Raw genomic sequence first — 54,977 nt, 5'->3', positions numbered from 1 at the left:
CTCATCTGGAAGGCGAGCGTCCTGTCGGCATTGAAGGCGAAGCTTGCGCCGTCGAAGACGAGTTCGTCCTGCCCGCCCAGCTGGTTGGCATAGATCAGCGGCAGGCCTGTCTCGATCACCTGCCTGAGGACCACCTGGTGGCGGACGTCCACCTTGCCGCGATAATAGGGAGAACCGTTCGGCGACAGCAGGATTTCCGCGCCGCTTTCGGCGAGCGTCTCGCAGACGCCGAGGTCGCCCCAGATGTCCTCGCAGATCGGAATGCCGAGGCGCACGCCGCGGAAATTCACCGGCCCCGGCATCTCGCCGGCGACGAAGACCCGCTTCTCGTCGAATTCCCCGTAATTGGGCAGGTCCACCTTGTCCCGGATGGCGAGGATTTTCCCCTCATCCAGCACGGCGATGGAATTGTGGCGGCCGGTGTCGCCCTGCTGCGGAAAGCCGATGACGACGCCCGGCCCGCCGTCGGCGGTATCGCCGGCCAGCGCCTCGACCGCCTGAAGGCAGGCTTTCAGGAAGGACGGCTTCAGGACCAGGTCTTCCGGCGGATAAGCGGAGATGAAGAGTTCGGTGAAGACCACCAGGTCTGCACCGGCACCGGCGGCTTCGGACCTTGCCTCGCGGGCTCTTGCGAGGTTCTGGACGACGTCTCCCACGGTCGGGTTGATCTGGGCGATGGCGATACGCAGCGTGCGGGCTTCGGAGTTGTTTTCCTGGGTCATGTCTCTGGTCTACCGCAGCCTCGGGAACGGAGCAACGCCGGGCTTCTTGAGACCGCGCCGGCCCGATGGAAACTTTTCCTGCCCCGACCGGTTCACCTCACGTTCATGACAGTTATGTGACGGCTCCACGACATCTGAAATGCATGGAGTACGACATTGGCAAAGGCCGCCGAGCAAGAATTACTTTTGGACAGCAATGCGGCACGCCTCCCTTCCGCCATCCATCATCTCACCGTCATTTCAACGCTTCTTGCCGTCGCCGCCGCTCTGGTGGCCGCGGTGGAGGCGCTCTCCGGCCGGCCCTACGAGACCATACCCTCCTTCCTCACGTCGCTGCCGGGGATGACGACGATTGCCGTGATCTTCGTGGTCGCGTTCGGCTGCGACGTCCTGATGGGGCGGGCATTCCGGTCGCTGCTGGTGATCGCCCCCGTCGCGCTGATCCTCGCCTTCATCTCCGGCGAGAAGCAGCAGTATCTTTCCGACCCGCTCTATCCGTCGGACCTTCTCTTCGCCCGCCAGATCAAGGAACTGCTGCCGGTCATGGTGAGCGCCCAGCCGCTGATGGCGGCAGCCCTCTGTGGCGCCGCGCTGGTGATGGCAGGCATCCTTGCCTATTGCGCCCTCTTTGCCTGGAACCGGTTCCCGCTGCTTTCTTCCCGCGCACGGATCTTCCGCCTGGTCGTCTCGCTCCCCTTCCTCGTCGGCTTCACGCCGATGATGAAGTACACGGACTATTCCTGGCTGCGCGACCGGCTCTCGATCACGCCGATGATGTGGGACCAGGCGGCGAACTACAGCCATAACGGCTTCCTGATCGCCTTCGCCTTCAATCTTCCCATGTCCCACGTCTCGCCGCCCGCGGGCTACGGCGTCGATGCGGTCGATGCGATCGCGCTCGACCCTTCCGCCTTTGCGGTTTCGACCAAGCCGCCGCCGGACGTGATCGTCATCATGAGCGAATCGCTCTGGGACCCGACGCGGCTTCCGGGCGTCGATTTTTCGACCGATCCCATGCCGACGCTGCGCGCCAACCAGGCGGGCAACATCTTCTCGCCGGAGTTTGGGGGAATGACGGCCAATGTCGAGTTCGAGGCGCTGACCGGCTTCTCCAATGCCTTCCTCCCCTATGGCAGCATTCCCTACCAGCAATATGTCCGCCGCCCGCTTCCCTCGCTCGCCTCCTTCTTCAGGCAGAAGGGCTATTCGTCGGTCGCCGTCCACCCATTCGAGGGATGGTTCTGGAACCGCAGCAACGTCTACCAGCACCTCGGTTTCGACCGCTTCCTGGCGCAGGCGGAACTGCCGGAGCTCGAAAAGCGCGGGATGTTCGCCTCCGACACCGCGCTCATGGACCAGATAATCCAGATCGGCGAAGAGACTGAGCAACCCCTTTTTCTGTTCGCCGTCACCCTCCAGGGACACGGACCCTACGAGGCGACGCGATACGAGACCCGCGAGGTCGGGCTTCGGAGCACCCTGTCGGAGACTGCGACGCAGCAGGTGGAGACCTATGCGGAAGGGGTGCGGGAAGCCGACACCAGCCTCGCCAGGCTGATGGACTGGGCAAGCGGGCGCCGTCGGGAGACGATCATCGTGCTGTTCGGTGACCACCTGCCGCCGCTCGGCAAGGCTTTCGTCGAAAGCGGCTACATGCCGGACGCCGTCGCGAGCCGCCGCGCGCCGCTTCAGACCATGCGCGCCGAACACGAGACGCCTCTCGTCATCTGGTCCTCGAAGACGGGCGCGAAGACGGACGTCGGAACGATCAGCCCCGCCCTTCTGCCCCATCAGGTCGTGACGTCGGCGGGCTTCAGCGATCCCTTCTACACCGGCTTTCTCGGCGAGGTCGCGAGCCGCTATTCCGTCATCGACCGCTACATGCTGGTGAATACCGCCGGCGAGGCCCATCCCGGCTGGTCGGACGGCGGCCGCAAGGCGCCGCCGACGCTTCAGGACTATCATCTCCTGCAGTACGACATGATCTTCGGCCATCAGTTCGCCCGGGAGCGCTTCTTCCCCGCCGTCCCCGAGGCGGAAGCCCCGGACGAGGAGCCGGTCGCGGCGCTGCCTGGACCGGCGCGGCTGCCGGGATAGTCCGGCGCGGCAGGACCTGAGCCTCGCAATCCGGTTGGCCAAGGCCCGTCCCGCCCCCCCCAACGACATCGCCTCTTACGGAACGCAAAAAAGCCGCCGGATCGCTCCGGCGGCTTTTCTCGTCGATCTTGTCTTCCGGTTACCTGGAGGCGACCGGCTTCACCAGCGGCGTGATGCGGCGGATGGTGACGCGGCGGTTCTCCTGCTCCGGACCCTCGGTCCTGATTTTGAGGTAGCGTTCGCCATAGCCCTGCGTGGTGAGGTTTTCCGGCGGGATGCCGAAGGCCTCGGCCAGGACGACGGCGACCGATTCGGCCCGCTCGTCGGAGAGGATGAGGTTGCTATCATCCGAACCGACCGCATCCGTGTGGCCCTCGATGAGGAAGGTCTCGGCGGGATTGTCGTCGAGGATCTTCTTCATCGCATCGGCGACCTTCCGCAGCGACGTCGCCTGGTTCATCGGGATTTCGGCGCTGCCGGTCGCGAACTTGACCGTGTCGAGGTCGATGCGGCGCGCCTTGTCGCGGACGCGGGCCGAATACTTCACCTCGTCGATCGAGTAGACGCGCTCGACGCGCTCGACCGGCGGCAGTTCCAGGAACTCGTAATAGTCACGATCCGGATCGCTGGACGTATCGATGATGTACTCGCTCAGCGGCACGGTCAGGCGCATCGGCGGCAGTTCCCGGCCGGGATCGCGCCACACATACTCCTCTTCCTCGTAGAGGTCGGGAGCGTAGTAGAGCACGTATTCCTCGTCGTCGATGATGCGCGAGCGCTGCACGACGACGCCGTAGCTGTTGCGGATGGTTACGACCTGTACCCCGTCGGGACGCTCCACGATCTCGCGGTAACGGTCGCCCGGCAGGCGCTCGTAGTAGACGTCGCCGCCATCGCGGTAGAAGCGGCGGGAATCGTCGCCGCGGACGATGGTGCGGTTGTCGATCGAGATGATGATGCGCGTATCGTCGTCGCGGTCGCGACGATCGCGACGGTCGCGGTCGCTCCGCCGGTCGTCCCTGCGGTCGCCGTCGCGGTATTCCCAGCCGTCGATGCGCCGGAACTCGGGCCGCCCGTCGATGCGCTCGCCCTGGACGGAGGTGATGGCGCGCATTTCCACCGCGCCGCGTTCCTGCAGCGGTGCCTGCGCCTCGGCGTCGGATGTCGGCGGAGCCACGGGTGCGGCGGCGGCTGCCGGAGCCGGTGCCGGTGCCGGTGCGCCGGATGCCGGGGCTTCGGTCGGGGTCGGGGTGGCTACCGCTTCCTTCTGGCTATCGAGCACGGCGGCACCGTTTTCGACGGGCAGGACCACGGTCTCTCCCTCGCCGGCTGCCGACGGATCCTCGGCCAGTTGCTGGGCACGTTCGACCTGCTCGGGCGTGGTCGCGATCGCGGGTTCAGCGACCTGGGGGGCCGGCTGGGCAGCGGGGTCTGCCGGCGGGACGGCGGCAGCATCGCCGTCGGTCGCGGCATCATCAGCTGGAGCCGGCGCTTCGCCGGCTGCCGGGGCCTCGGAAGCCGGGGCCTCAGGAGCCGGAACCGCCGCTTCGGCCGGCTGCCCTTCGGCAGGCGTCTCGGTGGCCGGAGCGGCGGCGTCGGCAGGCGCATCAGCCGCAGGGGCTTCCTCGGTCGCAGGAGCTTCTTCGGCGGCGGGGGCTTGTTCGGCGGCAGGCGCCTCCTCGGCTGCGGGGGCTTCCTCAGGCGCGGCTTCCACGGCAGGCTGTTCTTCGGCCTGCGGCGCCGGTTCAGCAGCAGGAGCTTCGGCAGGAGCCTCGGCCTGTGGTTCGGGTGCCGGCTCGGGCTCGGGTGCCGGCTCAGGCGCTGCTTCCGGTTCGGGCGCGGCCTCGGGCTCGGGCTCCGGTTCCGGTGCTGCCTCCGGTTCAGGTTCGGGCTGCACTTCCGCCGGCGCCTCCAGCTGTTCCGCAGGCGCGGGTTCCGGCGCAGGCTCGGCGGCCGGCTCCTCCGCCGGTGCTTCCGGCTGCGGCTCTTCTTCCGGTGCTGCGGTACCCTCGGGCAGGATAATCTGCTCCTGCTGTACCTGGATCACGTTGCCTTGGGTCTCTGCGCTGAGAGGTGCCCTCAATAACACGGCACCGGCAGGCTGAATCATCAGCGGCAGCGACACGAGCGGCGCCGCTACGCTGGCGAACAGTCTGGATTTGATGGACATCGAATTCTCCTCGACTTGGGATTTGGTCCCTTCTTGTCGCGCCCTTATGCCGGGCGTCGACCGCAAAATGCGCGGCCGCTCAACGGCGCGTCGCGGTTTTGGTTCCGCCGAAGTTGACGCGCCCGGGCTGAACCTCCGGTGAATGGATCGCCGCCCCCGGGCGGCTGCAACATGTTCACCAAAGCCGGGGGCGCGGCAGACCTTGACGTAAAATGCCGTTGCAATTCCCGTGGAGCCGGTATCTAAAAAAGCGCTGGTCGGAGCGACCGCTCCAGCCTTTCGCGCGCGGAAAAGAGAAGATCAAAAACCGCGCCGGCCGCCAACAGAGAGGACCATCATGCGTATCGCACCCCATTTTCTTGCTGCAGCCTCGATTGCAGCAGTCGCCCTTTTCGCCGGCTCAGCCTCGGCGCAGGAAAAGATCGTGATTGCCTCCGAGGGCGCCTATCCGCCCTTCAACAGCCTTGAGACCGACGGCACCCTGACCGGGTTCGACATCGACATCGCCCGGGCGCTGTGCGATGAGATGAAGGCCGAGTGCGAAATCGTCACCAATGACTGGGACGGGATGATACCGGCGCTGCAGTCGAAGAAGTTCGACGCCATCATCGCCTCCATGTCGATCACCCCCGAGCGCCTCCAGCAGGTCGACTTCTCCAAGAAGTACTACAACACCGGACCGGCGATCGCCGTGCCGAAGGATTCCGACGTCACCGACCTTGCCGGCCTGAACGGAAAGACCATCGGTGCCCAGACGTCGACGACCCACGCGAACTACGCTGAAAAGCACATGCCGGATTCCGACATCAAGCTCTATCCGACGGCCGACGAGTACAAGCTCGACATCCAGAACGGTCGCGTCGACGCCGTGATCGACGACGTCGTGGTGCTGTCGGAATGGGTAAAGTCCGACGACGGCGCCTGCTGCAAGATCCTGACGCCGCTAACCCCTGACGTCGAGATCAACGGCGAAGGCGCCGGCATCGCGGTCCGCAAGGGCGATCCGCTGGCCGACAAGTTCACCGCGGCCATCGCGGCCATCCGCGAGAACGGCAAGTACAAGGAAATCAACGACAAGTACTTCGATTTCGACGTTTACGGCGATTAGGCCGTCGAACTGATCCACGAAATCGGCGGAAGGCTTGCCCTTCCGCCGATTTTCCGTTCTTAAGAAGCACGATAACAATGCGGACAAGCCGCAGAGGGAAAGCAGTTTGATGAGCGGATGGTTTTCCGCCCTCGCCACGGCGTTGGATCCGCTTTGCGGGCCTTTCGGCGTCTTTACGCTCCTGGGAGGCGACGGCCTCGTCAGCTGCGGAGCCAGCGGCTGGGGAGACGAGATCGCCTTCGGCGTCAAGGTGACGGTCACCCTCGCCATCGCCACCCTCCCCGTCGGCCTCCTGCTCGGCTTCCTGATCGCGCTTGCGGCGCAGTCGGAGGATCGGCTGCTGCGTGCCGCGGTCGGCATCTACACGACGATCTTCCGCGGACTTCCCGAACTCCTGACGCTCTTCATCGTCTACTACGGCCTGCAACTCCTGATCCAGTCGGCACTCGGCTGGTTCGGCATCGAGCAGCGCATCGAGATAAACGCCTTCCTGGCCGGCATGATCGCGCTGGCGGTGGTGTTTTCCTCCTATGCCTCCGAAGTGCTCCTGTCGGCATTCCGGGCGATTCCGCGGGGCCAGTACGAGGCCGGTGACGCGCTTGGCCTGCATCGGTCGCGGACGATGGTCCTGATCATCATGCCGCAGCTCATCCGCATCGCGCTGCCTGGCCTCGGCAATCTCTGGATGATCCTGCTGAAGGACACGGCCTATGTCTCGATCATCGGGCTTGCCGACATCGTCAGGCAGACCGGCATCGCGGCGCGCGTCAGCAAGGAAGCCTTCTTCTTCTATTTCCTCGCCTGCCTCATCTATCTGGCGCTGGCGATCATCTCCTCCTTCGGTCTTGGCTTCATCGAGCGCTGGGCGCGGCGCGGCGAGGTCCGCCGATGAGCCATGTCCAGGAACTCGTCGCCGCACGCCCGGCGCCGCCGGAGCCCCGCCGGCCCCTGACGGCCACGCGCATCGTCGCTCTCGTCATCCTCGGGCTATGGGCGGCGCTCGCCGTCGCCATGCTGGCGATGATGGTGACCGGCTGGGACGAGGCCAAGTTCCTCCGCTACGGCCCGCGCTATCTGTCCGGCCTTGCGACGACGGTGACGCTCGTCGGAGAAGCGATCATCCTCGGCGCGATCCTGTCGCTGCCGCTCGCCTTCGCGCGGATGTCGAACAATCGCATACTGCGCGGCATCGCCTATTCCTATGTCTATGTCTTCCGCGGCACGCCGCTTTTGGCGCAGCTCTTCCTCATCTATTACGGGCTGGGAAGCTTCCGGCCGCAGTTGGAAGCCGTCGGCCTCTGGTGGTTCTTCCGCGAGGCCTGGTATTGCGGGCTCCTGTCGCTCACCCTCAACACCGCCGCCTACCAGGCGGAAATCCTGCGGGGCGCCATCCAGAGCGTTCCGCGCGGACAGTATGAGGGCGCCGCCGCGCTGGGCCTGCCGAAGAGCGTCGCCTTCCGCAAGGTCATCCTGCCGCAGGCGCTGATCGTCGCGCTCAGGCCCTACGGCAACGAGATCATCCTGATGATCAAGGGATCGGCCGTGGTCGCCATCGTCACGGTCTACGACCTGATGGGCGAGACGCGCTACGCCTTCTCGCGGACCTTCGACTACCAGACCTATCTCTGGGCGGCGATCCTCTATCTCGCGATCGTCGAGACGCTCCGGCACATCTGGGCCTGGCTGGAGGCACGCCTCACCCGCCACCTGAAGCGATAGCGCGCGGCGGCGGGGGCAAGGCTTCTAGCGGGCAACCTCTCAACGTTTGGTTAACCGTGCCATGATCCCCTGTGGATGACGCGACTGCGTCGTCAACAAGGAGCGCGAACGGACATGAACGCGGAAATGGAACTGATGCTGAAGGGCTACGGCCTGACGACGGCCCAGATCTTCTATCGCATGCCGGATCACCCGGCGCTGCTGCAGAGCTATGTCTGGCAGGACTACGACCTCGCCCCCGACTTCCCCGAGATGAAGGGCTTCCTGAAATTCTGGCAGGAGAAGCTCGACGGGCCGCTGCATTCGGTGCGCTACGTCCATCGCAAAATGATCTCGGCCAGCGAATGGCGCGCCCTGCAGGGCGAATATATCCTGCACTGAGGCGCGCCTACGCCGTCCTTACACGTGCACTTCGCCGTGGGCGAGTTCGCCGTCGTCGGAGGCCTGGTGAAGCGACGCGTAGAGGATGAAGGCATAGAAGACGCCGAGGATGGCCAGCACGCTCCACCCGGGAAGCGGGCCGAGGGACGCATTCGCCACCGCGTCGCGCCACGAGAAGACGGTGTCGGCCTCCGTCTCGTCCGGCAGGAGTTTCGGCGTCGAGATCTTCAGCGCCCATGCCAGGAGCAGGATCAGGTACATCCAGGCATAGTTGCGCCGTATCCGTCGGAAAAGCGCATCGCGGTAGCTGATCAGGAAGCAGGGTGTGCGCAGGCTCTTGGCGATCGCCTCCGCCCAGTCGGGCTTCAGGTCCGCCTGCGGGAAGAGCGCCTGCGCGAAATAGTGACGCTCCAGCTTTCTCACCCGCCCCCGGTAGACGTCGAAGAACCGGTATCGCCGCGCCTCGATCAGCAGCAGCAGCGAGACGAGGAGAATGGCGAAGAGGATGACTCCATGATGGGCGGTGGGCGTCGACAGGGAGACGGACAGCAGGGCCGCGACGACGGTGATCGCCCAATTCGTCGTGCGGTCGATGCGGTCGCGCCAACTCGTCATCCGGCCCATCTCGCCGCGATAGTAATGGATGATCATGTTGGCCTTCTCGCCCGAGGTGATCGGCAGCGAGGGTGCCCGCCGCTCGATATTCTCCTCCAGGGCCGTCTGGACCGGATTGGCTGCCATCGTCCTTCTCCCGCCCGTGCTGCACGCGAGCGCTTTCAGGGATGAACGATCCGTGCGCCGTCTGCGTTCCGCAGCGATTGCCAAAGCCCCTGATCCGGCCTAAAGCGGCCCTCAAAGACGGAGAAAACCCATGAAGAAGATCGACGAGGAAGCGCTGGCCGAGGCCTATAACAGGGCGCTGGCACTGGAAAAGGCGGGCGACGTCGATGCTGCCGTGAAGGCCTATCACGACGTTCTGGAGATCGACCCGGAAGATCACGGGGGTGCTGCGGTGCGCATCGCCGCGCTCGGCCGCGGAGAGGCGCCGCCCAAGGCCCCGGACGCCTATGTGGAAACGCTGTTCGACCAGCATGCCGAGAGCTTCGAGGACATTCTCGTCGAACAGCTCGGCTATGCGGTGCCCGTCCTTGTCCGCCAGCGCCTCCAGGCCCTGGAGCTCGGCCCGTTCAAGCGGATGCTGGACCTCGGCTGCGGCACCGGCCTCACCGGCGGGGCCCTGCGCGACATGGTCGACGACATCACCGGCATCGACATCTCCGAGAATATGGTCGAGATCGCCCATGAGAAGGATCTCTACGAGACGCTCTACGTCGCCGAGGTGGAGGACTTCCTCGAGGACAACGACGACGAACCCTTCGACCTGATCACGGCGACCGACGTCCTGCCCTATCTCGGCGCGCTTGAGCCGCTTTTCTTCGGCGCCGCGGAGAACATGGTGCCGGGCGGCATTTTCGTCTTTTCGTCCGAAGCGCTGCCGGAAGGCGACGGCCGGTCCTATATCGTCGGTCCCCACCAGCGCTTCCTGCATTCGGAGGCCTATATCCGGGCGCGCCTGGCCGATACCGGGTTCGACGTCGTCGAAGTCGGCGAAATCAACGTGCGCATGCAGGACGGCCAGCCGAGCCCCGGCCATCTGGTCATCGCACGGCTGAGAGGCTAGGCTCCTCCGCCAGGAGGACCTCATGACGCCACAGCGCTACCTTCTCGCCCAGGCCTATAACAATGCCTGGGCCAACCACCGGCTGCTGAAGGCGTGCCGGATGCTGCCGCAGCAGGAGCTCGCCTCGCACCGGACGAGCTTCTTTCCCTCCATCATCCATACCCTCAACCACATCCTGACGGTCGACTGGCTCTATGTCAGCGCGGTCGAGGGAAACTGCGTCGGCAGCGCGGCATTCGAGCCGGAAATTCCCTTCCCGCGGATCGCCGACCTGGAGCGCGAGCAGCGCGCGGTGGACCGCCGGCTGGTCGACCACTGTCGCCAACTCGATCGCGACGGGCTTGCGGCCGAGGTGCGTATCCCGCGTCAGAGCCACGTCCAGGTCGAACGGGCCGACCGGGTGCTCCTGCATCTCTTCCAGCACCAGATCCACCATCGCGGCCAGGTCCATGCCATGCTTTCCGGCACTTCCGTCGCGCCCCCTCAGCTCGACGAATTCTTCCCCGCCGATCCGGCCGAGCAGGCGCTGCGCCGGCAGGATTTCGTCGAACTCGGCTTCACCGAAGCCCTCATCTGGAACTGAACATGCTCTATTTCGTCATCAAGTCCCTGCACATCATCTCCGACATCGTCTGGGTCGGCGGCATGCTGATCAACGCCTTCGTCATCTCCATGGTCCCGCCGACGATCCGCAACGGCGTGATCACCGCCGTGCGTCCCTTCGACCGCAGGGTCACCACGTTCGCGGAGGGTGGCGCATGGTTCTTCGGCATCATCCTCGCGGTATGGTACGGCTGGTATGCGACCGGCTGGTTCGGCATAAAGGTTCTCATCGTCGCCATGCTGTCGGCGCTGCACGGCATGCAGTCCGCCTGGCTGCGGCGCATGGAGGCCGATCCGCTTCTCGATCCTCCCGCCTTCGTGCGTGCCGGCATCCCGCTTCTCCTCGTGTCGGTCGTCGCGGTCGTATTCCTGGCGGTCGTGAAGCCGTTCTGAGCGCCCATTGAGGCAGGCCCGCAATTCCGCTAGGTCTTGGGCAGCGATCAAGAGGAGGACGGCAATGGCGAAGGTGGCATTCATCGGTCTGGGCGTAATGGGGTTCCCGATGGCCGGGCATCTCAGGCAGAAGGGCGGCCACGACGTGACCGTCTACAACCGCACCGCCGCAAAGGCCGAAGAATGGGTGAAGAAATACGGCGGCCGGTCCGCCGCGACGCCCGCCGAGGCTGCCCGCGATGCCGACTTCGTCTTCACCTGCGTGGGCAATGACGACGACCTGCGTTCCGTTACGCTGGGCGAGACCGGCGCGATCGCCGGCATGAAGGCCGGCGCCACCCTCATCGACAACACCACGGCAAGCGCCGAAGTCGCGCGTGAAATCCACGATGCGGCCAAGGCCGGGGGCGTCGATTTCCTCGACGCGCCCGTGTCGGGCGGCCAGGCCGGCGCCGAGAATGGCGTCCTCACCGTCATGTGCGGCGGCGACCAGGACGTCTTCGATCGCGCCAGGCCGGTGATCGAGGCCTATGCCCGCATGGTCGGGCTGATGGGCCCGGTGGGCGCGGGCCAGTTGACGAAGATGATCAACCAGATCTGCATCGCTGGCCTCGTCCAGGGGCTGGCGGAAGGCATTCATTTCGGCAGGAAAGCCGGCCTCGACATTGAAAAGGTGGTGGAAGTCATCTCCAAGGGTGCCGCCGGCTCCTGGCAGATGGAGAACCGCCACAAGACCATGAACCAGCACAAGTACGACTTCGGCTTCGCCGTCGACTGGATGCGCAAGGATCTCAGCATCGTGCTCGCCGAGGCACGCCGCAACGGCGCGACGCTTCCGGTCACCGCCCTCGTCGACCAGTTCTACGGCGACGTCCAGGCGATGGGCGGCAACCGCTGGGATACGTCCTCGCTGCTGGCCCGGCTGGAAAAATGACCCTCGGGCCCGATTCCAGCGCGGAGAACATCGTCCGCCACCTGCAATCGCTGCGAAACGAGGCGAACATCGCCGGCATGGCCCGCTACGGCATCGACACCTCCACGGCCCTCGGCATCACGACCCCGCAGATGCGGGCGGTTGCAAGGCAGGTGAAGCGCGACCACGACCGGGCCCTCGTTCTCTGGCGGACCGGGCTTCGCGACGCCCGGATGGCGGCGATCCTCACCGCCGATCCGCTCCGACTGACGAGGCAGCAAGCCCGCGACTGGGCAGCGGACTTCACCTCCTGGGAGATCGTCGATACCGCGGCGGACCTTTTCACCCAGGCGCCCTTCTGGCGGGAACTGATCTCCGAATTCGCGGCGGATGAACGGGAATATGTGCGCCGCGCCGCCTTCGCGATGATCGCCGGCGCGAGCGTGCACAACAAGCAGGAGCCGGACGATACGCTGCTCGGCTTCCTGCCGCTGATCGAGGCCCATGCCACGGACCCGCGCAACTTCGTCAGGAAGGCCGTGAACTGGGCGCTTCGCAATATCGGCAAGCGCAACCGCGCCTGCCATGGACCGGCCCTTGCACTGGCGGAAAGGCTCGCTGCGAGCGACGACAGGACGGCGCGTTGGATCGGCAAGGACGCCGTGCGCGAACTGACGAGCGAGAAGATCCTCGCCCGCCTCAGATAGCGTCAGTCGTCGCCGGATTTCTGGTCGAGCATCATGTAGTCGAGCGGCAGTTCGGTCGTGTACTTGATCTGCTCCATCGCGAAGGCCGATGACACATCGCGAATCTCGATGCGGGCGATCAGCCGCTTGTAGAACGCGTCATAGGCGGCGATGTCCGGCACGACGACGCGCAGGAGATAGTCGACGTCGCCGCTCATCCGGTAGAACTCGACGACTTCGGGGAAGTCCACGACCACTTCCGAGAAGCGCTTGAGCCACTCGATCGAATGGCTCGCGGTGCGGATGGACACGAAGACGGTGACCTTGGTGTTGACCTTGACCGGATCGAGCAGCGCGACGCGGCGACGGATCACGCCCTCCTCTTCCATGCGCTGTATGCGACGCCAGCAGGGCGTCGTCGACAACCCCACCTTCTTGGCAAGATCCGCGACGGCGAGCGTGGAGTCCTCCTGGAGGATACGGAGGATTTTGCGGTCGAGACGATCCATTACACGGTCCTTCGAAATGATTTTCTCCTGCATGGGTCCTTTTAGCACGAAGAGGCGTATTTTGTTTTAACGCGTCAGTCTATCCACATCCTGCTTCAGCACGGGCAGCACTTCGGCCTCGAACCAGGGATTGCGCCGCAGCCATCCGGTATTGCGCCAGCTCGGATGGGGCAGCGGCAGGATGCGCGGGCCCTGGTTGGCATGGAAATAGTCGCGCCAGTTCCGCACCGTCTCCGTCATACCCTTGCTGCGCCGATCCCGCAGATGCCATGCCTGCGCATACTGGCCGACGGCGAGGACCAGCTCGATCTGCGGCATGGCGTCGATCACCGTCCGCCGCCAGAGCGGGGCGCATTCGCGGCGCGGCGGCAGGTCGCCGCCCTTCTCGTCATAACCGGGAAAGCAGAAACCCATCGGCACGATGGCGAAACGGTCGGGATCGTAGAACTCCTCCCGGCTGACACCGAGCCAGGTCCGCAGGCGATCCCCGGAGGCGTCGTTGAACGGAAGGCCGCTCTCGTGGACCTTCAGGCCCGGCGCCTGTCCGGCGATGAGGATGCGGGCGCTGCGGGAGATGACAGCCACCGGGCGGGGCTCGTGCGGCAGCCGGTCCGCCGGGCCGCGAGCCGGCACCTCGCGACAGAGCCGGCAGACGGCGATCGCCGAGCGCAGGTCGCCAAGACCATCGGCCTCGACCGGTGCGCCAACATCCGGCGCGGTCACTCGCTTGCAAACAATCCCGTCAGCCATGCCATGAACCCTTCCGCCGCACTCGGATCATCCATCATCCCATGCTGCACCCGCCACTGGCGGGGTCGTTCGAAGGTGCCGCTCCAAACACCGACACTCTGTTCGCGGGCCTGGCCCTCCTCGCCTCCATAATCGCCCGAGGCGACCGCCATGCCCCGCGTCACCATCTCGGCATTTATATCCAGCGCTCCGCTGCGGCAATGGACGAGAAGCCGCTCATAACGGTCCCGCTCCGATCCGCTGCAGATGACGGCAGCGCCCGAGGTGAGGCCCTCCAGCGTGGCGCGGGCATCCTCCCCGCATCGCCATTCACGGCCGGCAGTGCCGCATGTCTGGCGGATCTCAGGCGCATCGATCCCCTTGAGGCGGAGCCGCTCGGCACCCACCGCCAGCGTGTCGCCGTCAACGGCGACGAAGGGGCCTTCGATCGACACGGCGGCTCCCTCCTCCAGCTTGGCGGCAACCAGCGCGCCGAGGAAAAGCAGCCCGAGAAGGAGCCCGGCATCCCTCACCTTGCGGAAAATCCGCGTCACGATCCCGCCTCAATCACCAACAGACCCTTCAAGAAAATGGCAAACAAAACCTTGCCCGGCAGTATCTTCTTAAGGATTCCGACCTAGGGTCTCAACCATCGGGGTCATCTATCCAGTGGTCATGAGTAACGGCGCAAGCGCCTCGGCGGACAAGAACATCGTCGACCTGTCTCGGAGCCACCGCAACAAGGCGGTGTCGAAGACCGTCCGTGCGACCCGCGAACGGCTGCAATCGACCGGCCGCAACGCCCCTGCCTTCGACCGCGACGTGCTCACCATGCACATCAACACGGTCCTGCAAGGCGCTCTTGTCACACCCTTTTTCGTTGCCGTGGTCACCGCCATCGGCCTCTATATCAACCCGGTCGCCAACCTGTTCGGCTGGGCGCTTCTGGCGCTCAGCATCCATGCCATCAACGTGCTGGTGGCGCGCCGCGCGAGCCGGGTGGAAATCACCGCTGCCAATACCGGGAAATGGCGCCGGCGGCTCTTGATCGGCCAGGTCCTCATCGGCTGCGGCTGGGCCGTCTTCTCCCTGCAGGACTGTTCGGCCTGTTCCGGCTCCGGAGAAGGCTATTATTTCTACCAGGCGATGGCGCTTCTGGCGGCGATCTCGATCAGCGCCATGAGCAGCGTGATGCTCAGGCAGGGCGTGCTGCTGGGCTTCCTGCCGCTCGTCGCCGCCCTCGTCGCAGGCGCGATGCTGACCCACCACGCGCTCGACATCGGCATGACCGCGATGGCGGCGCTTGCGCTGGTCTTCTTCCACTACGTCTCGGAGCGCCAATACCGTTCCAACCTGACGCTGATGTCGTACCAGTCGGAAAAGGACGAACTCATCGCCGAGCTGGAAGTGGCCAAGTCCATGTCGGACGAGGCCCGGCGCCGCGCCGAGGACGCCAACCTGGCGAAGTCGCGCTTCCTCGCCAGCATGTCGCATGAGCTGCGCACGCCGCTCAATGCCATTCTCGGCTTCTCGGAAGTGATGAACTCCGAACTCCTCGGGCCGCTCTCCAACCCGACCTATCGCGAATATGCCGCCGACATCCACCGGTCGGGCGAGCATCTCCTCAATCTGATCAACGAGATCCTCGACCTCTCGCGCATCGAGGCCGGGCGCTACGAACTGAGCGAGGAAGCACTGTCGCTGCTCGACATCGCCGAGGATTGCATCGGCATGGTGCAGTTGCGGGCGAGCGCCAAGAGCATCGTCATCAGCGAGCAGTTCGAGCCGACGCTGCCGCAGATATGGGCCGACGAGAAGGCGATCCGCCAGGTCGTGCTGAACCTGCTCTCCAATGCCCTGAAGTTCACCGCGCAGGGCGGCGAGATCACCGTCAAGGTCGGCTGGACGGCGGGCGGCGGGCAGTATGTCGCCGTCAAGGACAACGGGCCCGGCATTCCGGAGGAGGAAATCCCGATCGTCCTTTCCGCCTTCGGCCAGGGCTCGATCGCCATCAAGAGCGCCGAGCAGGGAACCGGCCTCGGCCTGCCGATCGTCCAGGCGATCCTCTCCAAGCATGACGGACAGTTCGTCCTGCGCTCCAAGCTGCGCGAGGGGACCGAGGCGATCGCCATCCTGCCGGCAACCCGCGTGCTGCAGAGCCTGCCGGCGGTCGAGGATGCCGCTCCGGTGGAGCGACGCAAGCGCAGTTTCGCCTAGGGCGGCTATTTCACGAGTTTCAGGAATTCCGGATCGCCTGCAAAATCCTGCAGGTCGTTGTCGCTCGCGTTCGCATCCGTCAGCGCCAGGAGCCGGCGCTTGTTGACGGGGTCGAGCTGCGTCGCCCGCCCGGTCGCCTCGAGGACGGCCTTCCTCGCATCCGCGATCTCCGCCGGGCTTCCCTGCTCCAGCAGCGCGTGGTGCTTCTGTCCGCTGGCCGCCGCCATCAGGAACCAGTATCGCCCCATCTGCTCGGCCGGAGTGCCCTTGAGGTCCTTGCCGATCTTCAGCACCCTTAGATAGCCGTCCGAGTGGTAGAGAAGCCCCGAGAGCACGTGCATCGTCTGGTCGAGCGAGATCTCGTCGACGCCGGCGATGAAGCGCATGACCGAGCCGCCGCTCTTGTCGGCCATTTCCTTGGCGACGGCCCGGATCTCTTCCTGGTCGACCGGTACGGCGCCCGCGCCCACCGTGCGCTCGCCGATCATCTTCTCGACATAGAGGAACAGCGGCGACAGGTAGAGCCGCGTGTAGAGATACATGGCGATAAAGCCGCCGACGAAGCCGATCGTCAGCAGGAAGGGCCCGGCAATCACCAGGGTCGGGGAGTTGCTCAATGCGACGAACTGCGAGAACCGGCTCAGGAACCCGCCGATATTGCCGATCTGGCTGAGCCCCACGCCGACGATCATGGTGGTCAGCCATTCGGATATGCGTTCCATGTTGGTGTTGGAGCCGAGCAGCCGCTTCTCGACCGCAACGGCCTCTCCTCCCGGTCCCGCCGGCACCGAGCCCGATGTCAGCACGCGCGGAATGGAAAACAGGAAGCCGAGTGCGGCACCCGTGGCCGCCGATCCAAAGACGATGAGGCATCCGAGCCCGATCGCGCTCAGGGTACCGCCCACCTGGGTCAACACCAGCCAGATCAGGGAAAGGACAAGACCTATGACTGCGACAAACGCCAGCAGACCCGCGTACTGATCGCGCTGCCGGCTGTCCCGGTCGCTCACCCATCGTCGCGAAAGGTTTCCGAACATGACCCCACCTCCAGTTGCACCCTCAATGGATACAACCACAGATAACAGCCATGTCAAGATGCGCGCTTTTCGTGCGGGCTAGCCGGCGAAGCTGTCCCAAAGGCACCAGAGCACGAACAAGCCGTTCGCACAGAGAAGGCAGAAGACAGCGAAGGAGCCGAGATCCTTCGCATGGCGTCCGACCGTCGAAATCTCGGGCGAGATCCGGTCGACGAGTTCCTCGATCGCCGTGTTCAGCGCCTCGACGCAGAAGAGAAGAAGCATCAGGATGACGTAGACCAGATACTGGTAGGGTTCAGCGCCGATGACGGCGAACAGCAGCAGTCCGAGCACGAAGGCCACGGCCTCGGAGCGGAACGCCTCCTCCCGCCACAGGCGAACGAGCCCCTGCATGGAATAGCGCGTGGCCGCGAGCATCCGCCGCGGACCGCTGGCCTTCCTGATCGCGCTTTCCTGCGGCGACTTCTCCAAAGTCAATCTCCCGCGGTCACGCCGGCCTGGGCAAAGGTCGCCATGCCCGAATGGCAGGCGGCGGCGGCCTTGACGATGCCGGCTGCGAGCGCCGCGCCGGTGCCTTCTCCGAGCCTCATGCCGAGGGCCAGGAGCGGCGTCTTGCCGAGCTTCTCGATCGCTCTCAGGTGTCCGGGCTCGGCAGATACGTGACCGATCAGGCAGTGGTCGAGCGCCGACGGATTGGCCGCCTTGAGGATGGAGGCCGCAGCCGTCACCACATAGCCGTCGAGGAGCACGGGTATCTTCTCCATCCGCGCCGCCAGTATCGCGCCGGCAATGGCGGCAATCTCGCGCCCGCCCAGCCGCCGAAGCACTTCGAGCGGGTCCTTGAGGTGGTCCTTGTGGAATTCGACGGCCGTCTTCACGGCCTCGATCTTGCGCTCCAGCTGGGCGCCGTGCGAGCCGGTCCCGGGCCCTACCCAGTCCTCCGCCTCTCCGCCATAGAGGGCGAGGTTGATGGCGGCCGCGATGGTCGTGTTGCCGATCCCCATCTCGCCGATGCAGAGGAGGTCCGTCCCGCCGGCGATCGCCTCCATGCCGAAGGCCATGGTGGCGGCGCAGTCGCGCTCCGAAAGAGCGGCCTCGCAGGTGATGTCGCCGGTCGGATAGTCGAGCGCCAGGTCGAAGATCTTCAGCCCGAGGTCATGGGTCACGCAGATCTGGTTGATCGCCGCGCCGCCGGCCGCGAAATTCTCGACCATCTGCTGGGTGACGGAGGGCGGGAACGGGGTGATGCCGTGCTTCGTGACGCCATGGTTGCCCGCAAAGATCGCCACCAGGGGACGTGTCACCGCAGGGGGACGTCCGGTCCAGGCAGCCAGCCACATGGCGATCTCCTCCAGCCGGCCGAGAGAACCCGGCGGCTTGGTCAGCTGCGCATCCCGTTCGCGCGCGGCGACCAGGGCGCGGGAATCGGGGCCCGGCAGGTTCTGCAGGAGAGTGCGGAAGTCGTCGAATGGCAGGCCGCTCACGCTCATGGGGATCTTCTCTTTCGTCTTCGGCCGGTCGCTTGTCTTTGCCGGCAAATCACGCTTTGTTGCTCTCATAGTCGCGCACGCACGGAGGGACAACTGCCAAAGATGACGGAATTCCTCGGTGATCTCGCGCGCTCGCTCGGCTTTCTCAGCCGGCTGCCCGTCCCATCCCGCTTCTTCGAGGGCCGCGACGGATCGGTCAGCCGCGTGGTTCAGGCCTTTCCCTCGGCCGGCTTCCTCATCGCCATCCCGCCGGCGCTGCTGCTTGCACTGCTGCTCGCCATGGATGCCGACCCGCTGCTGTCGTCGCTGATTGCGCTCGGCGCGCTGACGCTCCTCACGGGTGCGCTGCACGAGGACGGCCTTGCCGACGCGGCGGACGGTTTCGGCGGCGCCCGGGACCGCGAGCACGCACTTGCGATCATGAAGGACAGCCGCAACGGAAGCTACGGCGTCATCGCGCTCATCCTCTCCTTCGGGCTCCGCGCCGTGGCGCTTTCCGTGCTTGCAGGTCCGGCGCCCACCCTTCCAGCGCTCGCCATGCTGGCGTCTGCCGCCGGCAGCCGGGCGCTGATGGTCGCGCATTGGCACGCGCTGCCGGCTGCCCGCGACAACGGCGTCGCCGCCGGCGCCGGCCGGCCGAATTCCGCCTCCCGCAACATCGCGCTCGCGAGCGCAGTCCTCGCCGTCCTCGTGCTCCTCTGGCCGGTTGCGGGCCTTCTTCCGCTTGTGTTTGCCGCCGGCCTTTCGGCGCTTGCGGCGCTCGGCCTGACGCGGCTTTCGGCGCGCAGGATCGGCGGCCATACGGGCGACACGATCGGCGCAACCCAGCAGGTGTCGGAGATCGCCTTTCTCGTCACCCTTGCACTTGCAACCTGAACGGCCGATATGACGAGCATGATCTCGCCCTGCGTCCTCGTCTGCATCATCGAAGAAAAATCCGGCTGCTGCATCGGCTGCGGGCGCACCCGCGAGGAGATCGCCGGCTGGACCGGCTTCAGCGATGCCGGGCGACGCGCCGTCATGGACGCCCTGCCCGCCCGGATGGCGAGCCTCGGGCTCGACGCCGGCAACCGGCCGGACGTCCGGACGCGGGAGCTGGCGGCCTCGTGAACGGTCTCACCTTCGTCCTCCTCGTGCTCGGCGCGGGGCTTGCCCTTCTGCTCTTCAACCACGGCAGCGGCCAGACCTTCGGCATGGACAACGACGACTTCGGCCAGTTGATCTATCTGGCGCCGATCGCCGGCCTGCTGGCGGTCGGGGTTCTGGCCGGGCACCGCGGCGGGCTGGCTCAGATCCTCCGCTACGTCGCGATCTGGCTGGTCATTATCCTCGCCCTCGTCGCCGCCTATCTCTACCGGCACGACCTGCAGCAGGCCACCGCCCGCCTCCACGCCGGTCTTGCGCCGGGCAGCGCCATCGAGGTGACGACGGCAGAGGGGGAGACCGAGGTGATCGTCCATCGTAGCATGGGCGGACATTTCCAGGCCACGGCAAGCGTCAACGGGCAGCCGGTGTCGATGCTCGTCGATACGGGCGCCAGCGCCGTGGTGCTCTCCTTCGAGGATGCCGAGCGCATCGGGCTCGAGCCGCAGCGGCTCGCCTATACGGTCACGGTTTCCACAGCCAACGGGCGCGCCACCGCGGCGCCCGTGCGGCTCGACGAGATCGCGATAGGCCCGGTCCTGCGCCGCAATGTCAGGGCGATGGTGACCGAGGAAGGACGCCTCGACCAGAGCCTCCTGGGCATGACCTTCCTGTCCACGCTCGGATCGTTCCAGATGCAGGGCGAGGAGCTTCGCCTGCGCGACTGACGGGCCGGACGAGGTTACGATCCCGCCCGACGCACCCGGCCTGCCGCGTTGTGGATAGACGGCAAGGTGCGTCAGAACGTCCTTTTGTCAATTCCGGGACGCCGACTATAAGCCCCCCATGTCCAGCATGATCCTCCTCCCCCTCGCCGCCGTCACCGCCATCTCGCTCGTCGCCTACGGCGCCGTCACGATCGGCCTGGCTCCTGCAATCACCATGGCGGCATTGGTTTCGATGCTGCTCGTCTTCGTCTTCCTGATCCGCGTCACCATGATGTGACGCGGTCGACGGTCAGATCTCGCGTTCATCTTTGCCGAACGCCTTGGCCGTCGCCATGATCCTCTCCAGCCAGCCGAGCATGACCGCCGAGACGACGAAGGCGATGTGGATGATCGTGTACCACATCAGCTTGCCGTTATCGTACTGATGGGCGTTCAGGAAGATCTGCAGCAGGTGGATCGACGAGATCGCGACGATCGACGAGGCGACCTTGATCTTCAGGCTGCCGGCATCGAGCTTGCCGAGGAAGGATACGTCCGCCTCGGTCTGGTCGAAGCGGCTGACGAAGTTCTCGTAGCCGGAAATCATCACCATCACGATCAGGCTTGCGACCAGCGCCGCATCGATCAGGCCCAGCATGGCGAGGATCATGTCCGCCTCGTCCAGCGTGAACACGTTCTGCGCCACCTTCAGGAACTTGAGCGCGAAGGAGAAGGCGTAGACGGCGAGCGCCGCCACCAGGCCGAGGTAGAAGGCGACAAGGATCCATCGGCTGGACAGGATGACCTTCTCGACAAGAAGCTCCAGGGATTTCATGGTATTTCTCTTGGGATTGAACAGTGGGAGCGCCTGACTAATGGGCGCGCGGCGCGCGGGCAAGACATCCGGGCTGCTACATAATGAAGCCGCAGGCCGCCTCCCGGGACGGGAGACGCGCGCCGGCCGCTAGGGTGCGGCGACCGGCGTGCGTCCGGCCTGGCCGCGGAAGGCGCCGGGCGGCGCGCCGATGATGCGCTTGAAGGCCCGGCTGAACGAGGCCTCCGCGTCGTAGCCAAGGCGTTGCGCCGCCACCGACACCCGCATTCCCTGGCTCAGCCATTGCCGCGCCTGGTGCATGCGAACACGCGCCACGTAGCGCGCCGGCGTTTCGCCTACGACGCGGGAAAAGCGCTCCGCGAAGCCGGAACGGGACGCGCCCATCAGCTTCGCCAGTTCCCCGACGCTCCAATCGCGCTCCGGCTGCAGGTGGATCGCTGCAAGCACCCGGCCGATCTCGGGGTTCCTTACGGCCGCCAGCCAGCCGGTCGATTCTCCGCAGCCGTGCTCGACCCAGGTGCGGATCAGCGTCGCCGTCAGGACGTCGGCGAGCCGCGCCAGGATGCCGCCCGCCCCCACCCGGTCCATTTCCACTTCCCGGCCCATGGCATCGAGGAGATGCGGGATCGCCGGTTCGCTGGCGGCGAGGTCGCCCGTCATCATCACGTCCGGCATCAGCTGCAGCAGCGGGTGAAGACGATCGACATTGAAGCGCATGGAGCCGACCAGCAGGATCGTGCCGCCCGGCGCGTTCGGGCAGTCGACGTCGTAGATTCCACGGCAGACTTCCCGCCGGTTGAGATTGTCGTAAGGGGCCGGTGAAAGGTCGCGGGCGCTCGCCATCACGTGCGCCCCGCCCCTCGGGAGCAGGACCGCATCGCCTGCCGACAGCGGCAGCCACTCACCGGACGGCGTCTGCAGGAGCGCGCGGCCGGCGGCCAGGAAATGAAAGCGCGCCTCCTCCTGCGCCGGAAAGGCGGTGGCCCAGGGCTCGCAGGGCCGGAGCCGGCCGTATTCCACGCCGTCGAGCCGCAGGTCGCGAAGAAGGTCGGTCAGCGGATCGCCGGACGTGGCCGCGGAGTATTTGGACGAACGGTCATGCATGTCGGCTTTTCTAGCATGGAAACGACAGGACGTCACTCATATCTCTTGCGTCTCGATCATTCAGGAAACCCGGTTATGACACATGGCACTCCCGACCCCTTCCCGGCTTCGCCCGGCACCGTCGGCCACCCGGCCTGGACCGCGGTTGTCTCTCTCTCGCTCGGCGTCTTCGGCCTCGTCACCGCCGAATTCCTTCCCGTCAGCCTGCTGACCCCGATCTCCCAGGACCTCGGCATCACGCCGGGCACCGCCGGCCAGACGATCACGGCGACCGCGGTGATCGGGGCGATCGCCGGTCCCGGCGTGGTGATCGGCACCCGGAACCTCGACCGGCGGTGGGTGCTCCTCACCCTGACCATGCTGCTTATCGTCTCCAGCACGATCGCGGCGCTGGCAAACAGCCTGCCGATGCTGCTCGCCGCCCGCCTCCTCCTCGGCGTGGGCCTCGGCGGCTTCTGGGCGATGTCGGCGGCACTCGCCATGCGCCTCGTGCCGGAGCATCTGATGCCCCGCGCAATGGCAGTGGTCTTTACCGGCGTTTCGGTGGCGACCGTCTGCGCCGCTCCGCTCGGCGCCTGGATCGGCGCGACGCTCGGCTGGCGGGCGGCCTTCGCACTTGCGGCCGGCGTCGGCATCCTGGCCTTCCTCGTCCAGGCCCTGAGCGTGCCTTCCCTTCCGCCGCGGGGCAGTGCCAGCCTTTCCACGATGATGTCGCTGCTTTCCCGCCCGCGGGTGCGGATCGGACTGATCGTGACGCTGATCATCGTCCCGGGGCATTTCGCCGGCTTCACCTACATCCGTCCCTACCTGGAGGAAATTCCCCGCTTCAGCGTCGAGATGATCTCGCTGGTGCTCCTCGCCTACGGCGTCGCGGGCTTCTTCGGAAATCTCCTCGGCGGCGTGATCGCGGGCCGCAGCACCACCGTCTCGATCGCCTTCGGCGCAGGGCTGCTCTCCGCCTCCGCACTGTTGATGCTCTGGGCGGGCGCTCTGGCGCCGGTATCCTGGGCGGCGATCGTGCTGTGGGGCCTGGGCTTCGGCATCCTGCCGGTCAGCATCCAGACACATGTCACCCGCGCGGCGTCAGACGAGGCCGAAAGCGTCGGCGCCATGCTTCTGACCACCTTCCAGGTGGCAATCTCCTCCGGCGCCGTATTGGGCGGATTGCTCGTCGATACCCAGGGGCCGCTCGGCGTGGTCACCTTCGTCGGCATCGTCTGCGCGCTTGGTTCCGTCGTCATGCTCGCCCGTGGCGGGCGGCAGGTGGCGCTCGAGCAAGGCTGACGGGCTCCGGCCCGGCTGCGGGATCAGTTCCGCAACCGGTAGCCCGTCCGGAATATCCAGGCGGTCAGGGTCAGGCAGAAGGCCAGGAACAGGCCAATCATCGCGAGGCTCGTCACGGGATTGACGTCGGCGATCTCGTAGAAGCTCCAGCGGAAGCCGCTGACCAGGTAGAGCACCGGGTTGAAGTGGCTGACCGTCTGCCAGAAGGGCGACAGCATGTCGACCGAGTAGAAGGTGCCGCCGAGGAAGGTCAGCGGCGGCACGACCAGCATCGGCATGATGTTGAGCTGCTCGAAATTCTTCGCCCATATGCCGACGATGAAGCCTGCCAGGCTGAAGGTCACCGCCGTCAGCACCAGGAAGACCAGCATCATCACCGGATGCGCGATCGAGATGTCGACGAAGAAGGCGGCGGTCGCCAGGATGATCAGCCCGATGATCAGCCCCTTGGTCGCGGCGGCGCCCACATAGCCCAGCAGGATCTCCGTCATCGCGATCGGCGAGGACAGGATTTCGTAGATCGTGCCGGTGAACTTGGGGAAGTAGATGGCGATCGAGCCGTTGGAAATGCACTGCGTCAGAAGCGACAGCATGATCAGGCCGGGCGTGATGAAGGCGCCGTAGGATATCCCGTCGATCTCCTGGATCCGCGAGCCAATCGCCGTTCCAAAGACGATGAAATAGAGCGACGTGGTCAGGACCGGCGAGATGACGCTCTGCATCAGCGTGCGGCGCATGCGCGCCATCTCGAACAGGTAGATGGATTTTACCGCTTCGAAGTTCATGACTGTTCTTCCACCAGTTCGACGAAGATGTCCTCGAGCGAGCTCTGCCGGGTGGACAGGTCCCGGAACTCGATCCCGAGCGCGGCGAGCGAGCCAAGGAGCGCGCCGATGCGGCCCTGCTCGGCTTCCCCCTGATATTCGTAGATCAGCGCCCCGCCGTCCTCGGCGAGGTCCAGCTTGTAGGTGGCAAGCTCCGGCGGCAGCGCGTGGAGCGGCTCGGCAAGCTCGAGCCTGAGTTCCTTGCGACCCAGCTTGCGCATCAGCGCCGCCTTTTCCTCCACCAGCAGCAGCCGTCCGTGGTTGATCACGCCCACCCGGTCGGCGATCTCCTCGGCCTCTTCGATATAGTGCGTGGTGAGAATGACGGTGACGCCGCCCTTGCTCAGCCGCTCCACCACCTGCCACATCTCGCGCCGCAGATTGACGTCGACGCCGGCCGTCGGCTCGTCGAGGAAGAGGATTTCCGGCTCGTGCGCCAGCGCCTTGGCGATCAGGACGCGGCGCTTCATGCCGCCGGAAAGCTCCCGCAGCATGTTGTCCTTCTTGTCCCACAGGAAGAGGTCCCTGAGTATCCTCTCGATGAGCGCCGGATCCGCCTTCTTGCCGTGCAGGCCGCGCGAGAAGGTAACGGTGTTCCAGACCGTTTCGAACATGTCCGTAGTCAGTTCCTGGGGAACCAGGCCGATCATCGCGCGGGTCTTGCGGAATTCGCGGACCACGTCATGGCCGTCGACGAGAACCTGGCCGCCGGTCGGGTTGGCCAGTCCGCAGACGATCGAGATGAGCGTCGTCTTGCCAGCCCCGTTCGGACCGAGAAGCGCCAGGATTTCGCCCTTGCGGATATCGAGATCGACGCCCTTCAGCGCCTGGAAGCCATTGCCATAGGTTTTCGTGAGATTACGGATCGAGACAATCGGAGCCATGAGCGGCCTTTGCATGAGTTCAAAGGGCAGGTTGGCGCCAATATAGGAACGCGATGCGGGGTGACCATCCCCGCCTGAAAGAACATCGCGTTCGCTCTCGCCGGTCAATCACGACCGGAAACGGTCCGTTCAGGCGAGGATCGTCGCGAAGAACTGCATCGAGACGACGATCAGGAATATCCCGAAACCGAACTCCAACTGCCGCTTCGACATGGCATGCGCAAGCTGGGCACCGAGCGGCGCCAGCGACAGAGTGATCGGGATCAGGAGGGCGACGGCCAGCCAGTTGACATAGCCGGTCGAAAAGGGCGGCAGGCCCGCCACGCCCCATCCGCCCCAGATATAGCCGATGAGGCCCGGCACCGAGATCAGCACCCCGACGCCCGCCGAGGTCGCGACCGCCTGGTGGATCGGGCGGCCGTAAAGGGTCATGAACGTGTTGTTGAGCACGCCGCCGCCGATCCCCATCAGCCCCGACAGGAGGCCGATCCCGGTTCCGATCGCAAACCGCGCGGGCTCGCCGGGCAGGTCCGTGCCGAGTCGCCAGCTGTCCCGGTTGAAGATCATCCGGAAGGCGAGGACCAGGGCGATGACGGCGAAGATGACGCGCAGTTCGACGCTCGATGCCTTGGCCGCGACATAAGCGGCGGCGAGCGTGCCGAGCGGCACGGCGACGATCCAGCCCTTCAGGAGATCGGTATCGACGGCGCCGCGCTTGCGATGCGCCATGAAGGACCGCACCGAGGTCGGCACGATGATCGCGAGCGACGTCCCGAGCGCCAGCTGCATGCGCACCTCCTCCGGCACGCCCAGCATGCCGAAGACGTGGAAGAAGATCGGCACCAGGATCGCGCCGCCGCCGATGCCGAACATGCCGGCGAGGAGGCCCGCAAGCGCGCCGGATGCCGCCAGGGCGACCACGAAGATCAGAAGTTCCGAAATGGGGGGCATGGATGTCACGGGAAAGGCTGCCTGGCGGGTTCGGGTTACGGCGATGCTTCTGGCATCAACTCACCGGCCGGACAAGGTACGGTCCGCATCTTCAGCGGGTGGCAGCCATATTTCCCCGTCTCGACCGCCTCGCCTGTCTCGTCTGCCCCTGCCTCACCCGCTCAGTCGCAGTACTTGGACCCGGACTTGCGCGACCTGAGGTCGAAGTGGAAGTGGTTCCAGTGTTCCTTGTTGCTGCCCGGCCCCAGGACCGTGTGGAAGTACTTGCAGCTGTCGTCGCGCACCGTGTTCAGGAGGCCCCGCTCGCGGAAGGCAAAAATGTTCTTCTTGCGCACGTCGATGCGCTTGCCGTTCTTCAGCACGAACTTGCCGAGGTCGATGGCGTTGCCGCGCGCATGCTCCGACATCGGATTGCGCCTCTGGCGGCTGTTGTTCATCCGCCGGCAGGAATATCCGCCCATGGATTCGATCGTCTTGACCCCGGAAAGATAGCGGTAGCGCGACGACGGCGCGAGCTCGAACTTGACCCATTTGGCCAGCGCCAGCGTCGTCTGGCAGTTGAGCTTGGTGGCGGGCTTCAGCGCGATATTGCCGGAAAAGCCGCTGAGCAGCACCGGATGCTCGATGCCGCAGCTCGGTCCGTCACTGATGCGCGGGATGTCGCGGAACTGCACGCCGAGGCGACGCAGCTCGGCACGGCAGCTGACCTCCGAGGGCGGCATCACGGTGCGCGGGCGGATCGGCTCGCGCTCGGTCATCGGATTGCCGGGGGCAAGCATGGCGACCTGTCGGGGCTCTTCCGGCGGCAAACGGCTCGGCGCGACGACCGGCGACTGGTCTCCCCAGACAAGCGTCCCGTTGTCCGCCGGCGGCTGCATGCCGGCTCCCTCCCGCTTCGGCGGGATCGCGATGGTCTCGCCGTCCGGCATGGAGGGCGCGCCCGCGACGGAGCCCAGAGCGACCGGGTTGGCGGTGCCGATCCCGTCGACCACGGGCTGCGCCGTCGCGGCTTCGGCGATCATCTGGTCCTGTTCCTGCGCAAGCCCGACGACCTCGGTCTCGCCGCCGTCGACGAACCCGAACTGCGCGTCCATGTTGACGCCCTGCTCCGGAATGGCCGGCGGGCTGCCGGCCGCCTGGATGCCGAACGCCTCGTCGCTGTCGATCATCGGCAGCGTCGACGATTGGACCGAAGGTGCCTGCTGCATGGGAAGGGATCGGGCGCCGGCATCGGCGGGATAGGATTGCCCGTATCCGCCACCGACCTGCGACACCGGAGCGGCCGGCGCGCGATAGGGCTGGCTCGCGTTCATCGGCTCCGACATCGAGCCGATCGAGCTCACGCGCGTCTCGCCGTCGATGCTCGCAGGCGGCATCAGGCCTTCCGCCGAGCAGCTCGCGAGCATCGTCGTGATCATCAGCGAGGCAATAACCCGCCGGGAAAGGGAAGCGTACGCCATACCAGTCGCTGCTCTCGGTGCCGAAATGGCACGTCCGACGAATTTAAGCCGATGCGGTAAACGAAGGCTTGAGAAAAGGTGACCATATCAGGGCAAGGCGGGGCCGGCGGGCCATATTTCCCGGCCTGTATCCCGTTGTCCATGCCGTGTCTGGACCCCGGGATGGCGGGCGGTCGGCATGAAAAAGCCCGCCGGAGTTTCCCCGGCGGGCCTCGACGTGGTTGGGTCGATATCAGGCGGCGCGGGTCGCGTGGCCCGAGCCGTAGCCGGTCTGGCTGCCTTCCAGGCGGAAGGAGGAAAGCAGGCCCTGGAGATGCAGGCTCTGCTGGGCGAGCGTCTGGCTCGCGGCCGTCGTCTCTTCGACCATTGCGGCGTTCTGCTGGGTCATCTGGTCCATGCCGTTGACCGAGGCGTTGATCTCCTGGAGAGCGGTTGCCTGCTCGCGGGAGGCCGTGGCGATGGTTTCCACATGGGCGTTGACCCGATCGACCAGCTGCGCGATCTCGATCAGCGCATCGCCGGTGGAGCGAACGAGCGAGACGCCGCTCTCCACTTCACGGGCCGAGTTGCTGATCAGCGTCTTGATCTCCTTGGCCGCGTTGGCGGACCGCTGGGCAAGCTCGCGGACTTCCTGGGCGACGACGGCGAAGCCACGACCGGCCTCACCGGCGCGGGCAGCCTCGACGCCGGCGTTCAGCGCCAGCAGGTTGGTCTGGAACGCGATCTCGTCGATCACCGAGATGATCTGGTTGATGCGGCTGGAGGAATCCTCGATCCGGCCCATCGCATCGACCGCGTTGCGGACGATCTCGCCGGAACGGCCGGCGCTGTCCTTGGTTTCGGCGACCATGCTGCGGGCCTCGAGGGCACGCTCCGACGCAGTCTTGACGGTTGCGGTGATCTCGTCGAGGGCAGCTGCGGTTTCCTCGAGCGAGGCTGCCTGCTGCTCCGTGCGGCGGGACAGGTTGCCCGTCGCACCGCTGATGTCGGATGCGCTGTCGCGAACGACATGGCTCGTCTCGGTGATGGCCTGGACGGTCTGGCGGAGCGAACCGACGGCGTGGTTGAAGTCCTCGCGGATCTTCTGGTAGTCGGAGCCGAGGTCTGCGACGGTGACCGACAGATCGCCCTGCGCAAGTTCCGACAGGGCACGGCCGAGTTCGGCCATGGCGCGTGCCTGGCGCTCGGATGCTGCTGCCAGTGCCCGCTCGTTGGTCGAACGCTCTTCCGACAGTGCCAGCTGCTGCTCGCTCTCGCGGGCCTGGAGGGCGAGCCGCTCCTCGACCGCGTCGCGAAGCACGACCAGTGCCCGGGCCATCTCGCCGATCTCGTTCTTCTCGGCGGTATGCGGCACGTTCACGCTCGCCTCGCCATCGGCGATCTTCTGCAGGACGCTCTTCACCTTGCCGAACGGGCCGGTGACGCTGCGGATGACGTAGAAGGCCCCACCGATCAGGACGATTCCGCAGACGCCGAAGATCGTGGCGTAGGTGATGACGTTGTCCCTGAACATGGCGTGCAGGTCGTCGACATAGACGCCGGTACCGACCACCCAGCCCCAGGGCTGGAAGCCGATGACGTGCGAATACTTCTCGACCGGCTCCTCGAGGCCCGGCTTTGGCCAGTAATAGTCCACGAAGCCGTGGCCGCTCGCCTTGACCGTATCGACCATCTCGACGAACAGGTGCTTGCCGTTCGGGTCCTTGTTCTGTGAAAGATCGGTGCCGTCCAGCTTGGTGTTGATCGGATGCATGACCATGTACGGCCGCATGTCATTGATCCAGAAGTAGCCGCTGCCCTCGGCGTAGCGCATGCTGCCGACGGCCTTCATCGCGGCGGCCTGCGCCTCCTCGCGGGTCATCTCGCCGGAAACTTCCATCGCATGATAGCGCTGGAGAACGCTCATCGCGATGTCGTCCATATAGGCGAGACCCGCCTTGCGTTCCTGCTCCATCGCCGAATAGCTCTTGAACAGACTGAACGTCAGCGCTCCTCCGAGAATGGCCAGAGAGAACGCGATGAGACAATACATACGCGCAGAAATGGTAAGTCGTTGCATGATAACCCCCCTCTTGAACTAGTGTGCCGAAATATAGCCCCTAAAGGTTACTGGCTGGTGAAAGTGCTAATTCTCGCATCGCGCGCATTAGCCGACGGTCACATCCGGCATGGGTCAACTTCGTGTTCTTTCGGCCAAAGTGCTGCTATGCACGCACGATAGTCTCGGCCCGCCTCCACGCTCGAAAGGACCCGCCATGAACAACGGTTCGCGCCCTACGGGGGAACTCACCCTTCGAACCCTCGCCATGCCGGCGGACGCCAATGCGGCCGGCGACATCTTCGGCGGCTGGGTCATGTCGCAGATGGACCTTGCCAGCGGCATCCGCGCCGCCGAACGCGCGCGCGGCCGCGTGGTCACGGCGGCGGTGAAGGAGATGGCGTTCCAACTGCCGGTGAAGATCGGCGACACGCTCAATGTCTATACGGAGATCGTCAGGGTCGGACGAACCTCGATCACGCTGCAGGTCGAGGCATGGGCGCATCGGGCCCGCCACCGCATCCTCGAAAAGGTGACCGCCGGGACCTTCATCATGGTCGCGCTCGATGAGAACGGCCACCCCGTCCCGGTTCCGCCCGAGGAGGTAAGTCCGGCCACCATCTGAGTTCGGCGCGCATAAAGCCCCGCCCAGGACCCCGGCCGCCGTCGGGGTAGCAACACCCCTGCCCCGGCCCCGGCCCCTGCCCCTGCACCGGCCCCGCCCCCCGGCCGCAGATCCCAACGCCGCCTTTCCGGGATCGTTCGGATCACCGCGTCTGTGTTAAGCGTAAATTATAAGCGGCGCGCTAGTATTTCCGGCCTGTAGACTGTGTTGGGGAACAGGTTGAAATGCTGGAATCGCAGGAAGAAGGCGGAAGCGCGACGACCATCGCTTCTGAAATACGCATCGCGCAGGCGCGTGCCGTCCTCCATTCCCTGACGATTTCCATCTGGGCCAACTGCTTCATCGCGCTGACGACGGCCGCGATCCTGTGGCTGCACCAGCCTTCCCTGTCACTGCTGTACTGGCTTGCGGCCGTGTGCGGACTGAACTTCGTCCGGATCCTGGGCGCCATGTTGATCGACCGCTATGATTGCGCGGCGCGACATACGGAACTCACCCTGCGCCTCCTCAGCCTCGCGGCGCTTCTCAGCGGCTGTCTCTGGGCGGTCGCCCCCTTCCTCGGTCTTGCGGTCGAGGGTGATCGCGCCCACGCCTACGTAATCTTCATCATTGCCGGCATCTGCGCCGGCTCCATCATCCAGAGTACCGCCTATTCCCGCGTCGCGATCGTCTTCGGAGCGCCGCAGATGCTTGCGGCCGTCGCCTCGCTTCTGATGAACGGCTCGCTCATCGCCTTCGTGGTGTCGGTCGACGTCCTCCTGCTGATGGTGATGATGTTCCGCAGCAGCCGCATGAGCGAGAAGAACTTCATCGCCAGTCACGGCGACCGGCTGAAGGCGGTGTCGCTCGCCCGTTCGCTGTCGAAGGCCAATGCCGAGATCCGCTCGACGAACCAGCAGCTCGAAATCCTCGCGAGCCGCGATCCGCTGACCGGCCTCGGCAACCGTGCCGCCTTCAATCTCGGCCTCGCCGACATCCTGGAGCGCAATCATCGGGACAGCAGCCCGGTCGCGCTGATGATCATCGACCTCGACGGATTCAAGTCGATCAACGACACGATGGGGCATTCGGCGGGCGACGCCGTGCTGGTGGAACTGGCGCGGCGGCTGCGGGCCACAGCCGGGGGCGATCTCGTGGTCCGCCTCGGAGGGGACGAGTTCGCCGTCGTCACGGAGGGGCCGGACGCCTACGCGAGAGGCCGTGCCTTTGCGGCCGCATTCATATCCCGTCTCGATGAGCCGATGATCGTCGATGGCCGCGAGGTCACCAGCGGCGCCAGCGTCGGGCTTGCGCTCTTCCCGGATCACGCCCGCCTGCCGCACGAACTCTTTGCCTGCGCCGACATCGCCCTTTACGCCGCCAAGGACCGGGGCCGGCGTCGCATCTGCATCTTCGACCCGGAAATGAAGCGCCAGCTCGACCGCCAGAGGCAGCTTGAGGTCGACGTCCGGCAGGCGATCGCGGAGGACGACATCAAGGTCTTCTTCCAGCCGCAGGTCGCGCTCGGCACCGGAGCGGTGTCCGGGTTCGAGGCGCTGATCCGCTGGACGCATCCGGTTCTCGGCCCGGTGGCGCCGCCGGAAATCGTTCGGGCCGCGCGCTCGACCCATGCCTCCGAGGCGTTGACGCGGCACGTGGCCCTTGCCGCGGCCAAGCTCGTGCACGAACTGCCGTCCATGGGGCTTGCCGACGTCTGCGTCGCCATTAACGTGTCGCCGGCGGAACTGTCGGCCTATTCGCTCTCCGGGATGCTGCGGGACGTGGTCGAACTGACTGGCATCGACCCGTCGAGCCTCGAAATCGAAATCACCGAGGAGGCGATGCTCGACACCGCCGCCGCCGGTCCCGAACTGGGAAGCCTTGAGCGGATGGGCTTCCGGATTGCCGTCGACGACTTCGGCATGGGCCATTCCTCGCTCGCCTATCTGATGGACCTCAAGGTCGACAGGCTGAAGATCGACCGGAGCTTCGTCAGCGGCATTGCCGACAGCCGTTCCAACCAGGCGCTCGTCTCGGCGCTGGTCGGCATGGGCCACGCGCTGTCGATCGACATCGTCGTCGAGGGTGTCGAGACCGCAGAGGATGCCGAAGTCCTTCGCATGCTCGGCTGTCGCTACGGCCAGGGCTACCTCTTCGGCCGGCCCATGCCGCTCGTCGCGCTCAGGACCTGGGTCGCCGCCCACGCGGATGCCGGCCAGGCCACCGCGGTGGGTGCCTGATCACTCCGTCGCGGCGGCGATGGCCCGCTTCAGCACCTCGAACACCCTCGGATCGCCGCACTGCGCGACGTTGAAGCGCATGAAGGACGCGCAGGACTGCGAGACGCTGAAGACGTTGCCCGGCGCCAGCACCACATCCTCGGCAAGCGCAAACCGGGCGATCGCCGCCCCGTCCAGCCCGTCCGGCAAGCGGCACCAGAGGAAGATCCCGCCATGCGGCTCGATCCACGGGTGGATGCCGAGCGATGCGAGCCTGCCGGCCACCTCGCCCCTGGCGCGCGCCAGCCGGCCGCGAAGACCGTTGAGGTGGCGCCGGTAGCTGCCGTCCCGCAGGATCGCGTGCACCAGTTCGGCGGAGACCGGATTGCCGCCGAAGGTCGTCGCGATCTTCAGGTCCGCGAGCCTCTCGATCCAGTCGCGCCTTGCGGCGATATATCCGCAGCGCACCGCCGCCGTCAGCGTCTTGGAAAAGCTGCCGATCTGGATCACCCGTTCCAGCCCGTCGAGCGCTGCGAGCCGCGTCGGCGGCTCCTCGCAGAAATCGCAGAAGATATCGTCCTCGATGATCGTCAGTCCCGCCTCCGCGGAGAGCGCCAGAAGACGGTGGGCGGTCGCTGGCGAAAGAGCGGCGCCGGTCGGGTTGTGGAGGCCGCAATTGGTGATGTAGAGCCGCGGGCGGTTCTCCTTCAGCGCGACCGCGAACGCCGCGAGGTCGGGCCCCGCGGATGTCCACGGCACGCCGACGATCTTCACGCGATGGGCGCGCAGCAGCGCCAGGAAGTTGAAGTAGCACGGATCGTCGACCAGGACCGTATCGCCCGGCTCGACGAGGAGCCGGCAGAGCATGTCGATCGCCTGCGTGCCGCTTTCGGTCAGCAGGATCTGGTCGGGCGGCGCCATCACGCCCTGCTCGCCCATCCGCGAGGAGAGCCCCTGCCGGAGCGCCGGATGGCCGAGCGGCGTGCCGTAGTCCATCAGCAGGCCGGCCTCGGCGCGCGAAAGCCCGCGCAGCGCCCGGCGCAGTTCCGCCTCCGGCATCCATGTCGCGGGCAGCCAGCCGCAGCCGGGCCTCAGCGTCTCGCGCCCCGCCTCCAGCGATTGCCGCGACACCCACAGGGGGTCGACGGCGCGCTCCAGGCGCGGGCCGATCTCGGCGATCGCCAGCGCCTGCGGCACGCGCGTGACGTAATAGCCCGAACCCGGCCGTGACTGGATCTGCCCCTCGGCGACAAGCCGCTCGTAGGCCTGCACCACGGTCGAGGTGGAGACGCCCATCGTGCTCGCGAAACTGCGGATAGAGGGAAGCCTGGCGCCGGGCGGCAGCGCCCGGCCGAGAATCCGCTGACGGATCGCCGCCGCCACGCGAGCCGTCCGGCCACCGGTCGTCGTCGTCGAGGAAAGGTCCATCCGTACTGCCCCCCGCACCAATACAGTTTGCACGAACTGTATCGCACTGTCGCTTCAAGCGCCATCGCCGGCCGCGTAATCTCGTCGCCACGGAAATCGAGCGGAATGAAAGAGAACGGCATGATGGACAGGACGACGAGCGGCTGGATCAGCGGGCTTCTGGGCGTGGTGATCTTCAGCGGATCGCTGCCGGCGACGCGGGTCGCGGTGGCGGATTTCCAGCCGCTCTTCCTCACCGGCGCGCGCGCGGCGATCGCCGGCCTGCTGGCAGCGCTGCTGCTTGCCGGGTTCCGGGAGAAGCGGCCGGCGCGGGGCGACCTCCTGCCGCTTGCCGTCGTGGCGCTCGGCGTCGTGGTCGGCTTCCCCCTCCTGACCGCGTTGGCGCTGGAGCATGTCACCGCCGCCCATTCGATCGTCTTCGTCGGGCTCCTGCCGCTTGCGACGGCCGTGTTCGGCGTGGTCCGCGCCGGGGAGCGGCCGAAGCCCGCCTTCTGGCTGTTCTCCGGCCTCGGCAGCCTGCTTGTCGCCGGCTTTGCGCTGAAGGACGGCGTCACCGCGTCACCTTACGGAGACATGCTGATGCTGGCCGCCATTCTCGCCTGCGGGCTCGGCTACGCGGAAGGCGCGCGGCTGTCGCGCCGGCTCGGCGGCTGGCAGGTGATCTCCTGGGCGCTCGTCCTGTCGCTGCCTGTGATGGCGGTGCTCGCGGTGGCGACGCTGCCGCCGACCCTTGCGACCGCGGGCGGCCCGGCCTGGCTCGGGCTTGCCTATGTCTCGCTGTTCAGCATGCTGATCGGCTTCGTCTTCTGGTATCGCGGCCTTGCGCTCGGCGGTATTGCCGGCGTCGGGCAGTTGCAGCTGCTGCAGCCCTTCCTCGGCCTCGCGCTCGCCGCCACCCTGCTCGGCGAGGCGGTCAGCCCGTCGATGCTGATTGTGACGCTCGCGGTCATCCTCTGCGTCGCCGGTGCCAGGCGGTTCGCCCGCTGAACCGCCGCTTACCCGAGGAAACGCTGCGCGAGGCGGATCAACCGCCGGACGCGCGGCACGTAGGGCGGGAAAAGCATGGGCACTGCCGACCAGCGGTCCGACAGGATCGGCTTCTCGTGGCTGAACGTCTCGAAGCCGAAGCGGCCGTGGGCCGCTCCAATGCCGGAATTGTTGATGCCGCCGAAGGGAAGGCCCGGGTGGGTGTAGTGCATCGCCGTCAGGTTGACGCCGACGCCGCCCGAGGACGTGCGGGCGATTATCTCCTCGGCGAAGGCCGCGTCCTTCTCGAAGATGTAGAGCGCCAGCGGCTTCGGCCGCCCGTTGACGCGGTCGATCACTTCGTCCAGCCCGTCATAGGCCATGATCGGCAGGACCGGGCCGAAGATTTCCTCGTGGTCGATGGTCATCTGCGGGGTGATCGCCTCGATCAGGGTCGGCGAGAGATAGGTCCCCTCCGTCTCGCCGCCGAAGGTGATCCGGGCGCCCTTGCCCGTCGCGTCCTCAAGCAGTCCGCGCAGGCGTTCGGCATGGTGGGTGTTGACGATGCGGGCGAAGTCGCCCCCCTTACGCGGGTCGTCGCCATAGGCATGGCGGATCGTCGCCCGCAGCGCCTCGGAAAAGCGCTCCTCGATGCCGCGGTGGACGAAGACGTGGTCCGGCGCGATGCAGGTCTGGCCGGCGTTGACGAACTTGCCGAAGGCGATCCAGCGCGCCGCCTTGTCGAGATCGGCGCCCGGGCCGACGATGGTCGGCGACTTGCCGCCGAGTTCCAGTGTCACCGAGGAGAGATGCCGGGCGGCGGCCGCCATGACGATCTTGCCGACCTCGGGGCTGCCGGTGAAGAAGATATGGTCGAACGGCTGGTCCAGCAGCTGCTGCGAGACCTCCTTGCCGCCCTGGACGACCGCGACGAGATCCGGCGGGAAGGTTTCGGCGATGAGGTCGGCGATGACCTGCGAGGTGGCGGGCGTCATTTCGGAGGGCTTGAGGACCGCGCTGTTGCCGGCCGCCAGCGCCGAGACGAGCGGCGAGAGCGCCAGGTTGAACGGATAGTTCCACGGCGCGATGATCAGGCAGGCGCCGCGCGGCTCCGGGCGGATGCGCCCAGAGGTCCCGAGCGTCGCAAGCGTCGGGGAGACGCGGCGCTCGCGCATCCAGTCCTTCAGGTGCCTGGTCGCATGGCGGATTTCCTGCAGGACCGGCAGGGTTTCGGTGAGGATCACTTCCGGCTCCGGCTTGCCGAAATCCTGGTAGAGAGCCCGGACGATGTCCGGTTCGCGGCGCTCGATCGCCTGCCGCAGTCGGGCGAGAGCGTCGAGCCGCTCGTCGAGCCCGAAGCCGGTGCGCCGTGCCGGGATCCCCGCCTTCTGCCGCGCGAAGACGACCGCGATCGCCTCGTTATCCACCATCGCATTCCTCCCTTGCGCCCTTGAAAATCCGGCGTCTCCCGTTCGATTGGTAGCCGGGCCCGGACCGGGGCTCAATCGCTATCGGGCATTATCGGGAAATATCTGGCCGCTACCGGCTCGCTCTCGCCCGTGCGAGCTGCGGCTTTCCTTCCGGCCAGCTGGCCAGCGCCTGCTCCGCCACGCCTTCCAGGGTCTCTCGGCTGAAGCCGGCCTTCGCCTGGACGCCGATGCCGTGGGTCACCGCCATCAGGAAGGCCGCCAGCGCATCCGGGTCCGCGCTTTCGGGAAGGTCGCCCTCCGCCCTGGCGCGCTCGAAGCGCCTGCTGATCTCCGCCTGCGCAAGCGCGCGCCCGTCGATCAGTGCCTGCCTTACCGGTTCGGCATCGTCGGAACCTGCCAGCACGCCATTGATGAAGAGGCAGCCCCGGTGGTCGTCATACCGGGTGTTGAGGTCGACTGCACCGTGGAGGATATGCGCCGCCACCTCCCGCGCCGTCGGCAGCGCGAGCGCCTCCGGAATGTACTGGAGATAGCGGTCGATATACCGCTGCAAGGCCTTCCGGAAGAGTTCTTCCTTGTTGCCGAAGGCGGAGTAGAGCGCCGGCCGCTCCACTCCCGCCGCCGCGGTCAGGTCCGCATAGGAGGCGCCCTCGTAGCCCATGCGCCAGAAGACGCCGAGCGCCGCATCCAGCGCCTTGTCGATATCAAACTCGCGGTGACGTCCCATCATGATGATCCCGAGCGTTTCATAACGACCATTATTAAACCTGTTGACGTGCCGGGTCAAATTACATACCAATCGTTACCGTAATGGTTGTTATGTAATCTGGCGAAACTGGTCGCCGGCTCCGTTCACACTCGAAAGGTTCTTTATCATGGCACATTCATCCAGCAGCCTGCAGGGCAAGGTCGCCCTCGTCACCGGCGGTTCGCGCGGACTCGGCGCCGCAACGGCCGAAATCCTCGCGGACCATGGCGCCGACATCGCCATCAGCTATGCCGCCTCCGCCGAGAAGGCCAACGATCTCGTGGAACGGCTGAGGGCAAAGGGCGTGCGCGCCATCGCCGTCAAGAGCGACCAGGCCGATCTCTCCTCCGCCAAGCCGCTCGTGGATGCGGTGCTTGCCGAATTCGGCCGCCTCGACATCCTCGTCAACAATGCCGGCATCGCCATCCAGGGCCAGACCGTCGACGATCCCTCCCTCGACTGGGAGAAGTATAACCGCCAGTGGCAGGTAAACGTGCTCGGCACCATCGCCAACACGCGCGCCGCCGCGCCGCGGCTTTCCGACGGCGGCCGCATCATCTTCGTCGGATCCGGCCTCGGCTCGCATGTCGTCTTCCCGGGCGTTGCCGACTATGCGGCGACCAAGTGGGCGCTCGCCGGCTATGCCAAGGGCATCGCCCGCGACCTCGGCCCGCGCGACATCACGGTCAACGTCATCCAGCCCGGCATCATGCCGACCGACATGGCGGCCGACGTCGCAGGCGAGCTCCCGGACCGGAACGCCATCCTCGACATGCACCCGATCCGCCGCATCGCGACGCTGGAGGAAGTCTCCGAGACCATCGCCTTCCTCGCCGGGCCCAATGCCGGCTATATCAACGGCCAGCAGATCACCATTGCCGGCGGCCTCGGAATCTAGTCCCACCGACGCACCGACCCCGGCGATCCCACGTTCGGGGTCGGTGGCGGCATTGACGCCGCCGCTTCCGATCGCCACATGCGGCGCGCATGGCCAAGAGCAGGAAAAAAACCGAAACCCCGACACTGATCCGGACCTGGAGCCTGCCGGCTGCGGCGACCTTCGGGTCGCTTGTCCGCGCCAGGGGAGTTCTTCTCGAGACGCGCGCCCGCCTGCCCGCCGCGGTGCGGAAATCGCTGGACTTCACGCTGACGGACCTCACGCTCGCCATGCCGGAAGGATCGGAAGAGGTCTTCCGCCGCGCGTCCGAAATCGTGTCGCAGGCGCTCGAAACCATGGCCGACCTGCCGGTGATCCCGCGCGAGATCGAGGACATCCTGTCGATCTCCACCACCGAACGGCACCGGTGGCTGAATGACGGCCGCCTTTCGAGCCTCGGCACGCGCACCGTCAAGCTCAAGGGCCGGGCCCGCCAGATCACCTTCCACGTCTTCGACCCGAAGCTCGTCAAGGACCTGCTCGACAGCGGCATCGTGGAAGAATGGCGCGAGCACGATATCGCGGCGGCTGCGGAAAACAGGCGCCGCGCCGCCTGGAAGGCGAAGCTCACGCGATCGCTGAAGAAGGGCAAGGACGGAGCCGCCGCGGGCGGAACCGGGGACGAGGATTCCCCGCCCCTCGCCGGCTGGGATGATTTCGGCCTCGACGGACTGCTCCGCTGATCGTCCGCGCCGGTATGGCCAATCCGAAAAACGTGCTAAGCGCCTGCCAGACGACACCAACAGGAGTTTAACGGTGACCGAACTGACCGTGGCCGAAGCAACCGACCGCATCTACCAATCGCTTGCAGCCGACAATGCCGACATCGATACCCATATCGCCGCGCTGAAGGCGGCGCTGGCCCGCGAAGGTCGGAAGGAAGCCCTCTTCGACCCGGCAAGGCTCGCGCAGAACAACCGTTCCGGCCGCAAGCTCATGCAGGCCTATTTCCGCCAGCGCGGCGTCACCGTAAAATTCCCGGCCGCCTGAGGCCGCCGGAACGGTCAGGCCTCAGGCCTGACCGCCAGCCATGTCACGCCCCGGTGACGCGCCAGATGACGTCGCCGACGTCGTCTGCCATCAGCACCGCGCCGTCGGCGGCAAGTGCCACGCCGACCGGGCGGCCGTAGGAATATTTCTCGTCCGGCGACAGGAAGCCCGTCAGGATTTCGCGCGGCATGCCCACGGGCCGGCCGTTCTCGAAGGCGACGAAGGCAAGCTTGTATCCTGAGAGCTTGGAACGGTTCCACGAGCCGTGCTGGCCGATCGCCATGCCGGCAGGATAGCCCGGAAGCGTGCCCTCCGGCAGCCAGCAGAGGCCGAGCGAAGCGGTATGGCCGCCGAGCGCGTAATCGGGCTGCAGCGCCGCGGCGACCTTGGCCGCATCCTGCGGCACCCGGTCGTCCACCACCCGGTCCCAGTAGCAGAACGGCCAGCCGTAGAAACCGCCGTCCACCACCGAGGTGAGATAATCGGGCGGCGTCTCGTCGCCCAGTCCGTCGCGCTCGTTGACCACCGTCCAGAGCATGTCCCGCGACGGTTCCCAGGCCATGCCGACCGGGTTGCGCAGGCCGCCGGCGAATATCCGAGACCGGCCCGAGGCGATGTCGTATTCGTGGATGCAGGCGCGGTTTTCCTCCACCGCCATGCCGTCCTCGGCGATGTTGCTGAGCGAGCCGACCGCCACGTAGAGCTTCGTGCCGTCCTTGCTGGCGATCAGGTTGCGCGTCCAGTGGCCGCCCGGGACGAGATCCATCAGCTTGCGCCCGGGCGCGGTGATCCTCGTCGCGCCCGCCTCGTAGGGATAGGCCAGGAGCGCGTCGCTTGACCCGACATAGAGCGTGTCGCCCACCAGCGCGATGCCGAAGGGCTGGCGGACATTCTCGATATAGGCGTGGCTTTCCTCCGCCACCCCGTCGCCGTCGGCATCGCGCAGGAGCGTGACCCGGTTGGGGCTGATGCCGGAGGCGCGCGCCCGCTTCATGGTCGCCGACATGGCATGGTCGAACAGGCTGCCCGGCGCGCCGGATTCACCCATGGATTCGGCCACCAGAACGTCGCCGTTCGGCAGGACATGCATGTTGCGCGGATGGACGAGGCCCCGCGCGAAGGCGTTGACCTTCAGCCCCGGCGCCGCGGTCGGCTTGTGGTCGCCCTCCCAGCCCTTCGCCGTCGGCATTTTCAGTGTCGGCAGAATGCCCTGGGACTTCGGTTCCGGAATGGCGGGCGCAGTGCCATAGACCGGCGCCCGCTCGCCGTCGCGCGAGTGACGGAAGGCAACGGTGACATCGCCCACAAGGGCGACAAGACGGGCTAGCAGGGAAGGCTCGGCCATGAAAACCACTCTGAGATTGAAGGGAGAAACAAGGAGAAGCGGCACGCTAGTGCCTTTGCGCGGCCGGCACCAGAGGCGGCCTCGCAAATTTCACAAGCGAATTGGCGGAAGCTTTTCGACCCGCCCGACATTCGGGCACGGGGCACGGGGCGCCGGGATCGGCGGTCGGCGTCCCTCTCGACGCGGGACGCTTGCCCGGCCGCGTCTTGCGGCGGGGATGATCGGTCCAGGCTCCGGGAACGGCGCCTTCGGTTCAGCGCACGCGGCGCCAGACGGTCCAGGCGGCCAGGAAGACGGAGAGGATGAGCGCGTTGGCGGCGATGCCGGTGGCGACGGTCATGACGAGATCGCCCGTCTGCTCTTCGGTGCGCGCCGTCGTCAGCGGCAGGAGGATGGCGACGAAGACGACCCCGAGACCCAGCGGCACGACCATGCCGGTCGCCGCGCGTGTCCGGAGCGCCGTGAGGAGAAGGAAGAAGACAAGCCCGATGCGAAACGGATCCATCAGCTGAGACGCGAGCAGTTCCATCGTTTTTTCATTCCCCCATGCACTGCATGCCTGATTGAGCCCCTGCCCGATCGATGCTTTCGGGCGGGAGGCGCAGGCCGGTCGTAAAACCGCCCTGCGCCCGATTTCTAGACTACTTCGCGTCGTCGGCGAAGATGTCCTTCTTGTGGGTATTGCCCGGCACGAACAGGGCGCCGATCACGACCGTCGCTGCGGCGATGATGATCGGGTACCAGAGACCGCCGTAGACGTTGCCCGTCTGGGCGGAGATCGCGAATGCCGTCGCCGGCATCAGGCCGCCGAACCAGCCGTTGCCGATATGGTAGGGCAGCGACAGGCCGGAATAGCGGATGCGGGTGGGGAACAGTTCCACCAGCATGGCCGCGATCGGGCCGTAGACCATCGTCACCAGGATGATCAGGTAGGTCAGGATCAGGACGACCGTGAGCTTCTGTCCGGTGAAGATGTCGAAGAAGTTGGACGCCTTGACCACCGAGGTATTGGCATCGGCGGCGAGCGGATAGCCCGCGGCCGTCAGCGCCTCGTTGATGCTCTTGGTGAAGGCGGCCGTGGCGTTCTTCAGGTCGTCGCCGGTGAGGGCCGCGGCGTCATAGGCCGGGATCACCGTGTCGCCGATCTTGACCTGCGCAACGGTTGCCGCCGGGTCCTCGATGCTCTCGTAGTTCACCGAGTTGCGGGCGAGCGTCGCCTTGGCGATGTCGCAGGACGAGGTGAACTTCGCGGTTCCCGTCGGGTTGAACTGGAACGAGCAGTCCGCCGGCGAGGCCGTGACGGTGACCGGCGTCTGCTGCGCGGCATAGAGCGCCGGGTTCGCCGTGCGGGTGAGCAGCGGGAACACGAAGCTGTAGGTCAGCGCCGCGATCGCGCAGCCGGCGAGGATGATCGGCTTGCGGCCGATCCGGTCCGACAGCGAGCCGAAGAACAGGAAGCCGCCGGTGCCGAGAATCAGCGACCAGGCGACGAGCACGTTCGCCGTGAAGCTGTCGACCTTGACGACGTTCTGGATGAAGAACAGCGCGTAGAACTGGCCCGAATACCAGACCACGGCCTGGCCGGCGACGAGGCCGAACAGGGCGATCAGCGCGATCTTGCCGTTGCGCCAGGTGCCGAATGCCTCGCGCAGCGGCGCCTTGGAGGCCGCGCCCTCTTCCTTCATCTTCTTGAAGGCCGGCGACTCGTTCATCTGCAGGCGGATGTAGAGCGAGATGAGCAGGAGCACGATCGAGGCGAGGAACGGAATGCGCCAGCCCCACAGGTCGAAGGCCTTGATCATCCGCGGGCTGCCGTCCGGGTTGAGCACCGCCGCGCCCGCCGCGTCGAGAACCGCGGTCGGCGCCCAGTTGGCGTTGACATAGCCCTGCACCGCCAGGATCACGATCAGCGACAGAAGCAGGCCGAGCGTCGCCGTCGTCTGGATGAAGGAGGTGAAGTAGCCGCGCCTGTTGGCCGGCGCGTGCTCGGCCACGTAGACCGCCGCACCGCCGTATTCGCCGCCGAGCGCCAGCCCCTGCAGCATGCGCAGGATGATCAGGATGATCGGCGCCGCCGCTCCCCAGCTGTTGTAGGAAGGAAGCATGCCCACCAGGAAGGTCGACAGACCCATGATCAGGATGGTCATGAGGAAGGTGTACTTGCGGCCGACGATGTCGCCCAGCGCACCGAAGACCAGCGCGCCGAAGGGGCGCACAATGAAGCCCGCCGCGAACGCCAGAAGCGCGAACACGTTGCGCGTCGCCTCCGGGAAGGCGGTGAAGAACTGCGCGCCGATGATCGCCGCGAGCGAACCGTAAAGATAGAAGTCGTACCACTCGAAGATGGTGCCGGCGGACGAGGCCATGATGACCTTCCGCTCCTCCCCCGTCATGGGACGCGAACGGTCCCTGACATTCATGTCTGTAACTGCCATGCTCTCTCCTCCTCGAATGCTGAAGGCACGCGTCGATGCCTTCAGCGTTCAGCTGAAAAACCAAAGTCGTCTGCGATGTAAAAAAATGAGATCAAACGCATGGAGGCGTCAGTTTCGCCTCGTGTGTGCCGCGAGCGTAGCGGCGGGGTGCGCCTGGTGATCCTCCAAAAATCGGCACATGCCGAGACTTGCAGTTTTAGCACCCTTGCCGGAAGGGCGTGATATCAACCTTCGTCTAATGGCGCCCGCAAGGGATGTGTGCGCCTCCCTTGAGTCGCCGCCTCCCCTTCCATCCACAACGCCTGCTGAGCAGCCCTTGCCCACAGCCCTTGCCCACAGCCCTTGCCCGCACCCGGCTTCGTTGCCCGTCTCGCTCCCAGTGAACCCTGTCTCGGCTGACGCGTTGACCGCGGGCGCCCGCGGGGCGACACTCGGGGCGCATATTTCAGGGAGGAAGGAATGGAAGAACCGGTCCGCTGGCGAAACATGCGATCCGCACCGAGGGACGGCAGCCGCATCCTCGTCACCATCCGCGCCTCCGAACAGGGGCCCGGCGCCGTCGACCTCGTCTTCTGGTCGAGGGGCGACCAGTACGGGGCCGAGGCCTGGCGCTCCTCCGATTCAGCCCCCGGCCGGATCATCTCCTATGCGGAACCGGAACTGAAATGCTGGATGCCGCTGCCGGCCGCCGATACCGGCCAGGCAACTACCGGGCAGGCCAGTACCGGGCCGGCGAGCCTGCCGGGCGCCTGGGAGGGAGATGACGAGGCGGAACTCGACGGCTCGGGGATCTGAGCCGGACGGAGAACGCCGGGTGCCCAGGGGCCTCGCCGCGCGGCATCTCGCGCCGGCCCGGCGACCGCTCCCGCTCCGCAACGAACCGTCGATGAAGCGACCACGCCGACGCGACCCGCCACGCGCGACACCCGGTCCGCCGCTACGGCGTCCGGGGCACGCTCCGTCCACCTTCCGTATATCCCGCAACCCCGCCTCGCCCGGCTCAGGCCGTAGCGGCGCCCTCGCGGGCAATCGACACGAGCTCCAGTTCCTGGCCCGCGACAGGCACGACATCGCCGACGCGCCTGCCGAGGAGCTGTCTCGCGACCGGGGACACATGCGAAATCGTCCCGGCCCGCGGATCGGCCTCGTCCTCGCCGACGATCCGGTAGGTCTGGACCCGCCCGTCCTCGCGGGAAAAGGTCACCGTGCTTCCGAAGGCGACGACGTCCGTCGCCACGGGATCGGCCACGACCTGCGCCGTGCGCACCCGCTCGGTGAAATAGCGAAGGTCACGCAGCGGCCCCGCCGCCTGCCGTCGCCGCTCGTTGACGTCCTCGACCACGCCCGCCGCCTCATAAGCCTGACGCGCCTCCTCCAGCTGCCGCTTCAACGCCTCCAGCCCCGCCTCCGTCACGAGGTTCGGATGCGGCGAGACTGGACGGTCCGGCAACAACGTCTCCGCCGCCGTTTCCGCACTCTCTTCCTTGACGAAGGCAACGCTCATGAACGGGTGGGTCCTTGGCTGGGGTGATGGGGTTTGGGCGGATATAGGTTGGGGGTGGGGGTTCCTCCAGGTTTGGTGGGGGTCGGAGCGTCTGCGGAGATGGCGGGGACTGTGTGGGCAAAGATGGTCGGAAGCGCATGACCAGCTGTTTACCAAGGGACAGGGGCCGATTTGTCTAACAGTTGCGGGTCGCTCTGGTGTTCGGGGCAAGGGCGACAGCTTAGCTCCATGATCCAGCTCTGCGAAATCACCGTACGTTCGATCGGTGATAACACCAAAAGCGGACCTTCCTGATATGGTGAAGAGTAGAGAGTTCTACTCGCGTTTCAACATCTCCCATTCGTCGATTAGTGATCGGTACCTTTCGCGAAACACCCTCTCTTCGTTTCCCTGCAGCGGCGTGACTCGCGGAGAAAAGAAGGTCTTACGTAGTGGATCAATTATGCGCATGTCATCCGCATCGAGGTTTGTTAGCGCACGTTGCATCATCCACAGACCCAATCGCCCACCCTCTTCGGAGAGAGCGGGGTCCTCGCTAAAATAGGGATAAACGATGCGGATGTAGTCCTCCCTGACTCGCGCATGAAGTGCGCCCCGTATTCGGATTGTGCAACCTATTTCTTCAACGAGTAGGCTGCCGTGCACACTTTGGGGGAAAATCTCGACCACTTCGTTTGACCAACGCAACTTCGCACTAAGTAGTTCGAGTACACCGTCCCTTAGCTGAGGATATAGTCGCTTGAGCCTCTTGTCCGACGTTATCCGCTGCGCGGTCAGCCGCGTCAGATCACTGTCTCCAGAGATGTGCTTCTTCACATCTGACCAGAAAGCCACATAGTAATCCCCACCTTTGCTTCGGTTGCCCCCAGCGTCTTTCTTGCGTTCGAGACGGATATCCTCCTTCAACATTGATCGCCGTAGCGAAGGCGAAGCATAAATAAATCTCAGCGCCTTTCCGAGAGGAACGTCAAGAATGGACATGCAACCCAAACCCCACTGACCAACATAAAAATCGTCACGTATATATTTCTCTAAAAAGGCGTTACAGTAAATTCAATGCACAACCAAAATGCAAGATACATCAGCTATGAACATGACATTCGCTTCGGCGGTATAACTAATTTATAAGTACGCTTTAGTCTGGAGGAGGAAAGCATGTCGGACATGAAGCGAATAACGCTTTTTAGGATTAAGGACGGCAAGAATTTCCAGGACTTTCTTAAGGGTGATCTTGCGACCTACACGTACATAGAGCCCAACGACGAATTCGAGGGCTACATCAAATACGACCCCGCGGGCGGCGGCCAGAAGACCGAAGAGCAGATCCCGTGGCTCCGCTTTCTTAACTCTGGCTTCGCAGAGAAGAAGTATCTTTACGAGGCGTTTAACAAATATCCCCGCGCCCTCATGGCGCTAAGAGTCATAGGCAAGGATAGCGCAAACGATGTGTTTTATGCTGCGGCCTTTGGCCAGCATGGCGACAGCTATCTCGACAAAGATGCAATAGTCTACGACTTCGGCATTAAGGTCGGGATGAACATCTGCGATGCCGACAAACTTCGGCGGATTCAGACGACCGCGCATGAGGCAATCAGCCGACAAACTGAGCGGCAGACCAGTACGGGTGCAAGCCTCGGCGTGTTTGGCATCAACACCGAGTCTGAATTCCTTCGCACCATCTCTGGCTATGTGAAGACGGAATATAGTGAATTACTCGATTCCTTCCGCGGCAAAGACAGTATCCTGATCACGTTCCCTAAAAACAAGGAAGTAACTTGGAATTATCTGGCGCAACTCTGCCGGAAGCTTGAAGACCGATATGTCTCCGACGACTACACAAAGACAGACCTGAAGGTGTACGACAACCTCCGGCACGAGAGCGACCCCGTCGTCATAGCTGAGCTGAATCACTTGCTGTGCGCAGCTATTGAAGCACGGAACTTCAGTTCCATTCACCTCGCACCACCGGACTTCCTCACCGAAGACGATAACTCGTTTGCCTACAGCGAGAAGCGCAATGACGAAAAGATCGACACTTTCGACGATCTACGCATCGCCGACCTGATCGCGGTGAAGGGACGCCGGTTGAAGGGTCTCAACGAGGCTCGCATCAAGGGATGGAAGATATATGAATACAATCCCGAACTCGATCGGACCGCGTCGATACGAATTATGCGACCTGTTGCATGCGGATCGCTCGATCATTCACGTTAAACGCTGCTCCTCCGGCGCGGCATCTATTAGCCACCTCTTCACGCAAGGCAGGTTCTATGCTCATGCCTTTTCCACAGACGCCAAGTGCCGCGCCGGAATGACTACCTGGATCAGTGCCGATGTCGATCCGGTCAATGTTGCAAAAGATAAGCCCCGCTTCCTTGCATTGATCCCGGAGGACAAGGCAAATCTCCACGAGAGGGACTACTCCGTCGTGTTTTGCGTGCTTCACGATCAACCCGATTTCTCGTTGAAGATGCTGCCTTTCATGTCGCGGTATGAGTTAATGCAGAGCCACCGTTTTCTAACCGGAGATCGTAACTTCAAGGTGGGAATTGTTTTCCGGCAAGTCATTCTAGGACCTTAAGTCAGTCGAACTCAGTCCGAGCGCCGCATCCGCCTCCTCGCTTCCGCGGGAAAGTTAATCATACGGGAGCAAACCCAGCGATATAGCGCATATAGATCTATGCTCGGTGTCCGCTTAGAGGTCGGAGATAGATGTGGGTGCCCCCCTGTCGGAATCCCCTCTCCCCATCCGTCCTTGCCTCATATAACCTCGCCGGCATCGCCGCCGGCCTTGTTCGGGAGTGGGTCATGGCAAGTCGTTATCGTTGGGTGATCGTCGCGGCCGGCGGGCTGATGGGGTGCGTCGCGGCGGGCACCATGTTCTCGCTGGCGATCTTCCTGGAGCCGGTGGCGAGCGAGACGGGCTGGTCGCGCGCCGGCATCTCCACGGCCATGACGCTGAACTTCCTCGTCATGGGCGTCGGGGGCTTCCTCTGGGGCTCCCTCACCGACCGGTTCGGCGCGCGGATCGTGGTGCTGGCAGGTTCGGTCCTGCTCGGCCTGGCACTGGTGCTGGCGAGCCGCGCCGAAAGCCTCATCGCCTTCCAGATCGCCTATGGAACGCTGGTCGGGCTTGCCGCCAGCGCCTTCTTCGCGCCGATGATCGCCGCGGTGATGACCTGGTTCGACACCCGGCGCGGGCTTGCCGTCTCGCTCGTTTCCGCCGGCATGGGCATGGCGCCGATGACCGTCTCGCCGCTCGCCCGCTATCTCATCTCCGCCTATGACTGGCGCACCGCCATGCTGGCGATCGGGCTGGGCGCCTGGGCGATCCTGCTGCCCACGGCACTCCTCATCCGCCGCCCGCCGGCGCTCTCGGAAGGGGAAGCGGCCGATGCGGCGGAGGCGCGCCGCCAGCCGCTCTCCCGCCTCCTTCTCACGCCGCAGTTCCTGGTGCTCGCCTTCACCTTCTTCGCCTGCTGTGCCGCCCATTCCGGGCCGATCTTCCACATGGTCAGCTACGCCATGCTTTGCGGCATCGCGCCCATGGCCGCCGTCAGCATCTACAGCGTCGAGGGCCTGGCCGGGCTCGGCGGCCGCCTGCTTTTCGGCGTGCTCGCCGACCGGATCGGCGTCAAGCCGGTGCTGGTGACCGGCCTCCTCGTCCAGGCGGCGGTGATCTCCGCCTATCTCGCCGCCGACGATCTCACGAGCTTCTATGCGCTGGCGGTGATCTTCGGCGGCACCTATGGCGGCGTCATGCCGCTCTATGCGGTGCTCGCGCGGGAGTATTTCGGGCCGCATGTGGTAGGCACGGTCTTCGGCGCCGCCACCATGCTGTCCTCGGTCGGCATGGCCTTCGGGCCCCTCGCCGGCGGCTGGGCCTATGATGCCTTCGCCAGCTACCAGTGGCTGTTCATCGGCTCCGCCCTCGTCGGGCTTGGCGCCGTCGCCATCGCGTTCGCCTTCCCGCCGCTTCCGGGAGACGGCGAGCGGGAGACGCACCCCGCCGGCGCCGCGGCCTGAGGCTGCCGCTGAGGCCCCCGGAAGCCTCCCCCAGAAGCCCGCAAGCCTCCCGGCGCCATGTCATCGAGACGCCTGCCCCGGGGCCGGGCTTGCCGTCGGCGAGCTTCGCCCTAGCCTCCTCTCATCGAACCCGGGAGCGCATCATGGACGAGGTCACCGGCGGCTGCCTTTGCGGAAGCGTCCGCCTCACCGCCCGCGGCCGGCCCTTTCGCACCGGTCTCTGCCACTGCATGGACTGCCGCAAGCACCACGGCGCGCTGTTTGCGGCCTCGGCGATCTTCCCCGCCGCGGCCGTGACGATCGAGGGCGAGACCGCCCACCACCGCGGCCGGCATTTCTGCCCGCGCTGCGGCTCCTCCGTCTTCGGCGTCAGCGGCGACGAGGTGGAAGTCGCGCTCGGCGCGCTCGACGCGGCGGACCGCTTCGTCCCCAGCTACGAACTCTGGACCATCCGCCGCGAGGCCTGGCTGCCGCCCTTTCCGCTGAAGCACCATTACGAGCGCGACCGGACCTCCACCGGCCGCAGCGAGGACTGAGGGAGATCGGGATGATGACCGACGCAATGACCGGACCGGACCTTGCCGGCACCTACCGCGCCTATATCGCCTGCCTCAACCGGCGCGACTGGGACGGGCTCGGCCGCTTCGTCGGCAACGACGTCACCTATAACGGCGAGGCCGTCGGGCTTTCCGGCTATCGCGCCATGCTGGAACGCGACGTGGCGGCGATCCCGGACCTGCGCTTCGAGATCGAGCTCCTGGTTGATGATCCGCCGATGGTCGCGGCGCGCCTGCGCTTCGACTGCCGGCCGAAAGGCATGTTCCTCGGCCTTGCCGTCGACGGCCGCCGTGTCGTCTTCACCGAAAACGTCTTCTACGCATTCGCCGACACCCCCATCGCCCGCGTCTGGTCGGTCATCGACAAGCCCGCGATCGAGGCCCAGCTCGCCGCGGGGACTTGAGGGCCGGGGCGTCTCCCGACACGCTCCGAAAATTAGTCTATCTTGGGACTTGCCGGGGGCAATTCTGGCAAATACGGTGTCTGCAGGGGCAAGGGGAACAGGTCACAGCATTCCATGGTCAATGCCGTCTTTTATCACAAGGACGACAGCATCTACAAAGATGTCAAAGGTAAACGCTACCACTTCCCGGGCAGCTATTTATCGCGCGTCGCTCAAACAATCGGCAGCCTGATTGTCTACTATGGACCCCTGCCGGGCATGCCTGGACGCTACTATTCCGGCGTTGCACGTGTCGTATCTGTCGAGCCCGACCCCGACCTTGATAAGCACCATTACGCCTTCCTCGACGACTATATCGATTTTGACCGGCCCGTTGACTATCGGGAGCGCGGTGGCTTCGAAAAACAGCTGTTCAGGCCGGATGGCGGGGTCAATGGCGGGCGCAGTGTGCAGGCTGTGCGCTTGATTGACCCGCGGGAGTTTGCCGCAATCGTAGCAGCCGGCCTTAGCGAACCTGACGAGTGGCCCGATCGCGTCGATATTCCTGCGGCAGGGTACGAAGTCGACGAAGCGGGTCAAACCGCCTATCACGCCGACGAAGGCTCACCGTTTGATCCATTGCTGGAAACTGACAGCCTCCGGCCAATCCTGACACAGACAATTAGCCGACCCTTTCGCGACGCGAAATTTCGCCAGCACATCCGCAAGGTCTACGACCGCAGGTGCGCCTTTACCGGGCTCAAACTGATCAATGGCGGCGGGCGGCCGGAAGTCGAGGCTGCTCATATCATCCCGGTCGAACGCGGCGGCAATGACTCCATACAGAACGGCATCGCGCTGTCAGGGACGGTACACTGGATGTTCGATCGTGGCCTCCTGTCACTCACCGACGATTTTCGGATCCTGAGTTCCCGCCAGCTCAATACGGATGTTTCCCATCTTCTTGTCCCAGATAAAATCGCGCGCGTTCCCGCACATTCCCATCAAAGGCCACATCCCTACTATTTAGCCTGGCATCGGGAGAACATCTTCAAGCAGTAGCCGGGTACCAGACCGCCCCAGCCCGTCCCGCCTGTTTCCCTTTTGTACCCGTTTTTGCCGCCCGCCCCCTTCACTTTCCGGCGGACTGCCGCCATATTCCGCGGATGGCCAGATCCCCCCGCAAGCCCGCCCCTTCCGCACCTCAGGACGGAAGCGGTTTCGCCGAAGCCCCGCAGGCGTCCTTCGAGGGCGCGCCGCTTTCCGGTCCGCTGGAGGGCAGCGTTTCCGACTGGGTGAGGCAGCTGGAGGCGGAGGCGGAAGCCTCGGGCATCGAGACCCGGCGCGAGGTCGCCTCGAAGGCCGGCAGCCACCGGGCGAAGATCGCCCGCGAGCGCCGCCGCGAGGCCGAAAAGGCTGCCGAGAACGACGTCGTGCCGGACCTCCTGATCCGCAAGGGCGGTCGCAAGGCCGCCGCCAAGCCGACCGCCGCGAAGACCGCCACGGCGAAGACTGCCACCGCGAAGAACACCACGGCCGCGAAGACCGCCCGCGGCGTGTCGATCGGCGCCTCCTCGGACCCGAAGACCCGCGCCGCCGCCGGCCTCAACCCGGTCGCCGGCCTCGACGTCAGCCTCGAGGAGGCGAAGTCGCTCGCGCCCTCGCTTGCTCCCGGCGCCGTCACCGCCACCGTCGACGCGCTGGCGAAGCTCATCGAATCCGGCAATCCGCTGTTCAAGGACGGCAAGCTCTGGACGCCGCACCGGCCGGCCCGGCCGGAAAAGTCGGAAGGCGGCATCTCGATCCGCATGACCTCGGAATACCAGCCGGCCGGCGACCAGCCGACGGCGATCGCCGATCTCGTCGAGGGCATCAACACGGGCGAGCGTTCCCAGGTCCTGCTCGGCGTCACCGGCTCCGGCAAGACCTTCACCATGGCCAAGGTGATCGAGGCGACCCAGCGCCCGGCCGTGATCCTGGCGCCCAACAAGACGCTCGCCGCGCAGCTCTATTCGGAGTTCAAGAGCTTCTTCCCCGACAATGCGGTGGAGTATTTCGTCTCCTACTACGACTACTACCAGCCGGAAGCCTATGTGCCGCGCTCCGACACCTATATCGAGAAGGAATCGTCGATCAACGAGCAGATCGACCGGATGCGCCACGCCGCCACCCGCGCCATCCTCGAGCGCGACGACTGCATCATCGTCGCCTCGGTCTCCTGCATCTACGGTATCGGCTCGGTGGAAACCTATACCGCGATGACCTTCCAGATGTCGGTCGGCGACCGGCTCGACCAGCGCCAGCTGCTCGCCGACCTCGTCGCCCAGCAGTACAAGCGCAAGGACATCGACTTCACCCGCGGCTCGTTCCGGGTGCGCGGCGACACGATCGAGATCTTCCCCGCCCACCTGGAGGATGCCGCCTGGCGCATTTCCATGTTCGGCGACGAGATCGACGCGATCACCGAATTCGACCCCCTGACCGGCAGCAAGACCGGCGACCTCAAGTCCGTCAAGATCTACGCCAATTCGCACTATGTGACACCGCGCCCGACGCTGAATGCCGCGATCCGCCAGATCAAGGAGGAGCTGAAGCACCGGCTCGCCGAGCTCGAGGCGGCCGGGCGGCTGCTGGAGGCCCAACGGCTGGAGCAGCGCACCCGCTACGACATCGAGATGATGGAGGCGACGGGCTCCTGCGCCGGCATCGAGAACTATTCGCGCTACCTCACCGGCCGCCGCCCCGGCGAGCCGCCGCCGACCCTCTTCGAATACATTCCCGACAATGCGCTGATCTTCATCGACGAGAGCCATGTCACCATCCCGCAGATCGGCGGCATGTATCGCGGCGACTTCCGCCGCAAGGCGACGCTTGCCGAATACGGCTTCCGCCTGCCGTCGTGCATGGACAACCGGCCGCTGCGTTTCGAGGAATGGGACGCCATGCGGCCGCAGACGGTCGCCGTCTCCGCCACGCCTGGCAACTGGGAGATGGAACAGGCGGGCGGCGTCTTCGCCGAACAGGTCATCCGCCCGACCGGCCTCATCGACCCGCCCGTCGAGGTCCGCCCGGCCCGTTCCCAGGTCGACGACGTGCTCGGCGAGATCCGCGAGACCGCGCAGAAGGGTTATCGCACGCTCTGCACCGTGCTCACCAAGCGCATGGCGGAAGACCTCACCGAATACCTGCACGAGCAGGGCGTGCGCGTCCGCTACATGCATTCCGACATCGACACGCTGGAGCGCATCGAGATCATCCGGGATCTGCGCCTCGGCGCCTTCGACGTGCTGGTCGGCATCAACCTGCTGCGCGAGGGCCTCGACATTCCCGAATGCGGCTTCGTCGCCATCCTCGATGCCGACAAGGAAGGTTTCCTGCGCTCCGAAACCTCGCTCATCCAGACGATCGGCCGCGCCGCGCGAAACGTCGACGGCAAGGTCATCCTCTATGCCGACAACATTACCGGCTCCATGCAGCGGGCGATGGACGAGACCGCGCGCCGCCGCGAGAAGCAGGTGGCCTATAACGAGGAACACGGCATCACGCCGGAATCGGTGAAGCGCAACATTTCCGACATCCTCGATTCCGTCTACGAGCGCGACCATGTCCGCGCCGACATTTCCGGCGTTTCCGGCAAGGGTTTTGCCGATGGCGGCCACCTCGTCGGCAACAACCTCCAGGCGCATCTCAACGCGCTGGAAAAGGACATGCGCAACGCCGCCGCCGACCTCGACTTCGAAAAGGCCGCCCGCCTCCGCGACGAGATCAAGCGGCTGAAGGCCGTCGAGCTGTCCGCCATGGACGATCCGATTGCGAAGGACGAAGCGAGGGCGCAGGAAGGCAAGGGACGCACCCCTTCTCCTTCGTCATCCTCGGGCTTGACCCGAGGACCCAAAACCAAGAGCGAGCAGCAATCCTCCTACTTCGCCAAGCCCAGCCTCGACGACATGGGCCCCGGCACCGACATGCCGACACCGCTGTTCCCGAAGAAGACGCTGGACGGTGAGGAGCGGTCTGCGCAGCAGGGCAATCAATCCAGTGAATCGATTGCAGCGACGAACGCCCGGAGCGAAAGCGAAGGGCAGACCGGAGGCCCGGAGACATCGCTCTTCCGCAAAAACACTCTGGATGAAATGACGGTCGGACGCACGGAAAAGCCGGCGCAAGGCGCCCTGCCGACCCGCCCGCCGGAAACGGTGAGCACCAGGAAGCGCTTCTCGCCGCTGCTGGAAGGCCAGCCGGAGCGCGGCGAGGCCCGCCGCCAGCCGATCTCCCCCCGTGAGGGGGAGATGCCCGGCAGGGCAGAGGGGGGTAGCAACGCCCCCTCCCCGGACGATCCATCCTCGGACTCGATCCGAGGACCCGTCATCCGCGGCAAGGTCGGCGTCGGAAGCTACGAGGATGCCGGCGAGCAGAAGCGCAAGGGCCGCACCAAGGGCAAGACCGGCCGCCCCGGGCGGTGATGCGGTGATGCGGTGATGACGGTGATGGCGGTGCCGAACCGTGACAAGCCCGTGACAGACCAGTGACGGGCTTCGAGGGCTGGCCGCCGACTGCCCTCCGCGATTGCCCGCGAACGCTCCCGATCGCGGCCCCGGCACCCCTCACGCCCCAGGTCCGGCCCCTCGCCCTCTCGCCCCCAAGTCCCGTGCCCATGTCCCGTGCCCCCTTGCCCCCATGGCCCACGCCCACGTCCCGCCCCAATGTCCCGCGCCGCCATCTCCGCCCCTGCCCGGGACACGACCGGATCACTCAGGTTTGAACGGCACGGTCTCGACGGGCCGCCCGCGTCCGGAGAGGAAGGAGCCGCAAGACATCTTCCTCTCAAGGATTCTCTCCCATGACGCAGACACCAACGACAGGCCCGCGCCTCCTCGTCCCCGCCCTCGCACCGGTCTACGCCTCCGCCCATGACATCGTCGAAACGATCCTGCGCGTCACCGCCGGCGTGCTCCTCGTCACCCATGGCTACGGCAAGATCCTCAACCCCTTCGGCGCCGCCGGCATGGTGGAAAGCCTCGGTTTCTATCCCGGCGTCTTCTGGTCGCCGTTGCTCGCCGCCACGGAATTCTTCGGCGGCATCCTGGTGGCGATCGGCCTCCTCACCCGCCCGGCCTCCTTCGCCGCGATGATCGTGCTGCTCGTCACCGTCTATTTCCACTGGGTCGTGCGGGCGGAAGGCCTGGCCGGTTCGGAAAAATCGATCCTCTGGGCGGCCATCTTCCTTTTCTTCGCCATCCGCGGCGGCAACCGCCACTCCCTCGACGCCCGCCTCGGCCGGGCCCTCTAGGCAAGACGCCACCCCCGCCGGCCGGGACGGCGCCCCACCCGCGACCGGCCCCCTCCCCCTTGTGGGGAGGGTTGGGGAGGGGAAAACCGCAGCCGCGACGCCCACTCCTCGCCTGACCGACGCGCCCCCGACCTCTCCCCCTCACCAACAAAATCTACGACTTGGCTGCGCCAAGACCGTGATTTTGTAACCTCTCCCACAAGGGGAGAGGGAAAGGCAGCGGCACGCGGCGAGGCCCTCCTCTCCCCCTGCGGGAGAGGATAGTTCGCCCCAAGCAGCGCAGCCGATTGGCGAGGCGAACTTGGTGAGGGGGGCGGGCAAGCCACAACCACGACGCCCCCTTCCCGCCTCACCGGACAGCCCCCCAGGCGGGAGACCGATTGCCGGAAATCCCGCCTGACCGACGCGCCCCCGACCTCTCCCCCTCACCAACAAAATCTACGACTTGGCTGCGCCAAGACCGTGATTTTGTAACCTCTCCCACAAGGGG

At 65.6% G+C, this 54,977-nt stretch carries 55 protein-coding genes (1 of these 55 only partly in view); 31 read left to right on the top strand and 24 right to left on the bottom strand.

What is annotated here, in order from left to right; genetic code table 11:
- Positions 1–722, bottom strand: partial view of an NAD+ synthase gene (locus ACWGPT_RS18865; RefSeq protein WP_452607171.1) — the beginning only. Its footprint begins 961 nt before the window's first position; 722 of the gene's 1,683 nt are visible here — the first part of the coding sequence; its start codon is at positions 720–722; its stop codon lies off the left edge, out of view.
- A gap of 186 nt (positions 723–908) precedes the next feature.
- Here ACWGPT_RS18865 and ACWGPT_RS18860 point away from each other — a divergent pair, with 186 nt between their 5' ends.
- The gene (locus ACWGPT_RS18860) at positions 909–2,819 is read left to right on the top strand and encodes an LTA synthase family protein (protein WP_452607170.1); all 1,911 of its coding nucleotides are present in this window, start codon (positions 909–911) and stop codon (positions 2,817–2,819) included.
- Positions 2,820–2,958: 139 nt separating this feature from the next.
- Here ACWGPT_RS18860 and ACWGPT_RS18855 read toward each other — a convergent pair whose 3' ends face one another.
- Positions 2,959–4,989 (bottom strand): OmpA family protein, encoded by a 2,031-nt coding sequence (locus ACWGPT_RS18855; RefSeq protein ID WP_452607169.1) that lies wholly within the window; start codon positions 4,987–4,989, stop codon positions 2,959–2,961.
- 337 nt (positions 4,990–5,326) lie between these two features.
- Between ACWGPT_RS18855 and ACWGPT_RS18850 the strand changes: the two genes are divergently transcribed.
- From ACWGPT_RS18850 to ACWGPT_RS18835, 4 genes are all read left to right on the top strand, one after another.
- Positions 5,327–6,097 carry a transporter substrate-binding domain-containing protein gene (locus ACWGPT_RS18850; protein ID WP_452607168.1) on the top strand — a complete coding sequence of 257 codons (771 nt, stop codon included), beginning with the start codon at positions 5,327–5,329 and terminating at the stop codon, positions 6,095–6,097.
- A 109-nt stretch (positions 6,098–6,206) separates the two neighbouring features.
- Complete coding sequence (locus ACWGPT_RS18845) at positions 6,207–6,989, top strand: ABC transporter permease (protein WP_452607167.1); 783 nt, start codon at positions 6,207–6,209, stop codon at positions 6,987–6,989.
- On the top strand, positions 6,986–7,816 hold the full coding sequence (locus tag ACWGPT_RS18840; RefSeq protein ID WP_452607166.1) for an ABC transporter permease: 831 nt from the start codon (positions 6,986–6,988) through the stop codon (positions 7,814–7,816). The genes ACWGPT_RS18845 and ACWGPT_RS18840 overlap by 4 nt, the downstream gene beginning before the upstream one ends.
- A gap of 114 nt (positions 7,817–7,930) precedes the next feature.
- On the top strand, positions 7,931–8,197 hold the full coding sequence (locus ACWGPT_RS18835; RefSeq protein ID WP_452607165.1) for an usg protein: 267 nt from the start codon (positions 7,931–7,933) through the stop codon (positions 8,195–8,197).
- An 18-nt stretch (positions 8,198–8,215) separates the two neighbouring features.
- Here ACWGPT_RS18835 and ACWGPT_RS18830 read toward each other — a convergent pair whose 3' ends face one another.
- Complete coding sequence (locus tag ACWGPT_RS18830; RefSeq protein WP_452607164.1) at positions 8,216–8,938, bottom strand: DUF2270 domain-containing protein; 723 nt, start codon at positions 8,936–8,938, stop codon at positions 8,216–8,218.
- A gap of 130 nt (positions 8,939–9,068) precedes the next feature.
- Between ACWGPT_RS18830 and ACWGPT_RS18825 the strand changes: the two genes are divergently transcribed.
- From ACWGPT_RS18825 to ACWGPT_RS18805, 5 genes are all read left to right on the top strand, one after another.
- Positions 9,069–9,878 carry a methyltransferase domain-containing protein gene (locus ACWGPT_RS18825; RefSeq protein ID WP_452607163.1) on the top strand — a complete coding sequence of 270 codons (810 nt, stop codon included), beginning with the start codon at positions 9,069–9,071 and terminating at the stop codon, positions 9,876–9,878.
- A 22-nt stretch (positions 9,879–9,900) separates the two neighbouring features.
- Positions 9,901–10,461, top strand: a complete 561-nt coding sequence (locus ACWGPT_RS18820) for a DinB family protein (protein WP_452607162.1) — start codon at positions 9,901–9,903, stop codon at positions 10,459–10,461.
- A gap of 2 nt (positions 10,462–10,463) precedes the next feature.
- Complete coding sequence (locus tag ACWGPT_RS18815; RefSeq protein ID WP_452607161.1) at positions 10,464–10,874, top strand: CopD family protein; 411 nt, start codon at positions 10,464–10,466, stop codon at positions 10,872–10,874.
- Positions 10,875–10,938: 64 nt separating this feature from the next.
- The gene (locus ACWGPT_RS18810; protein ID WP_452607160.1) at positions 10,939–11,808 is read left to right on the top strand and encodes an NAD(P)-dependent oxidoreductase; all 870 of its coding nucleotides are present in this window, start codon (positions 10,939–10,941) and stop codon (positions 11,806–11,808) included.
- Positions 11,805–12,494, top strand: coding sequence for a DNA alkylation repair protein (locus ACWGPT_RS18805; protein ID WP_452607159.1), 690 nt, complete (start codon positions 11,805–11,807; stop codon positions 12,492–12,494). Before ACWGPT_RS18810 ends, ACWGPT_RS18805 begins: the two co-directional genes overlap by 4 nt.
- A 2-nt stretch (positions 12,495–12,496) precedes the next feature.
- Here the strand turns inward: ACWGPT_RS18805 and ACWGPT_RS18800 are convergent, their stop codons facing one another.
- The 3 genes from ACWGPT_RS18800 to ACWGPT_RS18790 all read right to left on the bottom strand — a co-directional run bounded on the left by ACWGPT_RS18800 (position 12,497) and on the right by ACWGPT_RS18790 (position 14,265).
- Positions 12,497–12,982, bottom strand: a complete 486-nt coding sequence (locus ACWGPT_RS18800; RefSeq protein ID WP_452607158.1) for an Lrp/AsnC family transcriptional regulator — start codon at positions 12,980–12,982, stop codon at positions 12,497–12,499.
- A gap of 66 nt (positions 12,983–13,048) precedes the next feature.
- Positions 13,049–13,732 (bottom strand): uracil-DNA glycosylase family protein, encoded by a 684-nt coding sequence (locus tag ACWGPT_RS18795; protein ID WP_452607157.1) that lies wholly within the window; start codon positions 13,730–13,732, stop codon positions 13,049–13,051.
- The gene (locus tag ACWGPT_RS18790) at positions 13,702–14,265 is read right to left on the bottom strand and encodes a thermonuclease family protein (RefSeq protein WP_452607156.1); all 564 of its coding nucleotides are present in this window, start codon (positions 14,263–14,265) and stop codon (positions 13,702–13,704) included. The genes ACWGPT_RS18795 and ACWGPT_RS18790 overlap by 31 nt, the downstream gene beginning before the upstream one ends.
- 121 nt (positions 14,266–14,386) lie before the next feature.
- On the opposite strand from ACWGPT_RS18790, the gene ACWGPT_RS18785 reads away from it, so the two are divergent.
- The gene (locus ACWGPT_RS18785; RefSeq protein WP_452607206.1) at positions 14,387–15,928 is read left to right on the top strand and encodes a sensor histidine kinase; all 1,542 of its coding nucleotides are present in this window, start codon (positions 14,387–14,389) and stop codon (positions 15,926–15,928) included.
- 5 nt (positions 15,929–15,933) lie between these two features.
- Here the strand turns inward: ACWGPT_RS18785 and ACWGPT_RS18780 are convergent, their stop codons facing one another.
- The 3 genes from ACWGPT_RS18780 to cobT all read right to left on the bottom strand — a co-directional run bounded on the left by ACWGPT_RS18780 (position 15,934) and on the right by cobT (position 18,455).
- Positions 15,934–16,965: a hypothetical protein gene (locus tag ACWGPT_RS18780; RefSeq protein ID WP_452607155.1), complete on the bottom strand. Its 1,032-nt coding sequence runs from the start codon at positions 16,963–16,965 to the stop codon at positions 15,934–15,936.
- Between the two features lie 78 nt (positions 16,966–17,043).
- Complete coding sequence (locus ACWGPT_RS18775) at positions 17,044–17,382, bottom strand: diacylglycerol kinase (protein WP_452607205.1); 339 nt, start codon at positions 17,380–17,382, stop codon at positions 17,044–17,046.
- 56 nt (positions 17,383–17,438) lie between these two features.
- A complete protein-coding gene (gene cobT, locus ACWGPT_RS18770) occupies positions 17,439–18,455 on the bottom strand; it encodes a nicotinate-nucleotide--dimethylbenzimidazole phosphoribosyltransferase (RefSeq protein ID WP_452607154.1) in 1,017 nt (338 codons plus the stop codon).
- Positions 18,456–18,557: 102 nt separating this feature from the next.
- On the opposite strand from cobT, the gene ACWGPT_RS18765 reads away from it, so the two are divergent.
- The 4 genes from ACWGPT_RS18765 to ACWGPT_RS18750 all read left to right on the top strand — a co-directional run bounded on the left by ACWGPT_RS18765 (position 18,558) and on the right by ACWGPT_RS18750 (position 20,543).
- A complete protein-coding gene (locus tag ACWGPT_RS18765) occupies positions 18,558–19,331 on the top strand; it encodes an adenosylcobinamide-GDP ribazoletransferase (protein ID WP_452607153.1) in 774 nt (257 codons plus the stop codon).
- Between the two features lie 9 nt (positions 19,332–19,340).
- Positions 19,341–19,565, top strand: a complete 225-nt coding sequence (locus tag ACWGPT_RS18760; protein WP_452607152.1) for a DUF1289 domain-containing protein — start codon at positions 19,341–19,343, stop codon at positions 19,563–19,565.
- Positions 19,562–20,266: a TIGR02281 family clan AA aspartic protease gene (locus tag ACWGPT_RS18755; RefSeq protein ID WP_452607151.1), complete on the top strand. Its 705-nt coding sequence runs from the start codon at positions 19,562–19,564 to the stop codon at positions 20,264–20,266. The genes ACWGPT_RS18760 and ACWGPT_RS18755 overlap by 4 nt, the downstream gene beginning before the upstream one ends.
- Positions 20,267–20,384: 118 nt before the next feature.
- The gene (locus tag ACWGPT_RS18750; RefSeq protein ID WP_452607150.1) at positions 20,385–20,543 is read left to right on the top strand and encodes a hypothetical protein; all 159 of its coding nucleotides are present in this window, start codon (positions 20,385–20,387) and stop codon (positions 20,541–20,543) included.
- 12 nt (positions 20,544–20,555) lie between these two features.
- Here the strand turns inward: ACWGPT_RS18750 and ACWGPT_RS18745 are convergent, their stop codons facing one another.
- Positions 20,556–21,080, bottom strand: coding sequence for a TIGR00645 family protein (locus ACWGPT_RS18745; RefSeq protein ID WP_452607149.1), 525 nt, complete (start codon positions 21,078–21,080; stop codon positions 20,556–20,558).
- Between the two features lie 129 nt (positions 21,081–21,209).
- Positions 21,210–22,184, bottom strand: a complete 975-nt coding sequence (locus ACWGPT_RS18740) for an AraC family transcriptional regulator (RefSeq protein ID WP_452607148.1) — start codon at positions 22,182–22,184, stop codon at positions 21,210–21,212.
- A gap of 75 nt (positions 22,185–22,259) precedes the next feature.
- On the opposite strand from ACWGPT_RS18740, the gene ACWGPT_RS18735 reads away from it, so the two are divergent.
- The gene (locus ACWGPT_RS18735) at positions 22,260–23,468 is read left to right on the top strand and encodes an MFS transporter (protein WP_452607147.1); all 1,209 of its coding nucleotides are present in this window, start codon (positions 22,260–22,262) and stop codon (positions 23,466–23,468) included.
- A 23-nt stretch (positions 23,469–23,491) separates the two neighbouring features.
- On the opposite strand, the gene ACWGPT_RS18730 is transcribed toward ACWGPT_RS18735, so the two are convergent.
- From ACWGPT_RS18730 to ACWGPT_RS18710, 5 genes are all read right to left on the bottom strand, one after another.
- Positions 23,492–24,253, bottom strand: coding sequence for an ABC transporter permease (locus ACWGPT_RS18730; RefSeq protein WP_452607146.1), 762 nt, complete (start codon positions 24,251–24,253; stop codon positions 23,492–23,494).
- Entirely contained in the window at positions 24,250–25,176 is a 927-nt protein-coding gene (locus ACWGPT_RS18725; protein WP_452607145.1) for an ABC transporter ATP-binding protein, read from the bottom strand. Before ACWGPT_RS18725 ends, ACWGPT_RS18730 begins: the two co-directional genes overlap by 4 nt.
- 129 nt (positions 25,177–25,305) lie before the next feature.
- Entirely contained in the window at positions 25,306–26,127 is an 822-nt protein-coding gene (locus ACWGPT_RS18720) for a sulfite exporter TauE/SafE family protein (RefSeq protein WP_452607144.1), read from the bottom strand.
- Positions 26,128–26,288: 161 nt separating this feature from the next.
- Positions 26,289–27,587, bottom strand: coding sequence for an extensin family protein (locus ACWGPT_RS18715; protein ID WP_452607143.1), 1,299 nt, complete (start codon positions 27,585–27,587; stop codon positions 26,289–26,291).
- A 232-nt stretch (positions 27,588–27,819) separates the two neighbouring features.
- Complete coding sequence (locus tag ACWGPT_RS18710; RefSeq protein ID WP_452607142.1) at positions 27,820–29,646, bottom strand: methyl-accepting chemotaxis protein; 1,827 nt, start codon at positions 29,644–29,646, stop codon at positions 27,820–27,822.
- Between the two features lie 196 nt (positions 29,647–29,842).
- Between ACWGPT_RS18710 and ACWGPT_RS18705 the strand changes: the two genes are divergently transcribed.
- Entirely contained in the window at positions 29,843–30,250 is a 408-nt protein-coding gene (locus ACWGPT_RS18705) for an acyl-CoA thioesterase (RefSeq protein WP_452607141.1), read from the top strand.
- Positions 30,251–30,474: 224 nt separating this feature from the next.
- Positions 30,475–32,469 (top strand): putative bifunctional diguanylate cyclase/phosphodiesterase, encoded by a 1,995-nt coding sequence (locus ACWGPT_RS18700; RefSeq protein WP_452607140.1) that lies wholly within the window; start codon positions 30,475–30,477, stop codon positions 32,467–32,469.
- On the opposite strand, the gene ACWGPT_RS18695 is transcribed toward ACWGPT_RS18700, so the two are convergent.
- Positions 32,470–33,876, bottom strand: a complete 1,407-nt coding sequence (locus ACWGPT_RS18695) for an aminotransferase-like domain-containing protein (protein WP_452607139.1) — start codon at positions 33,874–33,876, stop codon at positions 32,470–32,472.
- Positions 33,877–33,999: 123 nt separating this feature from the next.
- Between ACWGPT_RS18695 and ACWGPT_RS18690 the strand changes: the two genes are divergently transcribed.
- Positions 34,000–34,863: a DMT family transporter gene (locus ACWGPT_RS18690; protein ID WP_452607204.1), complete on the top strand. Its 864-nt coding sequence runs from the start codon at positions 34,000–34,002 to the stop codon at positions 34,861–34,863.
- An 8-nt stretch (positions 34,864–34,871) separates the two neighbouring features.
- Here the strand turns inward: ACWGPT_RS18690 and ACWGPT_RS18685 are convergent, their stop codons facing one another.
- A complete protein-coding gene (locus tag ACWGPT_RS18685; protein WP_452607138.1) occupies positions 34,872–36,272 on the bottom strand; it encodes an aldehyde dehydrogenase family protein in 1,401 nt (466 codons plus the stop codon).
- 109 nt (positions 36,273–36,381) lie between these two features.
- Positions 36,382–36,999 (bottom strand): TetR/AcrR family transcriptional regulator, encoded by a 618-nt coding sequence (locus tag ACWGPT_RS18680; RefSeq protein ID WP_452607203.1) that lies wholly within the window; start codon positions 36,997–36,999, stop codon positions 36,382–36,384.
- 148 nt (positions 37,000–37,147) lie between these two features.
- Between ACWGPT_RS18680 and ACWGPT_RS18675 the strand changes: the two genes are divergently transcribed.
- The 3 genes from ACWGPT_RS18675 to ACWGPT_RS18665 all read left to right on the top strand — a co-directional run bounded on the left by ACWGPT_RS18675 (position 37,148) and on the right by ACWGPT_RS18665 (position 38,947).
- Entirely contained in the window at positions 37,148–37,918 is a 771-nt protein-coding gene (locus tag ACWGPT_RS18675; RefSeq protein ID WP_452607137.1) for an SDR family NAD(P)-dependent oxidoreductase, read from the top strand.
- A gap of 89 nt (positions 37,919–38,007) precedes the next feature.
- Entirely contained in the window at positions 38,008–38,640 is a 633-nt protein-coding gene (locus ACWGPT_RS18670) for a hypothetical protein (protein ID WP_452607136.1), read from the top strand.
- Between the two features lie 73 nt (positions 38,641–38,713).
- Positions 38,714–38,947 carry a hypothetical protein gene (locus ACWGPT_RS18665; protein WP_452607135.1) on the top strand — a complete coding sequence of 78 codons (234 nt, stop codon included), beginning with the start codon at positions 38,714–38,716 and terminating at the stop codon, positions 38,945–38,947.
- A gap of 43 nt (positions 38,948–38,990) precedes the next feature.
- On the opposite strand, the gene ACWGPT_RS18660 is transcribed toward ACWGPT_RS18665, so the two are convergent.
- The 3 genes from ACWGPT_RS18660 to ACWGPT_RS18650 form a co-directional block, all read right to left on the bottom strand.
- Positions 38,991–40,292 carry a PQQ-dependent sugar dehydrogenase gene (locus ACWGPT_RS18660; RefSeq protein WP_452607134.1) on the bottom strand — a complete coding sequence of 434 codons (1,302 nt, stop codon included), beginning with the start codon at positions 40,290–40,292 and terminating at the stop codon, positions 38,991–38,993.
- A 253-nt stretch (positions 40,293–40,545) separates the two neighbouring features.
- Complete coding sequence (locus ACWGPT_RS18655; protein ID WP_452607133.1) at positions 40,546–40,821, bottom strand: hypothetical protein; 276 nt, start codon at positions 40,819–40,821, stop codon at positions 40,546–40,548.
- 112 nt (positions 40,822–40,933) lie between these two features.
- Positions 40,934–42,685 (bottom strand): MFS transporter, encoded by a 1,752-nt coding sequence (locus ACWGPT_RS18650; RefSeq protein ID WP_452607202.1) that lies wholly within the window; start codon positions 42,683–42,685, stop codon positions 40,934–40,936.
- A 501-nt stretch (positions 42,686–43,186) separates the two neighbouring features.
- Here ACWGPT_RS18650 and ACWGPT_RS18645 point away from each other — a divergent pair.
- On the top strand, positions 43,187–43,522 hold the full coding sequence (locus ACWGPT_RS18645; RefSeq protein ID WP_452607132.1) for a hypothetical protein: 336 nt from the start codon (positions 43,187–43,189) through the stop codon (positions 43,520–43,522).
- 205 nt (positions 43,523–43,727) lie between these two features.
- Here the strand turns inward: ACWGPT_RS18645 and greA are convergent, their stop codons facing one another.
- Positions 43,728–44,231, bottom strand: coding sequence for a transcription elongation factor GreA (greA, locus tag ACWGPT_RS18640; protein ID WP_452607131.1), 504 nt, complete (start codon positions 44,229–44,231; stop codon positions 43,728–43,730).
- 315 nt (positions 44,232–44,546) lie between these two features.
- Positions 44,547–45,212 (bottom strand): hypothetical protein, encoded by a 666-nt coding sequence (locus tag ACWGPT_RS18635; RefSeq protein WP_452607130.1) that lies wholly within the window; start codon positions 45,210–45,212, stop codon positions 44,547–44,549.
- 174 nt (positions 45,213–45,386) lie between these two features.
- On the opposite strand from ACWGPT_RS18635, the gene ACWGPT_RS18630 reads away from it, so the two are divergent.
- The 8 genes from ACWGPT_RS18630 (at position 45,387) to ACWGPT_RS18595 (ending at position 54,487) form a co-directional block, all read left to right on the top strand.
- Positions 45,387–46,445, top strand: coding sequence for a DUF6119 family protein (locus ACWGPT_RS18630; RefSeq protein ID WP_452607129.1), 1,059 nt, complete (start codon positions 45,387–45,389; stop codon positions 46,443–46,445).
- Positions 46,360–46,812 (top strand): DUF6119 family protein, encoded by a 453-nt coding sequence (locus ACWGPT_RS18625; RefSeq protein WP_452607128.1) that lies wholly within the window; start codon positions 46,360–46,362, stop codon positions 46,810–46,812. Before ACWGPT_RS18630 ends, ACWGPT_RS18625 begins: the two co-directional genes overlap by 86 nt.
- Before the next feature lie 227 nt (positions 46,813–47,039).
- A complete protein-coding gene (locus ACWGPT_RS18620) occupies positions 47,040–48,257 on the top strand; it encodes an MFS transporter (RefSeq protein ID WP_452607127.1) in 1,218 nt (405 codons plus the stop codon).
- A 143-nt stretch (positions 48,258–48,400) separates the two neighbouring features.
- Positions 48,401–48,793, top strand: coding sequence for a GFA family protein (locus ACWGPT_RS18615; RefSeq protein WP_452607126.1), 393 nt, complete (start codon positions 48,401–48,403; stop codon positions 48,791–48,793).
- Between the two features lie 26 nt (positions 48,794–48,819).
- Positions 48,820–49,218, top strand: coding sequence for an ester cyclase (locus ACWGPT_RS18610; RefSeq protein ID WP_452607201.1), 399 nt, complete (start codon positions 48,820–48,822; stop codon positions 49,216–49,218).
- Between the two features lie 114 nt (positions 49,219–49,332).
- Positions 49,333–50,259, top strand: coding sequence for an HNH endonuclease (locus tag ACWGPT_RS18605; protein WP_452607125.1), 927 nt, complete (start codon positions 49,333–49,335; stop codon positions 50,257–50,259).
- A 104-nt stretch (positions 50,260–50,363) separates the two neighbouring features.
- A complete protein-coding gene (uvrB, locus tag ACWGPT_RS18600; RefSeq protein WP_452607124.1) occupies positions 50,364–53,660 on the top strand; it encodes an excinuclease ABC subunit UvrB in 3,297 nt (1,098 codons plus the stop codon).
- 377 nt (positions 53,661–54,037) lie between these two features.
- On the top strand, positions 54,038–54,487 hold the full coding sequence (locus ACWGPT_RS18595; RefSeq protein ID WP_452607123.1) for a DoxX family protein: 450 nt from the start codon (positions 54,038–54,040) through the stop codon (positions 54,485–54,487).
- Positions 54,488–54,977 lie beyond the last annotated feature (490 nt).

This window comes from Pseudorhizobium sp. NPDC055634, assembly GCF_053618655.1.
Note: the sequence above shows the minus strand (reverse complement) of the source record. Positions and strands in the feature narration are given on the sequence as shown.

Bases quoted from the DNA above. Each gene is read 5' to 3' on its own strand.
- ACWGPT_RS18855 (WP_452607169.1), bottom strand. From the start codon at position 4,989: ATGTCCATCAAATCCAGACTGTTCGCCAGCGTAGCGGCGCCGCTCGTG.
- ACWGPT_RS18850 (WP_452607168.1), top strand. From the start codon at position 5,327: ATGCGTATCGCACCCCATTTTCTTGCTGCAGCCTCGATTGCAGCAGTC.
- ACWGPT_RS18845 (WP_452607167.1), top strand. From the start codon at position 6,207: ATGAGCGGATGGTTTTCCGCCCTCGCCACGGCGTTGGATCCGCTTTGC.
- ACWGPT_RS18840 (WP_452607166.1), top strand. From the start codon at position 6,986: ATGAGCCATGTCCAGGAACTCGTCGCCGCACGCCCGGCGCCGCCGGAG.
- ACWGPT_RS18835 (WP_452607165.1), top strand. From the start codon at position 7,931: ATGAACGCGGAAATGGAACTGATGCTGAAGGGCTACGGCCTGACGACG.
- ACWGPT_RS18830 (WP_452607164.1), bottom strand. From the start codon at position 8,938: ATGGCAGCCAATCCGGTCCAGACGGCCCTGGAGGAGAATATCGAGCGG.
- ACWGPT_RS18825 (WP_452607163.1), top strand. From the start codon at position 9,069: ATGAAGAAGATCGACGAGGAAGCGCTGGCCGAGGCCTATAACAGGGCG.
- ACWGPT_RS18820 (WP_452607162.1), top strand. From the start codon at position 9,901: ATGACGCCACAGCGCTACCTTCTCGCCCAGGCCTATAACAATGCCTGG.
- ACWGPT_RS18815 (WP_452607161.1), top strand. From the start codon at position 10,464: ATGCTCTATTTCGTCATCAAGTCCCTGCACATCATCTCCGACATCGTC.
- ACWGPT_RS18810 (WP_452607160.1), top strand. From the start codon at position 10,939: ATGGCGAAGGTGGCATTCATCGGTCTGGGCGTAATGGGGTTCCCGATG.
- ACWGPT_RS18805 (WP_452607159.1), top strand. From the start codon at position 11,805: ATGACCCTCGGGCCCGATTCCAGCGCGGAGAACATCGTCCGCCACCTG.
- ACWGPT_RS18800 (WP_452607158.1), bottom strand. From the start codon at position 12,982: ATGGATCGTCTCGACCGCAAAATCCTCCGTATCCTCCAGGAGGACTCC.
- ACWGPT_RS18795 (WP_452607157.1), bottom strand. From the start codon at position 13,732: ATGGCTGACGGGATTGTTTGCAAGCGAGTGACCGCGCCGGATGTTGGC.
- ACWGPT_RS18785 (WP_452607206.1), top strand. From the start codon at position 14,387: ATGAGTAACGGCGCAAGCGCCTCGGCGGACAAGAACATCGTCGACCTG.
- ACWGPT_RS18780 (WP_452607155.1), bottom strand. From the start codon at position 16,965: ATGTTCGGAAACCTTTCGCGACGATGGGTGAGCGACCGGGACAGCCGG.
- ACWGPT_RS18775 (WP_452607205.1), bottom strand. From the start codon at position 17,382: ATGCTCGCGGCCACGCGCTATTCCATGCAGGGGCTCGTTCGCCTGTGG.
- cobT (WP_452607154.1), bottom strand. From the start codon at position 18,455: ATGAGCGTGAGCGGCCTGCCATTCGACGACTTCCGCACTCTCCTGCAG.
- ACWGPT_RS18765 (WP_452607153.1), top strand. From the start codon at position 18,558: ATGACGGAATTCCTCGGTGATCTCGCGCGCTCGCTCGGCTTTCTCAGC.
- ACWGPT_RS18760 (WP_452607152.1), top strand. From the start codon at position 19,341: ATGACGAGCATGATCTCGCCCTGCGTCCTCGTCTGCATCATCGAAGAA.
- ACWGPT_RS18750 (WP_452607150.1), top strand. From the start codon at position 20,385: ATGTCCAGCATGATCCTCCTCCCCCTCGCCGCCGTCACCGCCATCTCG.
- ACWGPT_RS18745 (WP_452607149.1), bottom strand. From the start codon at position 21,080: ATGAAATCCCTGGAGCTTCTTGTCGAGAAGGTCATCCTGTCCAGCCGA.
- ACWGPT_RS18740 (WP_452607148.1), bottom strand. From the start codon at position 22,184: ATGCATGACCGTTCGTCCAAATACTCCGCGGCCACGTCCGGCGATCCG.
- ACWGPT_RS18735 (WP_452607147.1), top strand. From the start codon at position 22,260: ATGACACATGGCACTCCCGACCCCTTCCCGGCTTCGCCCGGCACCGTC.
- ACWGPT_RS18730 (WP_452607146.1), bottom strand. From the start codon at position 24,253: ATGAACTTCGAAGCGGTAAAATCCATCTACCTGTTCGAGATGGCGCGC.
- ACWGPT_RS18725 (WP_452607145.1), bottom strand. From the start codon at position 25,176: ATGGCTCCGATTGTCTCGATCCGTAATCTCACGAAAACCTATGGCAAT.
- ACWGPT_RS18720 (WP_452607144.1), bottom strand. From the start codon at position 26,127: ATGCCCCCCATTTCGGAACTTCTGATCTTCGTGGTCGCCCTGGCGGCA.
- ACWGPT_RS18715 (WP_452607143.1), bottom strand. From the start codon at position 27,587: ATGGCGTACGCTTCCCTTTCCCGGCGGGTTATTGCCTCGCTGATGATC.
- ACWGPT_RS18710 (WP_452607142.1), bottom strand. From the start codon at position 29,646: ATGCAACGACTTACCATTTCTGCGCGTATGTATTGTCTCATCGCGTTC.
- ACWGPT_RS18705 (WP_452607141.1), top strand. From the start codon at position 29,843: ATGAACAACGGTTCGCGCCCTACGGGGGAACTCACCCTTCGAACCCTC.
- ACWGPT_RS18700 (WP_452607140.1), top strand. From the start codon at position 30,475: ATGCTGGAATCGCAGGAAGAAGGCGGAAGCGCGACGACCATCGCTTCT.
- ACWGPT_RS18695 (WP_452607139.1), bottom strand. From the start codon at position 33,876: ATGGACCTTTCCTCGACGACGACGACCGGTGGCCGGACGGCTCGCGTG.
- ACWGPT_RS18690 (WP_452607204.1), top strand. From the start codon at position 34,000: ATGGACAGGACGACGAGCGGCTGGATCAGCGGGCTTCTGGGCGTGGTG.
- ACWGPT_RS18685 (WP_452607138.1), bottom strand. From the start codon at position 36,272: ATGGTGGATAACGAGGCGATCGCGGTCGTCTTCGCGCGGCAGAAGGCG.
- ACWGPT_RS18680 (WP_452607203.1), bottom strand. From the start codon at position 36,999: ATGGGACGTCACCGCGAGTTTGATATCGACAAGGCGCTGGATGCGGCG.
- ACWGPT_RS18675 (WP_452607137.1), top strand. From the start codon at position 37,148: ATGGCACATTCATCCAGCAGCCTGCAGGGCAAGGTCGCCCTCGTCACC.
- ACWGPT_RS18670 (WP_452607136.1), top strand. From the start codon at position 38,008: ATGGCCAAGAGCAGGAAAAAAACCGAAACCCCGACACTGATCCGGACC.
- ACWGPT_RS18660 (WP_452607134.1), bottom strand. From the start codon at position 40,292: ATGGCCGAGCCTTCCCTGCTAGCCCGTCTTGTCGCCCTTGTGGGCGAT.
- ACWGPT_RS18655 (WP_452607133.1), bottom strand. From the start codon at position 40,821: ATGGAACTGCTCGCGTCTCAGCTGATGGATCCGTTTCGCATCGGGCTT.
- ACWGPT_RS18650 (WP_452607202.1), bottom strand. From the start codon at position 42,685: ATGACGGGGGAGGAGCGGAAGGTCATCATGGCCTCGTCCGCCGGCACC.
- ACWGPT_RS18645 (WP_452607132.1), top strand. From the start codon at position 43,187: ATGGAAGAACCGGTCCGCTGGCGAAACATGCGATCCGCACCGAGGGAC.
- greA (WP_452607131.1), bottom strand. From the start codon at position 44,231: ATGAGCGTTGCCTTCGTCAAGGAAGAGAGTGCGGAAACGGCGGCGGAG.
- ACWGPT_RS18635 (WP_452607130.1), bottom strand. From the start codon at position 45,212: ATGTCCATTCTTGACGTTCCTCTCGGAAAGGCGCTGAGATTTATTTAT.
- ACWGPT_RS18630 (WP_452607129.1), top strand. From the start codon at position 45,387: ATGTCGGACATGAAGCGAATAACGCTTTTTAGGATTAAGGACGGCAAG.
- ACWGPT_RS18625 (WP_452607128.1), top strand. From the start codon at position 46,360: ATGAATACAATCCCGAACTCGATCGGACCGCGTCGATACGAATTATGC.
- ACWGPT_RS18620 (WP_452607127.1), top strand. From the start codon at position 47,040: ATGGCAAGTCGTTATCGTTGGGTGATCGTCGCGGCCGGCGGGCTGATG.
- ACWGPT_RS18615 (WP_452607126.1), top strand. From the start codon at position 48,401: ATGGACGAGGTCACCGGCGGCTGCCTTTGCGGAAGCGTCCGCCTCACC.
- ACWGPT_RS18610 (WP_452607201.1), top strand. From the start codon at position 48,820: ATGACCGGACCGGACCTTGCCGGCACCTACCGCGCCTATATCGCCTGC.
- ACWGPT_RS18605 (WP_452607125.1), top strand. From the start codon at position 49,333: ATGGTCAATGCCGTCTTTTATCACAAGGACGACAGCATCTACAAAGAT.
- uvrB (WP_452607124.1), top strand. From the start codon at position 50,364: ATGGCCAGATCCCCCCGCAAGCCCGCCCCTTCCGCACCTCAGGACGGA.
- ACWGPT_RS18595 (WP_452607123.1), top strand. From the start codon at position 54,038: ATGACGCAGACACCAACGACAGGCCCGCGCCTCCTCGTCCCCGCCCTC.